Raw genomic sequence first — 43,688 nt, 5'->3', positions numbered from 1 at the left:
TGTGCGTGCCGGTGCTTGAGCGGCATCTTAAATAAACCCCTTTTAGTTTGGGAGCCGACCCAGTCAGGAGCGGAAAACATTCCGATTCTGACTGGCAGTCAGTGAAATCGATTTAGTCGGCGGGATCAATGAAGCTTAGCTCGCTCTATGGGACGAGCGGGGTTCACGAGAAGGCCGGCATCTGCTCGGCCAGACCGCCAAAATGATTGTGAGGGAGGCAATCATCCGGGCATTTGTCGGGATTCTGAAATCACCAGCGGTGACCAAACTGGAGCGGGAGTTTGCATTGTCGAGCTCATCAGCCTGGTCCGCAACGATCTGGGTTCCACGCCCCACGCAGGGAGTGCGGTCGATGGCGTTTTCAGGCAAATCACGGCAACGGCAGCATTGGCAGGCTGAACGAGTAAGCACTGAAATTGCTAGACTATGATCTCGCTGGCGCTTGATCATTGAGTTAACCCCAGCTTGCTCATCTGATCACAGGATGATCTCTTTCTGATACGGATGTGAGGGAATGCAGCGATTGGTGGGGATTGCGCGTGCCGCTCGGTAAAAACTGGATCTCGTACATAGTCGGCGCGTCCGATTTTTTACTCACTCCCAGCAGGATGAGGGCGTTCGTCCGCCGTTACGAGTCGGGATTACTCGTGCTGGGTGCCGTGAGCGGTCTAGCCGCTGGGTTGGTCGTCGTCACAATGGGCGTGGTCGCTCAAGGGTTGCACACGTTAATCTTCGGTGTTCCCCTGGGGGAGAGGCTGAGCGGCTTGACGGCGCTCGATGCCCGCATCGCACTGTCGGCGCCTGTTGCAGGCGGCGTCATTCTTGGGGTTCTGATCTTCATCATCGCCCGGTGGCGTATACGGCCAATTGTCGACCCGATTGAAGCCAATGCTCTGCATGGCGGCCGGATGTCCGGGACCGACAGCGTCATCGTCGTGATTCAGAACCTCATCTCAAACGGCTTCGGCGCCTCTGTTGGGCTTGAGGCGGGCTACACACAGTTATCTTCGGCCCTGGCTTCGAAGCTTGGGATCACCGCGAGACTGCGCAGGGGCGATCTGCGGCTTCTGGTTGGGTGTGGCTCTGCAGGCGCGATTGCAGCGGCGTTCAATGCGCCACTGACCGGTTCATTCTACGCTTTCGAGTTGATCATCGGATCCTACAGCATCTCAAGCTTGGCCCCGGTGGTCATCTCGGCATTGACCGCGACGCTAGTCGCCCGCGCGTTCATTTCCAGCGGCTTTATCATTGATGCGGGATCGTTCACGTCAGTGGTATCGGCTGATTATCTGCCGGCGCTGCTGTTGGGTGTTGTTTGTGCCGCAGGTGGCATCCTTCTGATGCGTGGCGTTTCGTTAGTCGAAGAGGCCGCGCGCCGAAGTGCGGTTCCGCCAGTAATGCGACCGGCGTTAGGTGGACTGATCGTCGGTCTTCTGGCCTTGACCACTCCTCAAGTTTTATCTGGCGGACACGGAGCCTTGCATTTGAATCTCGGTCAAGAGGTCAGTATTTCGATCCTCGTGTCATTGTTTCTGCTGAAATCCATTGCCTCGGCGGTCTCTATCGGGGCCGGGTTCCGCGGCGGTCTTTTCTTTGCGTCGCTTTTCCTCGGAGCCCTTCTCGGAAAGATCTACGCGCTCAGTGCCAATCTGTTAGTCTCAAGCAGCGCACTCTCCGAGACAACATATGCCATTATGGGCATGAGCTGCCTCGCGGTGGCGGTGATTGGTGGGCCATTGACGATGACCTTTCTCGCACTGGAGGTAACAGGCGATTTCTCGCTCACTGCGCTGACGCTCGCAGCCGTCATTACGACCTCGGTCATCGTACGGTCGACTTTTGGCTATTCATTCGCCACCTGGCGGTTCCACTTGAGGGGCGAGAGTATTCGAAGTGCCCATGATGTCGGCTGGATCCGCAATTTGACGGTCGATAAACTGATGCGCGTGGACGTGCGGACGGCCAATGTCAAAACAACCGTCGAGGCGTTCAAAACCACCTTTCCTCTTGGTTCGACACAGCGTGTCATTCTCGAGGGGGATCACGGAAAATACGCTGGGCTCGTTATTGTATCCGAACTCCATACCGACCTGACAATCGATCCACAGTGCAGTATCGGTGATCTCGCGCGCCACAAGAACGCATTTCTTCTGCCAAACATGAATGCCAAACAGGCCTCGGCCGTTTTTGACGATGCCGAAAGTGAAGAATTGGCTGTGGTCAACAACAACATCGAGCGCAAGGTGGTCGGGCTTCTGACGGAAAGTCATACGTTACGCCGCTATAGCGAAGAACTTGAGAAGCGGCGGCGCGAAATTTCCGGAGAAATATGAGATCCATAATCGCCGATCTTAACGGCGATCGCCGGCCGTCCTGTGGTCGCGACCTGTACAGTGCAGATCTGGAAGGACGTGCGTCAGAGGCCGCGAAGGGGACGCCTTTAAGACAAGGAGTCCACCTCTTTCTCGGGCTCAACTCATAATAGTTCCAAGTCTTGCGAAGTTCGCGGGCAAGGGCGCTTTTCGATGAGTAGACAGAGCGGTAAGATGATCTTCTGGAGTTGGCCGAAAGGGCGGGTGGTCACGCGTTACTGCAAGGGGGCGAGGTGATGTTCAAAGTCCTCGTATTTATCCTGGCGTTCAGCATACTCCCAGCGCGTGTCTGGGCTGACGAAGACGTCGATGTGGAACTCGTGCTTGCGGTCGACATCTCGGGGTCGATGGACATCGACGAGGCTCGGGTGCAACGTTCCGGCTATCTCAATTCATTGAGGCACCCGGATTTCCTCAACGCGGTGAAAAGCGGTCGGCTGGGTCGCATAGCCATCACTTATTTTGAATGGGCGGGGCGTATAAGCGAGGGTTCCATCATCCCATGGCAGGTGATCGACGATGCCGGGGACGTCCAAGCTTTTACCACCAAGCTACAAGCGCGCCCGATCGGAACACAACGCGCAACGTCCGTTTCGAATGCGATCCTTTTCGGGACTTCGCTCATTGACACAAATACGTTCTCTGGAGAACGACGCATTATCGATATATCGGGCGATGGGCCAAACAACACGGGGCCTCCGGTCATAACGGCCCGCGCGAGCGCGCTCGCCCGCGGCATCACCATCAACGGACTTGCGATTATGGTACGTCCATCTGTCTCGTTTGGCCCTCTCGACCGGTATTTCGGTGATTGCGTGATCGGAGGCCCTGGCTCCTTCGTCCTGAGCGTGCACGAGGCAGAAGACTTTGCCGTCGCCATCCGTCAGAAGCTTATCTTAGAAGTGAGCGGTCGCTCACCGCCGGCACATCTTCGTCTGGCAAACGAAGTTCGTACAGATTGCTTCATGGGTGAGAAGCTTTACCCCGGTTTCCTGGATCGAACCTATCCCGAATTGGGTCGGTAGGCGCGTTCGTGTACTCCGAACAACTGAGTTGGGCGCTATAAAGGACAGAATTTGTACCCGGAGCTAGCACCTGTTCGCCTGCAATGGCCAGTTGGGCGTTACTTGGCGCTGACTGGCCTGTCATTAAGCAATTGAGCAACCGCTGTCACCAATTGCGCCATCGCGAAAGGCTTCTCGAGCATGATGCTGTTCGGGACACCCCTTGATGCCCAATCGGGGCCGCTGTCGCCGCTCACATAGACGATAGGCATCTCGGGATCCATCTCCCGGGCGACACGGGCAATCTCCCAACCGTCCGGGTAATCCTTCAAACGGATGTCAGTGACGATCGCCTGTATGAATATTTCTGTGTCGGTCAAGATCTCCAAAGCCCTCTTGCCGCTCGTAACAGCCAGAACACTGAAACCAGCGTCATTGAGCGTCTGTTCGAAATCGAGCAGTAGCAACGCTTCATCCTCGGCCAGCAATATTGTGATTGCTTCCACGGCACCCTCGACTGTGGCAGCCACTGGCGTTGTAAACGCGGCCACCGGCAAATAGTTCCCAGCCGTACTTTTGACGCTCGACGCCGAGCCCTGCCACCGGTTGTAAACGTCAAGTGCTGATCCTCATCGAGACGACTTCTCAGAACGGCAAGTGGCTTCGGCTGAGGCGCCATTCTCAAACCTGAGTGCCCATCGAGCAAGAATACCTTGCCTGCGACGGCATAAATACCAGCCTTGCGCGCGTTAAGCGGTTGTTGGTCATCGCGAAACTCGACCTCAATCTATAAGAGACGCGCCACTGCGTGAAGCAGGTCGGCCACGATCTTGGCGGGCGCGATGTCCTCGAATGCAGGGTGCCCGGGCCCGGTAGCAACGTACGCGTGGTAGCGCGCATGGATGGGCTAAGCGCTATGACCGTAGTTCCACGACACTTTCGCGCTTAATATGACGCCTGCTGTCACAGATCTGTCATTTACATCCATTATTCTGGATATATGGATGATCATCAGACGATCGCGGCGCTCGCCGCCCTTGCCCAACCGACGCGCCTACGCACGTTCCGCCTGCTGGTCGAGCGCGAACCCGATGGTGTGCCGGCGGGTGAACTGGCCAGGCTCGTCGATGTGCCGCAGAACACGATGTCGGCGCATCTTTCGACGCTGTCGCAAGCCGGGCTGGTTCTTGGCGAGCGGCAAAGCCGTTCGATCATCTACCATGTCGACCTCGATCGGTTCCGCGCCGTCATTCTCTACCTCCTGCGGGACTGCTGCGGCGGCAACGCCACGCTCTGCGCACCATTGATTTCCGACCTGATCCCCTGCTGCGCTCCCGGGGAGGAGACACAGGCCTGTTGAGCCAAACTGGAGAACGCGCATGAGCGACAAGATTTACAATGTCCTTTTTCTGTGCACGGGCAACTCCGCCCGCTCGATCATTGCCGAAGCCATCCTCAACCGGCTCGGCACGGGCAAGTTCAAGGCCTATTCGGCAGGCTCGCAGCCGAAGGGGGAGGTGCATCCGTTCGCTCTGCAGCTCCTTAAAGGGCTGAACTACGACACGTCCTTTGCCCGCTCGAAGGCCTGGGACGAGTTCGCCGCACCCGGTGCACCGCAAATGGATTTCGTCTTCACGGTCTGTGATAACGCTGCCGCCGAAGCCTGTCCGGTCTGGCCGGGCCAGCCGATGACGGCGCATTGGGGCGTGCCCGATCCGGCGGCCGAAGGCAGCGAGGCTGAACGACATTTCGCTTTCGCCGAGGCCTACCGTATGCTCAACAATCGCATCTCGATCTTCGTCAGCCTGCCGATGCCGAGCCTCGACAAGCTCGCCCTGCAGAAACGGCTCGACGAGATCGGCCGCAACATCCCGAAGGCCGGCTGAAGCAATGACGTTCGATCTCAAACGCCGCCTTGCCGCCGAGGTCCTCGGCACGGCCATCCTGGTCGCCACTGTCGTCGGCTCCGGGATCATGGCCGACCATCTTTCTGACGACGCCGCGGTCTCGCTGCTCGGCAACACCATACCGACGGGCGCAATCCTCGTCGTGCTGATCAGCATCCTCGGCCCAATTTCCGGCGCGCACTTCAATCCTGCTGTCACCATGGTGTTTGCGGCCCGGCGCCAGATCGCGCCATCCGCTGCAGCGTTCTTTGTTGCCGCGCAGGTCGCCGGCGGTGTCGTCGGGACGGTGATCGCCCATGCGATGTTCGACCTACCCCTGTTCCAGGTGTCGGAAACCATCCGCACAGGCACGGGTCAGTGGATCGCCGAGGCGGTCGCCACGTTCGGGCTCGTCCTGACGATCCTGGCGGCACTGCGTTTCCGTAGTGACGCGATACCGTGGCTCGTTGGCCTCTACATCACCGCGGCCTATTGGTTCACGGCCTCGACGTCGTTCGCAAATCCTGCGGTGGCCATTGCCCGCGCCTTCTCCAACACATTTTCGGGCATCCGTCCGACGGATGTGCCGGCCTTTATCGTCGCCGAGGTCCTCGGCGCGCTGGTCGCCATGGTCATCGTTGGCTGGATGCTCACCGACCGAAACATCCTAACGTCGGCAATAGTTGCCGAAGGAGCCGAATGACAATGGACGTCACCATCTACCATAACCCCGCCTGCGGAACGTCGCGCAACACCCTCGCGCTCATCCGCCACGCCGGCATTGAGCCGACCGTCGTCGAATATCTGAAGACACCGCCGAGCCGGAACGAGCTTGCGCAAATGATCCGTGACGCCGGACTTTCCGTTCGCCAGGCGATCCGTGAAAAGGGCACCCCCTATCTGGAGCTCGGTCTCGACGACGCCGCCCTCTCGGACGACCAGCTCCTGACGGCGATGCTTGAGCATCCGATTCTCATCAACCGGCCGTTCGTCGTCACGCCGATGGGCGCGCGGCTGGCCCGGCCATCAGAGGCCGTCCTCGACATCCTGCCGGCCGACATCTTCAAGAGCGCCTTCGTCAAGGAAGACGGCGAGAACGTTTTCGATGAGGAGGGGCGCCGCATTGTCTGATCTTCCCGCCGCCGACCTGCGCCACCTTCGCAAACCCGAGATCGGTGTACTGCGCCCGCCATTCTCGACCCATGCCCCACGCATCCTCATCCTCTACGGGTCGGTGCGCCAAGTGTCCTATTCCCGGCTTTTGGCCGAGGAGGCCGGGTGCCTGCTGGAACACTTCGGCGCCGAGGTGCGCTTCTTCGATCCTTCGGGACTGCCGCTGCCGGACGATGCTCCTATCAGCCACCCGAAGGTCCAGGAGCTCAGGGAACTCTCGACCTGGTCCGAAGGCCAGGTCTGGGTGAGCCCGGAGCACCACGGCGCGATCACCGGGATCATGAAGGCGCAAATCGACTGGATCCCGCTGTCGATCGGGTCGATCCGTCCGACCCAAGGCAAGACCCTCGCCGTCTGCCAAGTGTCGGGTGGCTCGCAGTCGTTCAATGCCGTCAACGCGCTACGTCTGCTCGGACGCTGGATGCGCATGATCACCATCCCCAACCAGTCGTCGGTCGCCAAGGCTTACCAGGAGTTCGACGCCGACGGCCGCATGAAGCCGTCCTCCTACTACGACCGCGTGGTCGACGTCTGCGAGGAACTGGTGAAGTTCACGCTTCTGACGCGCGACGCGTCGACCTATCTCGTCGACCGGTACAGCGAACGCAAGGAAGACGCGGAGAAACTGGAGCAGCGGGTCAGGCTCAAGTCGATCTGACCACATATCTGCCGTAAGCACCGATAATTGCCGATGAGAGCGAGGAAATGCAGAAGCAAAAGATCAACTGGACCAAACCCTGGTGGAAGCCGGTCCTGATCGGCGCTTGTGTCGTGATCGGGCTGGTGCAGGTGATCGGCAGCATTGTTGTGTATTTCGTGTATCGATAAGTTTGACCGACGCGGTCATCCCCACAACTGTAGCCGTGCCACCCGAATTGGTGTGTTCTGCGATCAAGTCGGCCCCGTCAGTCTATTGTCTCCTGAGGGTATACGCCCCAAAGAGAAGACTTTTGGATGTAGCCGGCGACCCCGCCCCTCTGCGTAAAGACGCGACACCATGCGCGTGAACAGGTTAAGACTTGAACCCGTACGCGTGGCTCTAGTTTCGCGGTCACCGACGCACCCTTGCGCGGTCGTCCTCGAAGAGGCTCCATGCTTTGGAGCCATGGTCCGACCATCGCCGTGCGCGTGCTTGAGAGGAGTGATCGATGCATCCAGCCGGTGATGCCATCACAATCCCTAACCTGGCGCCAGTGTCCATATTCTTCGATGATTTCCAGCGGCAAACCCGGTGCCTGGTACAGCCACTCAATTGCATATTCGAAGGCTGGACCTATGCGCATACGTGCGCGATCCGCTTTCAGCGACACAAATCTTGGAACCGGGAGTCCGCTCTCTCGCCCCTTTCTCGTCCAGTTGGAAGCCGCGTCAGAGGGTTTGGCATTGGAGATACTAAGCGTTGGGGCGCTGACAAGCAGGATCAGGAAACTCAGTGACAGCAACTTGCTAACGGCCATTTTCACATATTCTCAAAATACAACCTTACATATATCATGCTGTGATATTTATTGATGATTCGAGATTATGTCCAACGGCAAGCCGCTAAGTGAACGCGCGGCTCGCCCGGTTTGCCAGAATGCACGTCGGCCGCTCTTGCCTGACAGCGAAGCGTTCGGCCATTCGCAGGGGGCTCTAATGTTTCAGCGTATCTTGATAGTAGAGGATGATCCATTGATCGCGATGGAACTCGAATCCATCGCAAATCAGCTTGGCTATTGTGTAGCGGGGATAGCGCGAAGCTTCGAGAGCGCCAGAATTTTCGCACCCCGGGCCGACATCGCATTGGTAGATGTCAATCTTGCCGATGGCGCCACAGGACCCCGAGTAGCGCAATATCTAAGCGAGGAGTTCGCCGTTTCAGTCGTTATGGTCACTGGAAATCCAGAAGCACTAGGCGATGCCTTATCAGGGCCCATTGGGGTGGTCTCAAAACCGGCGAAGCCAGCAACGATAGAAGCCCTGCTCGGCTTCGTAATTGCATTGAGGAACAACACGCCGATCGCCCCTCCCCCTGAATTAAGACTGTTTTCGCGCTCCGCGAGGGACTGTTGAAACCTGAGATGTCGGCCGTTTGACGAGATTTTATTCTTGAAAAACGGCCTCAGGAACTAAAGAGCAGATATCAAGCGGGCACTGCTGCTGCATAGGAAAAGCGGCCCGTCGTCAGAAGCGACGGGCCAGTATCCGGAAATCTCTAAATTTTCATGCGTAAAAATATGATGTTGTCGGAATAATTTTTTGTGCACGGCCATATAATAGCCACAAAATTGCCGCGATGCCCAGCCGAACCCCTATTTTTCACGGGATTGTGAAGGCCAAGGCGCCCACGGTCTGCAAGGCTCCATGAAATCTGCGGGTTCATTTGGTTGGTCTGGCCATCTCCGCGAGCCGACGAGAGACCACTGTAGGTTCAAGGATCAACCAAAATACGATCTGTGACTGTCTCAGGCGGCTGCAGAACGATCATCGCTTCGGTCTTGGTGTTGGCGTTGCGCAGTCCCTTCAACACGCGGTCGGATCTGAACAGCCGGCAAAACCCCGAAAGGACAGGTAAAAACTCGTCCTGTCGATCAAGGGGCCATAGAACTGCAAGCAAAATGTCGACGGGTAGTTCATCCGGCGCATCGAATTCAACACCTTGCCGCAACGTCATCAGCAGCTTTGCAGGATCGCGCAGCTTCGGAATGAGGGCGTGCGGCAAGGCGAAACCTCCGCCAAAACCAGTGGACCCCAGCGCCTCTCGCTCCAGGAGCGGCTCGAATATGGCGCGCATTTCGACGCCGGTTCGTTCCGAAATATTCGACGCGATCGCTTGAAAGACGGAACGCTTGTCGTGACATGGCTCCTTGACGATCAACTCCCGTTCCCAGTGAAACTCATGACTATGCATACTTTCCCCCAATCCGACCACCACGGAGCACTCTCTTTTGCCACTGCTCCTCTGGGCCACGGCCTGAAATTCGGTGCGAACAGCTCCTTTACGCAGGATTGCATCTCGATGAGACCAGTGTTGGCGACAATCGACCGGGAGACAAGGTCGCAGGAGCGAGCACACGATCACTTCCCTTCACGATTGCTGCACACTTGTCGCGCCTTTCAGATCGCGTGTGTTGTCGAATCTGTCGATTTCTCCGTTGCACGCCGGGCTCTGATCGCCGCCGCGATAAACACCCGCGAAAGGCCGTGGTATAGCGGATCGCGCGACAGCAACCGCGAGGTCAGGTAGCCAAGCATCGAAACCGCCATGATCGGAACGACCGCCTGGTGTGCGCCGGTCATCTCGAGAATGATGACGAACGCCGTCATTGGGGCTTGCACCACGCCGGCGAAGTAGCCGGCCATTCCTAGTATTGCCGCAAGCGTAATACTTGAACCCAAAGCGGATCCAATCGTGCTCCCAAGCCCTGCACCAACAGCAAGCGACGGGGCAAATATGCCTCCAGGGATCGCGGACATCATCGACAGAAAACTCGCCGCGAGCTTTTGTGCAAAAAACATCGGTGGAACCGCATTGCCTTCAACCGCGTGCCGTGCTTGCTCGTACCCCGTACCGAAGGTCATCCCGCCTGAGGATATGCCGATCGCCGCAACCGCGAGGCCGCAAATACCGGCCAACAGGACCATGCGCTTTAGCGGCGCCGGGTGGGCCCACCGACGTACGCGTTGGCCAGCGTACAGCGCGCAGCCGCTAAAACCGGCACCTAGTGCCCCTCCGCCAATACCGCACAGAAGAACGAGCCCCCAATCGCGCAATTGCGTGGGGGCAGCAGTCGCGATTCCGAAGTAACTGTAACTGCCGGAAAGGCCCAAGGCTGCAAGGCCCGACAGGATCACGGCTGTTAGCACCACTCCGTTGGCACGAGATTCATAAGTCCGGCTCATCTCTTCGATAGCGAACACAATACCCGCAAGAGGCGTGTTAAAGGCGGCCGCGATACCCGCTGCGGAGCCGGCCAGGATAAGACCGCGTGCTTGCTGCATATCGCCAAGACGCGCAACGGTAAGCATGATGGACGCCCCGACCTGCACTGTCGGTCCCTCGCGCCCGATGGACGCCCCTGAAAAGAGCCCAAGCACTGTCAGGGCGATTTTGCCAAAGGCGATTTTCAGGGAAAGAAGGCGCGGGCGGTCCCCTTCTGGCAGGTGCCGCGCGGCAATAGCCTGGGGGATCCCGCTGCCTTGTGAGTTGGGAAAGAGCTTGATCGCCAGGTAGGCCGACAGCATGAAGCCGGCTGGCGTTAACGCGATTGGTAAAAGAAACCCCCACCGCCCAGTTGATGACAAGCTCACGAATGCGCCTTGGGCGAGATCAGCGAGTTCGGCAAATCCGACGCTGACCACGCCGATTGCCAAGGCACCCAGCCAAAAAACCAACCTGGTTCGCCAAAGACGCCTGGATCCAAGAAGGACACGGGAACGACGCATGATCTTCGATTTTCGGCCGGAGACGGGCATGTCGTTCCTTTCTGCGCATCAGGCGGATGCAGGACATCGCGAACGCCCAGCCCTCCGCATGAGGTCATCTCGTCCCAGCATTTTCGCAACCCAATCGTGCCGCCAACCATTGGCGGATCGCTGCGACTAAAGCGACAACCTTCCCAAGCCTTGTGCCAATGAAGGCACGCCAATGCAAGGAAGAAGTCTGTTTCTCCGTGGAACGGTTGTGCGGACGCATCCGCATGATCGCTCGGGCAACTAATCGGCGATCAAATACGATCCTGAGCTCACGCTTCGGTGCCACCGGTCGTGTGCGCCAGATCGCGCAACCGTGCGAGCGATTCGACCAGCAAAGGTTCGTTTTCCAACATGGCGCCCAAGTGCTTCCTGGCGAGTCCTTCCAGCACCTGCTCGCCTCTGGGCGTCAGGCAAACGAGAACACTGCGCCTGTCGTCGACCGAGGGGGTTCGAACAGCAAGCCCCGCAATTTCAAGACGATCAACAAGTTGTACAGCGCCGTTGTGCTGTATCAGCAACTCGTCAGCGATTTCGCGAACCCGGATCCCGCGCTGCCTTGAGACCTTGATAACCAGCAGAGCTTGATACTGTTGCGTTGTTACCCCGACGGCCGCGAGCGCCGTCTCGCTGAAGGAGAGAAAGCGGCGCATCGCCAATCTGATGCCGGCAAGTCCTTCGAATACGCCCGGGTCGAGCGTTTCATCATCGCTGTTGCCGGTTTTCACAGCTGATCGGACACGAGTAGCGGAAGGCATCCAATAGATCCTTTATTTATATCATACTATGATATATAGATTGTAGAACTCCAGGGAGGAGGAGATTCGCGATGCGAGGGCATCGGTCAATAAGCTGCCCCGCTCGCGAATCGTATTGCTTAATCATGTCACGGCGAGGGCGTACAATTGGACGACCTGGACACGTTCATCGAAGGCTCCATTGAACTTCCACGAGACGTCAGATTCTATGGCGCGATTACAGGAAATTGGATAGTGCCGTCGGGCCATAGGCTCGAGCTTTTCGGCACGGTCGGCCGCAATCTGGTCGTCGAGGAAGGCGCAACTGCAATTGTCTATGGCATCGTACACGGCACCCTGGTCAACAACGGTGGCACGGTACTCGTTGAGGGCGGCTCGGTGCCGCGAGTTGAGAACCGGCATAATGTGGAGGCACCGGGTAGTGACGTCTCGCGGACGAGTTGGAAGGTCAGGTCGTGACAGGCAAAAAAGGCCGTCGGCTCTGCACACCTTCCCCCGATAATCTCGTCGTAAAGATAGAGTATATCGCAGACCAGTTCGGTCTCACGGTCGACGAATTCGATCGCTATCGTCATCTCGGCCTGATTTCCACATGCGTCGAACTCGGGCTGAACGAGGAGGCCGGTTTGAACCACGTCAAATGCCACCTGGGAAACCGCGTCTGGGAAGCCGTCGTCGATCATGAAGGGACAATCGTCTATGAGGCCACCCGATATCTGCGCGGAAAGCTTGCCAGTCGCGACAAAATCACCTGAACCCGCATAGACAGCCTTCCACCCTCTTGGCAGACGCGCAAAAGAAAGCGACGCCGCCAAATCACTCCCGGGTCTCGCGCCGTCGCTACAGTCAACTGCTGGTCCGCACCTCACCTTTCAGGGGCAATTCCTTCAGATCCATCAGCGCATCGGCGCATGCATCCACGGCCTTTGGAACCGGTTCTGACAAACCGGCCACTGTCGCCCATCCTCCGTTCGCAATAAAATCGTCTTGCTCCCAGACGGACTTAGACTTGAGTTCCTTCAAATTCTCGTCAGCATTGGCCGCTGAAACGAATTTGTGAACACAGATTTCGGATATGAGTTCTGCGCGGGCCTTTCTGACAGCCTGCTCCGCCAACACCTCTGACCCTCCCGGGGTGGTCCACCCTCCCACTGTGAAGCCAACGACCATGGTAAGTAACGAGGAACTTACGGTCGACCAGATCCACAGCTTTTTCGAAGGGTGATAGGTAGACCAGCCACCATCTTTCGCTTCGGGCATCACATTCTCCTCCATCACTATTTACATCATACCATGATATAAATATCGGGCAAAGAATGGGTCGCGTTGGCGGCGCCGGTGAAGTTCTATCGGCCTTGCGCTTCTGCGAACTTTGCGCTTCAACTCTTCCAGAAGAACGGGGACATGACGACCAGCACTGTCATCACTTCGAGCCGTCCCATGATCATCAAAACGGACAAAACGGCCAACGCCGGGTCCGACAGCGTCGAAAAATTCCCCGCCGGTCCGATCACGGGGCCAACCCCTGGGCCTACATTGGACAGCGCAGTGATGACTGCTGAGGCCGAAGTCATCAAATCGTAGCCGAGCGCTGCGATCGCCAGAGAGCCCGCGGCCCAAAGGGCCAGGAAAACCGCAAAAAACAGAAAAACCGCGCGTTGCAGCTCGGCATCAACTGCCGCGCCTCCATAGCGGACGGTCGTGACACTGTTTGGATAAAGGATCTGCGTGATCAAAGGCCTGACTGCACCGGCAATGATCACAAAGCGGTACGCCTTAATGCCGCCGGCGGTGGAACCGGAGCATCCACCAACGAAGGTCGCAAAGAACGCCAACACCACAGCGAAACTCCCCCACGTCGTATAGTCCTGGCTGGCGTACCCCGACGTCGAAAGGATGGAAGCAAGATTGAAGAAGGAATGGGACAGTGCAGTTCCGAAGGCCACTCCGTTCGCAACGCGATGGTAAGCCGCAAGCGCAACGGCTGTGACCACAAGATAAGCGATGAAGACAAATATCTGCGGGTCTTTCAACGCAGACGTGCTGCGCTTCACGGCAAAAAGGATGAGCACCGAGAACGGCAGGCTGCACAGGGTCATGAAGAAGGTGGAGGCCCACAGCAATCCAAGGCTATCGTAATAACCAAACGAGGCATCGTGTGTCGAAAACCCGCCGGTGGCGACCGTCGTCATGGCATGGTTAAGCGCATCGAACTGCGTCATGCCGAAGAGATGATAGGCAACAGCGCACGTCAACGTGATCACAACGTAGATGACGACAAACGCCCTCATGAAAGTGGCAATCCGAGCGAACACCTTTTCGCTGGTGTCAGAAGATTCCATGCGAAGGAACGATATTCCGCCAACGCGCAGAAACGGCATGACGAACAGGCCGAGCGCGACTATGCCGATGCCGCCGAACCACTGGAGCATGGAGCGCCAAAGAAGGAGACCTGGCGCCTTATGGTCCAAACCGACGATGACCGTCGAGCCGGTCGTCGTGACAGCTGACACAGATTCGAAAATGGCTTGCGTGATGTTCAAGTCGCTCGATGCGAGCCAGATCGGCACGGCCCCGACTATCGAAAACACCAGCCAGAGCAGGTTTACGAGAAGAAAGCCCATCTTCCGGCTGAGCTGAGGCGGCGCATCCCGGGTGGCGAAGGCGGCTGCGGCAAAGAAGCCGCCGCAGAAAAAACTGGAGCGCGCAAAGAGAACCCAATCATCGTCGCCACTATAGAAGTCCGCAAAAGCCGGCACCAACATTGCGCAGGATAAATAAAACCCGAATATGGAAGCAATATGGATCGCTGATCTATAGTTTTGCGGCGACATGGCTACCCTTCGACATACGGCAATGCATCTCAATTCCATTCGGAACGCTTTTTGCGCGGCCGCGTCTTCGTTGTCAGGTTAAGGAGCCCAACCCAGCCGGTCAACGATATGCGCAGCACAATCGACCCCGTTCTCATCGCGTATTTGCGAACCCAATTGCCTGGCCCTTGCTCGAACAGCCGGGTCATCCATTGCGCGTAGCGCGGCTGCGATGCTGTCGACAGAAAGGCGTGCAAGCTTCAGTGGGGGCGGACCGACGCCCAGTGATTGAATGCGGTTCGCCCAAAAGGGTTGATCCCCAAAAAACGGGCAGATCAAGGTGGGTTTGCCCGCCCGCAGGGCCGCCGCCGTTGTACCTGCGCCGCCGTGATGGAAGGTCGCATCAACCCGTTCGAATAAATGATGATGCGGCGCGTCCGAAAGTGTGAACACGCGAGATGACGACGGACCTGGAGCAAGCGCACCTCCGGCTGTGGAAAGCAGCACACGCTTGTCCAGGCGCGCGACAGCTTTGACAACCATGCCTGTAAGCCTGGCCGGGTCAACGCCGGGCATGCTTCCAAACCCGACATAAACAGGAGGTGCGCCGCCGGCAAGAAACGCCTCGAGTTCAGTCGGAGCTTTCCAGCCGGGCTCTTCCAGCCACCAAGGCCCGGTCACGTGTACGTTGCGGCCCCAGTCTCTTGGAATTGGCACCAGATGGCGACTGTAGGCATAAAGAACGGACGCGGGCTTATGCGAGCGAAGCGGTTTTTCGCGCAGACCCAAGGTCTTTCTGCGCCATCTTGCGATCGACTTGGGGAACAAGTGCGTGGACAGCCATCTCGTGATTTCATGGCTCAGCCGGTTGAATGGCCCAAGCGATCGAACCGGAAACATCGGAGATGGAAACTCCGAGGTGGGGGTGAGGATCGGAAGAGGCGACGCCAATATCGATCGGCATCCGATACGCTCTGCCATGTGAGGCGAAGCAATCGACTTCGGATGAAAAATGATCAAATCGGGCCAGAAGTCATGAGCGGCTTGCCATTCGTCCTTCAGAAGATCGTCGACGAAGCCGCGCACGTGTTTCAGCAACATGAAACTCGCCATTATACCGCCACCGACGGCTCGACGGCCCGCCGTGGTATCGAGAAGATCGAGCATGTCGTTGGGAAGCGGCTGATATTTCACCCGATGCCGGAAGGCCAAGTAAGCGTAGCGCCTTGGACCGACAAGTTGGACTTCATGCCCTCCCGACAACAGCCGCTTTGCCAGGGCCAGATAGGGTTGGACGTCGCCGCGCGTTCCATAGACGTGAATGCTGATGCGCACGTTCCCCCCTAGTCCGCTGGCAGGTCTACTTTAGGATGCAGACTTGCGTTCTCTCTCCTGGTGTCGGGCCGGATCTCAATCTTTCTGTCTACGACGGCAAGAACTTTTTCGTAGAACTCCTCGCCGGTTGCGGCTTTCGGAGGAACCGGGTCATGCATGACGCTGACGACCGTCACGCCAGCGCAGTTGTCCCTGATCGCCTGGTGGAACACGATTTTCCCGGCAGCATCGAGGGCACTTGTCGCCTCGTCGAGAAAGATCAGCCCTGGACGCTGAAGGAGAATTCGTGCCAGCACCAGCTTTTGCTTTTCTCCACCGGAAAGCAGGCGGTTCCAGGGGCGGTTATCTCTTCCATGCCCCGCTAAGTCGTCAACAAGGACGGACAGGCCCGCTTTGACAAGTGCCATGGCGGCTTCGCGATCCGAAAAGGAGTCCACATCGTCCGGGAGTGCGACAAGTGCCTTCAAGGAGACCGGGGGCAGATGCACCTCCTGTGACGCGTAGAATGTGCGAACGTTTCGAGGCAGCATGATCGTCCCAGAACCATACGGCCAGAGCCGGTTCAAAGCTTTGAGCAGCGACGACTTTCCGCTCCCTGGCTCTCCAACAAGGAGGCTCCATTCGCCGAACCTGAAATGGAGGTCTCGCGTTTTCAGGAAGGGGCGGTCTTCTCCCGCGTGCGTGAGCATCAGGTTCTCAACGGTCAAGCCCAAGCGCGCGTCCTGCACCCCATAGTGCAGGTCGGACCGTCCAGAGCGGGCGTGGAAATTTCCTGGTTCCCGTGCATCCTCAATCGCGCAAGCCAGGTCGGTTATGCGACGCGCATTGGCGCGAAGCCTCGATATATCCGGCATGACGTGGATAAACCAGGAGCAATCATTGATGATCGCGTTGGCAAGCTCAGCTCCCGTCACATACGCGCGAAGGCCGATCTTGCTTTCCGCGTAGGGAAGCAGCCCGGGGGCATAAGCGACGATGCGCGAGCCGAAAAAATTGTAAACGAGTTCGAACCCCATATAGACCGTTGTCAGTATGTTCAGGCTGGCCCAGGTGCGGTCGACGTCTCGATAGCGTTCGCGATGGAGGCTACGCTGCGTCCGTTCACCGTTAGCAGCGGCAACGTCGAAACTGTGATGAAGCAGTGTCGTCAGTTCGCGCCTGTAGCTCCCTTCCGCCCATTGCATCATGACGTCCAATTTTTGCTGTATCGCTCCCAGTTTTGTTGCCGCCCAGGTGCTGATTGGGACGTAGACGATAACTGCCGCCACTGTCAGGCACCCGCTTGCGTAGCTGCCGAGAAACTCCAGCCCGCTCACTTCGGTTGACGTCTCGATGATCTTGCCGCCGACAAAGACAACCGAAAGGATGACGCTCGCAATGCCCATCGCGAGACCGATGGCGCCGCCAGTCATACCCTTGATCGATTCCTGGACGCGCTGATCAATGTTGTCTGGAACCGCTCCTTGCGTCGGAACGGCCTCAGGGGCGCCATGCTGGATGTGGAAGTGTGTGTGGTTGCTGTCCAGCAGAGCGTCATTGAAGCGTTGGTCGAGCCAGGCGCGCCACTTTCTGTGAAGACTGGTTGAGAAAAAATGCCTGACTGCGGTAAAGCCGACTTCCTTGACCGTAGCGATCATGGCCAGAGTGGCGGCACTTTCGAGCAGAGATTGAAGCGTTGTCGGGTTTTGCGGGTGATGCAGAAAAGCAATTGCACCGACAAGTTCACCTGAGGCCGTGGCGAACCAGACGCTTGCCTTGGCCGACAACGCCGTCAGCACAAAGATAACTGCCGCCAACGCCCAAGCTTCTCGCCATCGATCGGAAAGCCAATAGGCAAGCATGAGACCCCAGAAGCTGCGCATCCTTGAAACGGACGTGGGTTGCGATTGCTTCTTCGAACGCGGCTTTGCCAACAATAGGCTTCTCCTCCCGAGCTTACGCTCCTTCAGACTATCGAGGCGTTTTAGTCTAATTCGCTTGGAGCCGCGAAGACAACGTCTTTCCGGTCAATCCTGCACACGAAATGCTCATAAATGCTGACAGATTCCGATAACCGGCTTGGCGCGTCACGTGAAGGCATCCGCTTCCCCAGGCGCGCTGGTCGACTCAGCCCGCCCCAGCAGCGAACGCGACACTGTCTCGGCAATGCGTCTCATTGCCTTCCCTCACCGGGTCTACGCCCCCGTGGATCGCGGACTGTCACCAACGCCAATCGTTACCGCAAATCTCCAGTCGTCTTCGACCATGACCTTCGGAGGTAGCGTGGGACGGGCCCAAGGTGGGACGTTATTCCCGCCGAAAGATGAGCAAGGCGTTCATAAGCATCGACAGCAAGCTCGGGCTCGGCTCGGCAACGGCACGAACACATTCGGCAACGGTTCCCGAGCGCACGGTTTCTCCGGAATGGCAGCTACAGACAAGCTGGTGCATTTCAAGATCGCTCAAGCCGAAGAACCGCTTCGCCTCCCCGTAGCTGTCGCCCCGCAGGCCGGCATCCCGCAGTACGCAATCGTCAAAAGCGACGGAGATTGGCGAGCCCTCCCTCCTCAAGGCTTCCCGGAGCGAACTCGGTTGGAACTCGGTCTCAAAAAGTGTGTTGAGGCGCCGTTCGGGCATTTGATCGAGTAGTTGTGCCCACCGGATCAACCGCTGTTCCCTCGAAAGTTCAGGATGCTGAAGGTCTATGTGGAGGGCACTAATTCTGCGAAGTTGGTCTCGATGTTGGTGATCCATAGTCGCCTCCCTGTTGTGCGGGATGATCTGCAGTGCGTCAGAAACCGGCGCAAACCCTTCGCCGTCTATCCCGACAGCGTCACCTCCAAAACTATATCATAGAGTGATGCTTTCCACCAATCGAACGGAAGCAACCGCCCCCGCGTCTTCGAAGAGACGGATTGTCTGAAACCCTGCGCTCGGCAGGCTTGCAACCGCGACAAATGACGGAGGAACATTGTCCGAGGACCCGAGTGCCTACACGCGAGTCGAAGTCCTGACAACATTCCTGCTCGCTGCCATCGCGCCAATGCCCATTGATTGACGGCGGCTCGACACACCCTCGCCGTCTCGCGCCGCTACGGCGGATCGCGACAGGAAGGAGCCAGTCTTAAAGGTGGTGATAGACGAGCGGTCCGATCGCCAGGGCAAATATGAGAACCGTCAAGCCAATGCCGATGACGGTTCCAACGCGCCTGGCAACGGGAAACTCTTCATGCTTTTCCATCGGCTTTCCCTTTTTGAAGGTGTCATCAAGAGCGTACGCTAAATCAAGCGGGCTGGCTAAATGTTATCGTTCCTTCTCGTCCGGCAGAATGTATCCGGATTGTCGTTGATCAAGCGGAGCGCAATCTCATCGTGTTGGGGTGAAAGCGCTTGGATCTCCCAGCCGCCGGAACCCGTTTTTGCCTCGTCCGGCGATAAATCGAAGTATGCTCTCTCGGAGCTTGCATGGCCTGGCCACCCTTAAAAATCGAGCCGACGATCACCGAACCGCAGCCCCGCGGGTATCCGGAGGCTGCGGTTGGAGCCGCAACGTTCGTTGCAGGGACAGGAGCGGCTATCGCGAGTAAGCCCTTCGTAGATTAAAATTTCGTTCTCCTAATGTAGCGGAAGCAACGATGTCGGCGGGCCGCTATAGCCGGCCGCCGCCCACTCTTATGTCGAGCCTGCCGGCATTGGACCCAACGAGCACTGAGCGTCGAGCGTGGCCACCATCGGCGAGCCACCGAACCTTTGATACCCGCGTCGCGGTCGGGCCAAGGGCCGCTCAGAATCCAGTCGGCGACCGCGCCATCGACGAGATCCAAACGAACTGGGATGAGGCCGGATGAGGTTACTGAAATGTCTACCGGGCATCCTCAGCATCGTCTTGAGTGGCGCGATGGCGATGACAGCGTTCGGCCACGGCAAATGATCCGGACCCCTTCTTTTAAAGGCGGTGCCAGCCGACCTCATGCACCGCCCACCGGCACGCAACGAGGTCATTGTTGGGGTATCGCTTGTTGACTCGCACCGCCTCGGATTGCGACAAGAGGCTATGCAGCCACAAATCACCATCGATCCGGAATACCTCACGAGCAAGCTGAAAGCGCTGCTCCACATTGCGAGCCCGACCGGATTTACTGACGAGGCGGTGCGCTATGCCGCGCGTGAACTCGAAGGGCTCGGCCTGGAAGTCAAGCTTACTCGCCGCGGTGCGATCTGCGCCCGGCGCCCAGGTACCACCGAGCGGCCGGCTCGCGGAATAGTTTCCCATCTCGACACGCTCGGGGCGCAGGTAAAGGCCCTTAAGGATAACGGACGGCTCGAACTCGTCCCGATCGGTCACTGGTCTGCGCGGTTCGCCGAAGGAGCACGGGTCTCCATCTTTTCCGGAAAAGGGACGTATCGCGGCACGATCCTTCCTTTGAAGGCGTCGGGCCATACGTTCAACGAGGAGGTTGATACCCAGCCAACGGGTTGGCGGCATGTCGAGCTGCGCATTGATGCGCTGGCGCGCGACCGAAAGGATATCCTGCAGCTCGGCATCGATGTTGGCGATATCGTCGCCATCCATCCACAGCCCGAGTTCCTCGAAAACGGGTTTATCGTCTCCCGCCACCTTGATGACAAGGCCGGCGTCGCCGTTATGCTTTCCGCACTTGAAACAATGCAGCGTGAAAACATCGAAACGCCCGTCGATACCTATTGGCTCTTCACCATCGGTGAGGAAGTCGGCGTTGGGGCGTCGGCGGCCCTAGTGCCGGATATTGCCTCGCTGGTTGCAATTGACAATGGCACGACGGCTGCGGGACAGAATTCCGACGAGTTTGGCGTGACGCTTGCCATGGCGGATCAAACCGGTCCCTTCGACTATCACCTGTCGAAGAAGCTTTTCGAACTTTGCGGCCAGCACGGTATCCGCGTCCAGAAGGACGTCTTCCGCTACTACCGGTCGGATGCAGCCTCGGCCGTCGAGGCCGGGCACGACGTTCGCACGGCTCTTCTTGCCTTCGGCGTCGATGCCTCGCACGGCTATGAGCGCATCCATCTTCACGCCCTGATTTCGCTGGCGCGTCTGACGGTGCACTATGCGGCAAGCGAAGTTCAGATCGGGCGCGACGCGCAGGAGATCTCCAGCCTTCGTGGCTTCACGCGCCAGAAGGTGAAGCAGGCGGATCAGGATTTGAGTGCGGACGAGCCGGACGCGAACTGAGAGCCGTGCAAAACGACAGGTTCGACAAGGGGTTGATTGAAGCGTGTAGCGCGCAAAACGATTCAGTGTCTGCAGGCACGTCTCGGCAGAACTTGAAATAAATCACTATAAATCATTGCGCATGGCCAATCTATCATTATAAATAGATGCGAACGAGCCAAATCGAAAGGATCTTCCCCCATGAAGAGGCTGTTTCAGAGCGCGCTTGCGGCAGCGGTCCTTACCTTTGCTGCTGGGCAAACCGTAGCGCAGACCCCTCCCAATGTTCTCATCGTCGGCCAGATCGCCGAACCTCAATCTCTAGATCCTCATGCGGTTACGGCGACCAACGACTTTCGCATCCTCGTCAACCTTTATGACGGTCTGGTGCGCTTCAAGGACGGCACGCTGGAGGTTGAGCCGGCACTCGCTGAAAGCTGGGACGTCTCTGAAGACGGCAAGACTTACCAGTTCAAACTGCGCGAAGACGTGAAGTTTCACGACGGTTCGGATTTCAGCGCCGAGGCGGTGAAGTTCAACTTCGATCGCATGCTCGACAAGGATCATCCGTTCTACAATACCGGCCCCTTCCCGCTTTCCTTCAATTTCGCATCTATTTCGTCAGTAGACGTCATCGACGCCCACACGGTCGAGTTCAAGCTGAAGGAGGCGTTTGCGCCGTTCCTTTCCAACCTTGCCTATCCAACCGGGCTGATCGTTTCGCCCGACGCGGTGAAAAAGTTTGGCAAGGATTATGGTCGCCACCCCTCGGGCACCGGGGCTTTCAAGTTTGGCGAATGGCTATCGAACCAGCGGGTCGTAATCGAGCGCAACGCTGACCACTGGAACGGCACTGCCAAGCTTGACGCCGTGGTGTTTCGGCCAATTACCGACGCCAATACACGGGTGGCGGAAATGATGGCCGGTGGCCTCGACGTGATGGTGGAAGTGCCGCCGGACAATCTGGCAAGTTTCAAGCAGGACGCCAATTTCAACGTCACTGAGCAGGCGGGCCCGCATGTCTGGTTCGCGATCCTCAACACCAAGGAAGGCCCCTTCGCCGACAAGCGCGTGCGCCAGGCGGCGAACTATGCGGTCAACAAGGAGACGCTCGTCACCGACGTTCTGCAGGACACCGCCACGGTTGCGGCCGGCCCCATCCCGGCTGCCTTCAACTGGGTAGAGAGCGCCGTCGAACCCTATGCCTACGATCCCGAAAAGGCCAAGGCTCTCTTGGCACAGGCAGGGGTCGAGAACACGGAGCTGACCTTCTACGTCACGGAGGGCGGGTCCGGCATGCTAGATCCGATCACCATGGGCGCGGCCATCCAGGCGGATCTGCAAGCGGTGGGCTTTAAGGTGAAGATCGAGACCTACGAATGGAATACGTTTCTCGGCCGCGTCAATCCGGGTCTAAAAGGCAAGGCCGACATGGCCGAAATGGCCTGGATGACCAATGACCCTGACACCGTGCCCTACCTGACGCTGCGAACGGACGCCATGCCCGATAAGGGCGGCTTCAACTCCGGCTACTATTCCAACCCGGAGGTCGACAAGCTGCTGGAACAGGCACGCGCGTCGAGCGACCAGGCCGAGCGCGGCAAGCTCTACGGGCAAGTGCAGGCGATCGTGCATGAGGACGCGCCGTGGCTGTTCGTCGCCAACTGGAAACAGAACGCGGTGACGACCGCCGCTGTTCAGGGCTTCGAGCTGCAACCATCCTTCCTTCTCGACCTCCGCGGCGTCGCAAAGCCATAGCCGCGACTGGTCACAGATACGGGAGGCTTCATGCTGGCCTATATCGTGAAACGGCTGCTCGCCGTCGTACCCGTGCTTTTCGGTCTCTCCGTCATCGTGTTCCTCGTGATGGCCTTGATCCCGGGCGACGCGGCAACGGCCATTCTCGGCGCCTATGCCACGCCGGAAAACGTCGAACGCATCAACCGGGACCTCGGCCTCGACAAGCCGCTGGTGCAACAGTACCTGATCTGGATCGGCAACCTACTGCAAGGTGATTTTGGCCGGTCTTTCACGCTCAATCGACCGGTGCTCGACGAGGTGCTGGAGCGCTTCCAGGCGACACTTGTTCTGGCTGGCATATCGCTCGTCCTCTGCTCGGTGATCGGTCTTCTCGCGGGTACCGTTTCGGCGGTACGCCAGTTTGGGTGGGCGGACAAGGCGATCACCTTCGTCGTGCTTGCCGGCATCTCCATGCCCTCCTTCTGGCTCGGCCTTCTTGCTATTTATCTCTTCGCCGTGCACTGGCGCATCCTGCCGGCGTCCGGCATGTACGCCGCTTATGGCGGCGGGGATTTCAAGGATCTTGTTCTTCACCTCATCCTGCCGGCGGCGACACTTGCGGTGGTGGCTGCAGGTGTGATCGCCCGGCTGACGCGGGGCGCCATGCTGGAGGTGCTCAGACAGGACTATGTGCGCACGGCCCGCGCCAAGGGCTTGCCGGAGCGGCAGGTGATTTACCGCCACGCCTTCCGGGCAGCCCTGGTCGGTATCATTCCCGTGATCGGGATACAGGCCGGTTTCGTGCTCGGCGGCGCGGTCTATATCGAGACCGTTTTCCAATGGCCCGGCGTCGGCGCGATGCTGGTCAAGGCGATTTCGACGCGCGATATCCTTCTGGTTCAAGGAGGGGTTCTCGTGGTCGCGGCGAGCTATGTGCTCTTCAACCTCGTGGCAGACGTGCTGCAGTCCCTTCTTGATCCGAGGATCCGCACATGAGCGCGCTCGCTGGAACGCCGGCGCGTCAGGCAGGATCCCCGCGGCCAACCGCCTGGCACCTGCTGGTCAACAACCGTCTGGCGACAGTGGGCCTGTGCCTCATCGTCGCAATCGCGCTTGTTGTCGTGCTCGCTCCGATCCTGCCGCTTGCTGATCCGAATGCCACTGCGCCCGCCAACCGCCTGAAACCGATCTTGACGAGCGGTCACCTGCTCGGCACCGATCAACTGGGCCGCGATATCCTCAGCCGGCTTGTGTGGGGGGCCCGCATATCGCTGACGGTCGGTTTTGCAGCCACGATCGTCTCCGCGATCCTTGGGTCGGCGATCGGTATTGTGGCGGGCTATGCCGGGGGCAAGACCGATAACCTGATGATGCGCGGCATCGACATGCTGATGGCGTTCCCCTACATACTCCTAGCGCTCGCCATCGTCGCAACGCTCGGCCCTGGCCTGATGAACGCGCTTTATGCCATCGCTATCGTCAACATCCCCTTTTTCGCGCGCAATGTGCGTGGAGTGACGCTCGGCTTCGCGCAGCGCGAATTCGTCGACGCGGCAAGGCTTTCCGGCAAGGGGCCATTCGCCATCGTTGTCACGGAAATCCTTCCCAATGTCATGCCCATCATCGTCATCACCATGTCGACGACGGCCGGTTGGATGATCCTCGAAACGGCGGGGCTCAGTTTTCTGGGACTTGGCGCGCAGCCGCCACAGGCCGATCTCGGGTCGATGCTGGGGGAAGGGCGTGCCCAGCTTTTCACCGCGCCGCACGTCGCAATCGTACCCGGCATGATGATTTTCCTGATCGTCATCAGTCTAAACCTCTTGGGGGACGGGATCCGTGATGTGCTCGATCCACGCTTGCGCTCAGGCGCGCTCGCAAGCTCCGGTCCGGTCACCGAAATCGCTAGCGGCCGTGTCGCCCTGCCGAACACCCACCGCGATGCGGCGCTTTCGACCGAAGGGCTTGAAACCGGCTTTAGAAACGGTCTCGATATCGTGCCGGCGGTACGCGGCGTTTCGCTCCATGTCAAACCCGGTGAATGCCTCGGCCTCATCGGTGAAAGCGGTTCGGGCAAAAGCGTCACGGCCCTGTCCATCATGGGCCTCGTCGCTTCTCCACCCGGCCTTGTGGTAAACGGCGCCGTTTATCTGAATGACGAGGACGTGCTTGCCATGCCGAAGAGCCGCCTTATCGCCAGTCGGGGACGCCGCGTCGCCTATGTCTTCCAGGATCCGCTCACAACACTGCACCCGATGTACCCGGTAGGGCGCCAAGTGGAGGAGGCGATCGCAGCCCATCAGCCGATCGGCGCCGCTCAACGGCACGAAAAAGCAATCGCGCTCCTCGACAAGGTGGGCATTCGGGACGCTGAAGCGCGAGCGAAGCATTATCCACACCAGCTTTCGGGAGGGCAGCGCCAGCGGGTTGGCATTGCCATGGCGATTGCAAACGACCCCGACCTCATCATCGCGGACGAGCCGACGACAGCCCTCGACGTGACCGTGCAGGCGCGCATTCTCGACCTCTTGCGCAACCTGCAGCGGGATCGTGGAATGGCACTCCTGTTCATCACCCACGACTTCGGCGTCATTTCGGAAATGTGCGACCGCGTGGCGGTTATGAAGGATGGCGAGATCGTTGAGACGGGTGACACGCGCACGGTGCTGGCCAATCCCCGTCATCCCTATACGAAGCGGCTGATCGCCTGCGTGCCGGAACTGGGAACAGGGCCCCTGTATCTAGATCGGGTGGCCGGTCTTCTCCACAGTCGCGAAGGGAGGTCACCATGTTGACGCCTGCGATCGAGGCCCGCGATCTCTCCAAGACGTTCGGCGGCGGCAGAGCCCTTTTCGGCACGCCGCATCAGGTCGTCGACGCTGTGAGGTCCGTCTCTTTCGATCTTGCGGCCGGCGAAACGCTCGCCCTGGTCGGAGAAAGCGGCTCGGGCAAGAGCACGCTTGCCCGCATGCTCGTGGGACTCGAAGCGCCAAGTTCAGGGAACATCAAGATCAGAGGCAAAGATACCGCCGGATTGCGGCGTAGCGGACCCAAAGCCTTCGGTAAGATGATCCAATATGTTTTCCAGGACCCTGTCGCCTCGCTCAATCCGCGCAAGACCATCCAGGAGATTCTCGACGCCCCCCTCGCCCTGCTCAACGGCTACGCCCCGTCCCGGCGGCGCAAGCACATGGCGGACTTGCTCGACGCCGTACGGATGCCGCAGGATGCACTTCAGCGTTATCCCCATGAATTCTCCGGTGGCCAGGCGCAACGCATTGCCATTGCAAGGGCGCTTGCGGCAGAAGCGCAAATCCTCGTTCTCGACGAACCGGTAAGCGCGCTCGACGTATCGGTGCAGGCGCAGGTGCTTCTCCTGCTGCGCGACCTGAAATCCCGCTTCGGTCTTTCTTACCTCTTCATCAGCCACGACCTTGCGGTGGTCGAGGCGATCGCCGACCGCGTCGCGGTGATGTATCGGGGTGAGATCGTCGAAATCGCGCCATCGGCGCGCCTTTTTGCCAATCCTGAACACGCCTATACACAAAGGCTTATCGCGAGCGCGCCTCGCATCGGGAGACAGTAACGGTATGTCGGGTATCGACGACAAGCAGGATCCACAGGGCGGCCAGATCAGGCGCCTCTTCACGCCCTCAGGCAAGCCAAAGCGTCGGCCTGACGCGATTGCCGATCTGATGAAGGACTATATTCGCACACAAGGCCTTGGGCCCGGTGCGCGCCTGCCCCAGGAACGCGAACTCATCGACCGGTTCAAGGCGGCGAAGGGCACGGTGCGCGAAGCGATGAAGGCGCTGGAAACCCAGGGCCTCGTCTTTACCCGCAGTGGACCCGGCGGCGGCGCTTTCGTTGCACAACCCTCCGCCCAGCGCGCCATGGAATTGATGTCGACCCATTTCTTTTTCGACCAGCCGAGCCTTTCGGACATCTACGCGATCCGCAAGGCGCTGGAGCCCGAAGTGGCCGCACAGCTCGCTGGACACATCACCGAGGCGGAGCTTGCCCTGCTAGAAAGTACGATCCGGATTTATGACCGTCCGCCGGCCGATGCTGATGAACAATATCGCCAGCGTGTGGCGGAACTCGATTTCCACTCGCAGCTCGCGCAACTTTGCCCCAATCCTCTTCTCGGGTTCCTTTGCAGCCTGATGCACAATCTGCTGCGCGACCTTCCGCTGGCGCGACGGATATATGCCGATCCCGCACCGAGTTCGCGCGAGGAAGGCGTTTCGTTCCAATATCGTCTGATGGCTGCCCTGAAGGACGGAAGGGCCGAGGATGCGCGCAGCATCGCCGCTGAACACATGGCATTTGCCGAGGCCTACATGATTGCCCGCGCCGATGAGCACGAAGGATCGGCGACGGACGACTGACGACGACAACGGAACATCGGGCCACGTCGTGCATTGTTTCCATACGACGTCAGGGCCGCGAATATTTTCACGGCCCTGACGTCGCGTTTTGTACCTACAAAGGAGTTCTGGCCAAGTTTATGTGTGGAATTTGCGGAGAAGTCAGGTTCGACGGCGGGTCCCCGTCAGTTTCGGCAATCTCGATCATGACAGACGTTCTCGCGCCCCGCGGGCCTGATGCGTCGGGCGTCGTGGTCAGGGGAAATGTCGGGCTCGGGCACCGAAGATTACGGATACTCGATCTCTCCGACAAGTCGCAGCAACCGATGGTCGATCCCGATCTTGGTCTGTCACTCGTCTTCAACGGCTGCATTTACAACTTCCGTGAGTTGCGAACCGAGCTCGAAGGGGAAGGATACACGTTCTTTTCTGAAGGTGACACCGAAGTCATTCTGAAGGCGTGGCATGCCTGGGGCGAGAATTGCGTGTCCCGTTTTTCCGGCATGTTCGCCTTCGTCCTTCATGAACGCGACAGCGGCCGCGTCATCCTGGCGCGCGACCGTTTCGGCATCAAGCCGCTCTACCTGTCAATGGTGGAGAAAACGATGCGGTTTGCCTCCAGCCTGCCGGCAATCGTCAAGGCTGGTGGCATCGACACGTCGATCGACGCCCAGGCGCTGCACAATTACATGACGTTCCACGCCGTCGTGCCGCCGCCGCGCACTATTCTGAAAGGTGTGCGCAAGCTACCGCAGGCGACGATCCGCATTTACGAGCGGGACGGACGCTTCAAGGATCGCCGTTACTGGGACCCGCCCTATTGCCGCCAGGCGGGCGATAGGCAAAGGGTGCGGGAGGACTGGCAGGAGCTGCTTCTCGATGCGCTGCGGACCGCCGTCAAACGCCGCATGATCGCGGACGTGCCCGTCGGCGTCTTGCTGTCCGGCGGCGTCGATTCCAGCCTGATCGTCGGCTTGCTCGCCGAAGCTGGCCAACGTGACCTCATGAGCTTTTCTGTTGGGTTTGAGGAAGCCAACGGCGAGAAGGGTGACGAATTCGTCTACTCCGATCTCATCGCCCGACAGTTCGGCACGGATCATCATAAGATCTTCGTCCCTTCCGAAGCCCTGATGGAAGCGCTTCCTGGCACGATCGCGGCGATGTCAGAGCCGATGGTCTCCTATGACAATGTCGGATTCTACCTGCTCTCCAAGGAGGTTTCCAGGCACATCAAGGTCGTGCAGTCCGGCCAGGGGGCCGACGAGATTTTCGGCGGCTACCACTGGTATCCGCCGCTCGTCAATTCCAATGACGTTGTCTCGGACTATGGCAAGGTGTTTCGCGACCGCTCGCATGCGGTGCTTCGAACGCAGCTTGCCGACAGCTGGATTGCCGACGAGGACGCAAGCGGCGCATTGCTGACCGAACATCTTTCGCGCCGAGGCGCCGACACGCCCGTCGACCAGGCACTGCGGCTCGACAGCAACGTCATGCTCGTTGACGATCCGGTCAAACGTGTCGACAACATGACCATGGCGTGGGGCCTGGAGGCCCGGGTTCCATTCCTCGACCACGAGCTGGTGGAACTTGCCGCGCGTATCCCGCCGGAGGAAAAGCTCCGCGACGGCGGCAAGGGCATCCTGAAGGATGTCGCCCGCAAGCTGGTGCCGAGCGAGGTTATTGATCGCAAAAAAGGGTACTTCCCGGTTCCTCAGCTCAAATATATTGCCGGTCCCTACCTCGAGATGATCCGCGACACGCTCGCTTCGCAGGTGGCCCGTGAGCGCGGTCTTTTCCGCGATGACTATCTCGAACGCCTTTTCGACCAACCGTCGCAGCACATCACGCCTTTGCGCGGTTCGGAACTCTGGCAGGTCGGGCTTCTGGAAATGTGGCTTCAGGCCCAGGGGGTGTAGCATGAAGAAAGCAGGGGGAAAATCCACGCCGCATCAACATAGAAAAGGAACGCGCGCCGTGAGCCATCGCCTGGCACAGCTGAGGATCCGTGCGCAGCCCGGGCGGCAAGTCGGCCGGCCGGTCGCATCGGAAGAGCAGACAACGGACGTGGTGCTGGATTGCGGTTGGGGCCGGCTGCTTTTTGCCCAGACGTTTTCGGACGACGAAACGCTGCTGTCGAAACTGCGCGAAGAAGCGCCATCGAGCCGGGACATCGCGTTTTATGTGCGCGATCCGCATGTGCTGCTGTCGCTTGCGCCGCAGGAGGTTTTCCTCGATCCGTCGCACACGTTCCGGCTTACCCTCTCGACGTACCGGTCAAGGACACGCCGCATGCGCGGCGTCACGATCCGTCGGCTCGCCACCGAGGCCGACGCCGACGGCATCAATCGGGTCTATGCCGCCTGCGGCATGGTCCCGATCCGCAAGGACTTCTTTTCCTCCGACAGGGACGACCGCTCGGTAACCTACTTCGTCGCGCAGGACGAGACCACCGGCGAGATCGTGGGTACCGTAACAGGCATCGACCACCAGCGCCTGTTTAACGATCCAGACCGGGGCGCGTCGCTATGGTGTCTGGCCGTCCACCCACATGCCCGCCAGCCGGGCATCGGCGAGCGGCTCGTCGCCAAGCTCGCCGAACACTTTCAAGTACGTGGCCTTTCTTATCTCGATCTATCGGTGATGCACGACAACGAGCTTGCGATAAAGCTGTACGAGAAGCTGAACTTCCGGCGCATGCCGCTTTTTGCCGTCAAGCGAAAGAACGCGATCAATGAAAAGTTCTTCGCGATGCCGCACCAATCCTACGAAACCCTTAATCCTTATGCGCGGCTGATCGTCGACGAGGCGACGCGGCGCGGGGTGCATGTGGAAATTACAGACGCCGAAGGCGGCTTTTTCAGGCTCTCACATGGGGGCCGCTCAATCCACTGCCGCGAGAGCCTTTGCGAGCTGACCTCCGGCGTCGCTGTGGCGATCGCTGACGACAAAGCGATCGCTCGCCGGACCGTCGCCTCAGCCGGCCTTGCCGTCCCCGACCAGATCGAAGCAGGTGATGATAGGATGCTGCTCAAAGCCTTTCTCGGAAAGCATGGCAAGTTGGTGGTCAAGCCCGCGCGTGGCGAGCAGGGCCGAGGCGTTTCGGTCGGGATTACCACATTGAAGGCGCTCGACGAAGCGATCGCGCAAGCGCGCGGAGTTTGCGAGCGGGTCCTTTTGGAAGCGTGCTTTGATGGACAGGACCTCCGTCTCGTAATCATCGACTTCAAGCTGGTTGCCGCGGCCGTGCGCTGCCCGCCGCGCGTCATCGGCGATGGCCGCAGCACAATCGCCAGGCTCATTGAGATGCAATCGCGACGGCGCCAGGCCGCAACGGGCGGCGAGAGCCGAATTCCGCTCGATCGAGAAACGGATCGTTGCCTCGCCGAACAGGAGCTCGATCTTGGAACAGTTCTTGAGGAAGGACGTGAAGTTACCGTGCGCGGGGCGGCCAATCTCCATACGGGCGGGTCGATCCGCGACGTTACCGACACCGTCCATCCCGAGCTCGTCTCTGCTGCGTGCCGCGCGGCGCGAGCGATCGACATACCCGTCGTCGGTATCGACTTTATGGTCAAAGACCCCGGCGAACCGGAATACGTATTCATCGAGGCCAACGAGCGGCCTGGCCTTGCCAATCACGAACCCCAACCCACAGCGGCGCGTTTCGTCGATCTGTTGTTTCCCGGCACGCGCGCGACGGTGTAGACCATGATTTTGTCCTTGCTACGCACGACCTTCCTTCTCGCCGTCCTCGTCTGGGCGGGCGTCATGCCGGCCTCCGCGCAACAGCCGGCATCCCCCGGCACCACACAGGAGCAGCCGGTTGATGCCGCCAAGCTGCAGGAGCTCATCGATATACTGCGCGACGACAACACGCGTCAGACCCTCCTCAATGAGCTGCAGAAGATTGCCAACGCCAAGGTCGGCAACAAAGAAGCGCCCGTTGCCGCGCCGGATGACTCGCTCGGCAAGCAGATCGCCGACGTGACGCGCCAATTCGCCGAAAGGGCAATCTCCTCAGTGATCGTGTTCTCCGGCCAACTGGCGGCAGCGCCAGCGACGTTTTCGAGCCTCAACGGCGCCGAAGGCGAGGTGCTGTTGCGTGCAATACGTGACCTTGCGCTCGTGATCGCCGTCACCTACGGCGTCTTCGCAACCCTGAGATTGATCACCCGTCGGATCGACCGGTCCTTCGGGGTGCGTGCCCTGACCGCCGGGCTCCTCGAAAAAATCTTCCTGGTCACGGCGTCGGCGGTCCTTGACGTCGGCATCGTCATCCTTGCCTGGGGCGCGGGATATCTGGCGGCGCTAACGGTCTTTGGCGAGCTGGGGCGCATGGATATACAACAGACACTCTACCTCAACGCATTCACCGTGGTGCAACTGGCGAAGGTTGTCGTTAGAACCGTACTGTCTCCCTTCGTCCGCGAGCTTCGCCTTATCCGGATTTCCGATGAGGCCGCCCGGCGGACAAGCCGGGTCCTTGCCTGGATTATCAGTATACTCGGATATGGCCAGTTGCTTCTCCAGCCCATTCTCTCGCAGGCCGTATCTGCCGCCTCCGGGCAAGCCGTGTCCGCGCTCGTTGCCCTCGTCGCTCTCATCAGCGCGATTTCTGCGACACTCATGAACCGGCGCGCCGTTACGGAGTGGCTTTTGGCTACCCCGGGCGGCAGTCCCCGCCACCGCGGGCTCGGCTTCATCGCGGCGCGTTGGCATTGGCCCGTGCTCGTCTACTTCGCCTTCCTGTTTTTTGTGGTGTTGGTCGGACCGACGGAGCGGCTTTTTTCGGTGCTGGGAGCAAGTGCCCAGGCATTCGCCGCCATCATCATCGGTTTCGTCCTTGCGGATTGGTTGGGTCGCTCCGTGAGGAAGGGCGTAAGTCTGCCAGAAAACGTAAATCAAAGGCTTCCGCTTCTCGAGCGGCGCGTCAACGGTCTCGTGCCCCGCTTCTTGACACTGCTGCGGACGGTCATTCTGGCAACGGTGCTCGGCTTCGTCCTGACAGCAATTGGCATTTTCGATATGGCCGCCCTCGTCCAATCGCGCCTGGGCCTCGCGTTCACCGGTGCGCTCGCGTCAGTCTTGGTTATCGTGCTCGTCGCATATCTTTGCTGGTTGGCGCTGACCTCCTGGGTGGACTATCGGCTTAATCCCGCCTTTGGCACCGTCGCGACGTCGCGCGAGACGACGCTCCTGACGCTCCTGCGAAACGCCGCCACGATCGCCATCGTCGTGATCGCCCTGATGTTCTCGTTGTCTCAGATGGGGCTCGACATCGCACCGCTGCTTGCCTCTGCCGGCGTGCTCGGTCTTGCCATCGGCTTCGGGGCGCAAAAACTCGTGCAAGACGTCATCAATGGCGTATTCATACAGTTGGAAAACGCGATCAATGTCGGCGATGTCATCACCGTGGGTGGCACGACTGGAACTGTCGAGCGGCTTACCATTCGGTCCGTCAGCCTTCGCGACGTTCAAGGAGCCTATCACATCATCTCCTTTTCGTCCGTTGACATGGTGACGAACCTGATGCGTGACTTTGCCTATCACGTCGGGGATGTCGGCATCGCATATCGAGAGGATGTCGAAGACGCGAGGGAGGCGATGTTCGTAGCGTTCGAGGAACTGCGCGCGGATCCTGAGCTGAAAGGCGCCATTATCGGCGATATGGAGTGGTTCGGTGTCCAGGAGCTCGCCGACAGCGCCGTGATCATCCGCGTGCGGATCAAGACGCTGGCGGGTAAGCAATGGAGCGTCGGTCGCGCACTTAATGGCGCGGTCAAGCGCGTCTTCGACGCCAGGGGGATTGAGCTTCCCTTCCCACACCAGACGATCTACTTCGGCGCCGACAAGAACGGAGACGCGCCGGCCGCAATCGTTTCGATGCGAGGACGGGTACCCGCTGGCGCGCGCACCAAACACGGCGAAAAATTGGCCACATCTCAGCACGAAGCATTGTCCTACGACCGGTCCGAGGAGGAGACCGTGACGTAGCCGCAGCGCAAGACGAACTTCCACCCCACGCTATTGGGTGCTATCGCTCCGAATTGTCAGGCCGGTGGATGCCCGCCGGCCCGACACGCATGCAGACTTGTGTGTGCGCAGGGCGGTCAATAAACCCCGACGGGTTTAGCGTGTTCATCGATCGAGCGGCGGAGAGAATCAAATAGGCATGGAACTAGTTTCAGTGCCAGCCGTTCCTGAGGAGGGCCTAGCCTGTTGAAGGCTTAGGCTCGACACGCGCACGTTCTTTCATGGCCCTTGGTCGCACCCGGGGCCATATTTTTTTGCCGGAGCCCGGAACCCCTCTTGGGCAACGACGTTCTAGCGTTTGTGAAACCCTGAGCCCCCCGATCAGGGCGACACCTTCATTGTCCCTCAAGGGAATGAAGCTCGATAAGTGCCCATGGCCTCGTCATCCCCGGACGAGGCCATTCCTTTTATGTGATCTCTGTCCCCCTGCAAAAATAGGCGCTCCGAAAAGATGAGAACGGCATGAGAAGGGTTCGGCTACGCCGAGTTCGCATGCCTATCGCGCTATCGCGTCACCAGTCCCGACTTCGAAAAGCCGGAAGGCTTGTCTTCTTCGCCGTCATGATCCGGATGGGGCCCTTCGCTCGGGGACCAGATCCCTGCGGCGCGATCCAACCAGATCGTCACGACACGATAACTAAACGGTGCAGGTGAAGAGCCGTCGTTGCAGTCGAGATCAAAGATCGCAACTTGCCGCGAAACCGGGCAGCAGAATTTCAGCGATTGCGTTTTTTCCATTCCCGGTATGGCGCAAGCAACTGACCCGGAAAGCGCTTTTGTATCTCTTCTTCAGTCAATGCAATCCGCGACAGCACCTCATTGCGCTCCGGGCCATCACCGCATTCGCTAGCGGCCTCGAGATCGGACATGAGGGAAAACACCTCGTCCCCAGTCATCGCCTCGAGTTGGCCGGCAAAATCTACGATTGGGATGCCCTTATAGTCCGTCATGGAGAACCTCCAGCCCTTCCGAGGCATAAATGGTCACATCGACTTGAAGTTCCGCCCGACTCATGAGGGCCAAGACGGGACATTTGAATGCGGCGTCTGCCTTTGCGATATGCTTTTCGCTCGAGGCGACCTGCCACGTATATGTGTCCGAAGTCAGGGGCCCTCTCCGTCCCTCGGCACACCTCTTATCCCTTGTGGTCTGGACGGAACAGGGTTTCAATGCCTAACTCGTCGCCCCACCCCGCTCGTTCGCAGAACATCAATCCGGATCGCCAAAGAGCAGGACTGACAAGCCCTCATTTCCTATCTCAAAGCAAAATGAACCGACCCAGCTATATAGACCATTAGCAGCAGATCGGCGCGCCCGGAGACCACTGCGCGCCCCGCTTCGGATGCAGGCGCCTAAGTGCCGCACCGGCGCGGGGATCTTGGTAGGCTGACGTTGCTAGCGTCCGGTGATTCCGGGGAAAGCGATCAGCATGGCGACTCCAAGGATCTGCAACATGATGAACGGCACCAGAGACCGGAAAATGATGCCCAGCGTAATCCCTGGAGGTGCGACTGACTTTAGATAGAATGCGGCCGGTCCAAAAGGTGGCGACAGGAACGATACCTGCATGTTCATACAAAAGAGGACACCGAACCAGACTGGATCCATGCCAAGGGATTTGATGATTGGCACAAAGATCGGCATCGTCAGAAGCGCGATACCCACCCAATCGAGAAAGGCGCCGAGTACGAACAGGATCAGCATCATCACGAGCACGATCACCGTCGGATTGTCGGAAATGCCTGTAATCATGCCCGAGACGAAATTCACGCCACCCATCAGGTTGTAGACGCCAACAATGGCGGTTGCGCCGATACCGATCCAGACGATCATGCCAACGGTTGAAAGCGTCTGCATCGCCGCATCGCGCAGCAATTTGTAAGAGAACTCGCCACGCAGAATGGTCGAAAGGATGACGCCACCGACGCCGATGGCGGAGGCTTCCGTGACGGACGCAATGCCCCCGTAGATCGATCCAAGAACGACGAACACGACCAGCACAGGAAGCGCAAGGCCTTTCAAAAGACGAAGCTTCTCTTCGTTCGGGATCGGCGTTGTATCGACGGGCGGAACGATGCCCGGCGTAAAGTAGGCGCGCACGAGGATATAGGCGACATAGAACATCGCCAGCATGAAGCCGGGCAAGAAGGCGGCGGTGAACAGCTCGCCGATGGACACGTTCGCGGTTAGTCCATAGATGATCAGGACGATTGAGGGCGGTATCATCGTCCCGAGCGACCCGCCTGCGCAAACGACGCCGATCGCCAGGTTGCGATCATAGCCGAGACGCAGCATTTGCGGCAACGCGATAAGGCCGAGCAGCACGATTTCGCCACCGATGATGCCGCTCATGGCGGCGAGGATCACCGAGACGAAGACGGTTTGCACCGCAACGCCGCCGCGTATGCGGCCGGCAAAAAGCTTCATGGCGTCGAAGAGGTCACGCGCGATGCCCGAGCGGTCGAGGATTGCCGCCATCAGCACAAACATCGGCACTGAAACGAACACGAAGTTCATCACGAAGGAATAAACGCGGCTTGTGATGAGCGGGATCGACATAGGGCCGAACCAACCGAGCGCGAAGATAAGCGCCACGAGCAGGGTGACGAAGGCGAGCGGCATGCCGGAGAGCAGCAGCCCAACCATCATCACGAACATGAGCAGAGTGCCCCAGCCGATGCCGAGTGCCTGCAGATTGATGCTGAAATCAAGGAAATCGGCCATCGCTCAGTCCTTTGAGGCTCGCTTGGCGTAGTTGACGGCAAGAATGAGGAACTGGACGACGAGCAGGATCATCACCACGAGGATGAAGATCTTGATCAGGGCCGGTGTCGGTGGGCTCCAGGCACTGCCGGTGGTCTCCAGGCGGATCTCACCGGAAGGAGTGACCACAGCCCGTTCGACCATGTGGTAGGCGGCAAAGGCAAAGAAGCCGCTAGCAAGGGCGCTGACGAGGGAAATAGCGATATCGGCAAACCGGCGCGCGCGTGGCGAGAAGTGATCATAGAGCAGGACGACACGGATATGGCTGTTGCGGGCGGTGCAATAGAGACCGCCGAAGACAAAAGCCACACCGCAAAGGAAGACGGTCGTCTCGTGTGCCCAAATCGTTGGACTGTTCAACACGTACCGCAGAAACACTTCCAAGAGCAGGATGAGTGCTGCGAGCACGATGCCGATGGCGAAAACATAGCCGATCCTGTCGATGAAGCGGCCGAGCACGCCGGCTTCGCGAACAGCCCCGACGACCTCGTCGCCCCTGGCGGCATCGGCGTCCTCTGAAAACGTGTCTCTTGTCATGCCTCTCTCCCTCGGCACGAGAAAGCGACGGCCCGGACGGACCGCCGCATGGAATCGGTCAGAGGAGACCCTTTTCCTTGAGGTAGGCCGTCAGGGTGTCGAACACCTTCTGGGCCATCGGCGAGCGCTTCGCAATGTTCTCCCATTCGGCGACCCCAAGCTTGCGGAACTTGGCGCGCTCCTCGGCAGACCAGTCATGGATCGTGATCGTGCCTTCGGCCTTGGCGGCCTCCACGGCCTTCTGGTCGGCGGCCTTCAAGCCGTTGATCTGGGTCTGCTGGAACTCCTTGACGGTTTCCTCAAGCATCTTCTTCAGGTCATCCGGCAGCGCGTCCCACTTCGCCTTGTTCATCGAGACCTCGACAAGCGGCAGCGAATGGAAGCCGGGATACACCGGATGTTTCGCGACGCCATTGAGGCCCTGCGCCTGATTGACGGAAAACACGGAATAGTCCGCCGCATCCACAACGCCCTTGTCGATCGAGGTGTAAACTTCGGAGGACGGCAGGTTGACCGGGGCAGCGCCTGCGGCTGCAAAGACGTTGGCTATCGGACCTTCCGGGGCGCGCATCTTGAGGCCCTTCAGATCATCGACGCCATCGAGAGGCACGCGCGACACGAAGGCTTCCAGGCCCGGCGTCGAAACGCCGATGAAATGCAGGCCGTAGGAGCCGAGCAATTCCTGCATGATCTCCTTGCCGCCGCCGTTCTCGACGAAGTCGATCATCTGCGCCGGATCGGACCAGGCGCCGACCGGGTTGGAGATCAGTCCGAAAGCCGGATCCTTGCCAGCCCAGTAGGACGAATCGCAGATCTGACCATCGAGAATGCCGCCGGCGACGGCATCAAGCGTTTCGTTGTATTCCACGACGGAGCCGACCGGCAAAAGCTCGATCTTCACCTTGCCGCCGGAGCGTTCGGCAACGAGGTCGGTCCAACCCTTCTGGTATTCGAAATTCGGATTGCCCGCGGGGTCCGAGGACTGAAAGCGGAACGAGAACTCCTGCGCAAGCGCCGTGCCAGCAAGGCCGATGGCCGATATGACGGCAAATGTGGTGCCAATAAGAAAACGCTTCATACTAAACTCCTCCCATGAGTCTTTAAGTTTGCCTTTCAGATGAACTAACCCGTCGACGGCTTCGGTTTGCGCACGGCCCAGGCAGCCTTGCCGGCACGAGCGGAAAACCGCACGTCAAGCAGCGCCGGATCGATCTCTTTCTCGAGCTGCTGCAGCATCGCTATCCCGTATGCCACCAGTTCGTCGGATGCCGCACAAGCCTTCTCCTCCGAGCCGGCAAGCATGAAATCCATGATCGCAAGATGCCGTTCGGCGCTGCCGAGAATGCCCTCGCGACCACTGATCTGGTTGATATGCAGGAAGCCTATGCGCCGGGCGATTGCGTGCAAGGGGCTCAGCACCCGGTCAAGGAAGCGCTCGCCGGAGGCGCGGATGACCAGCCGGTCAAAGGATTTATCGATGGCATTGAAGGCGTCCAGTGACAGCGCGTCCAGTTCTGCTGCGAGCTTGCGGCGCAGGTAGTGCAAGGCCGCACGGTCATTGGCGGTTATGTTTCGGATGGCTGTCGATGTAACGAAACGGTTGAGGTCGCGGCGCAATTCGGCCAGACGCTTTTCACGCGATAGATCAATCGGCGCGACACGCAGTCCATTGCGCGGGCGGATCTCCAGAAGTGTTTCGGCCGCGAGGCGACGCACAGCCTGATGTACCGGCGTGCGGCCGAGATCAACCATGACCTGAAGGTCCTGCGTGCGAATCTCCTCACCCGGCGCAATCCGCATCGCGACGAAGAGCTCCTCGATGCGTTCATAGGCGACCGTCGTCAGGTCGCGGTTCTGTTCCAGTGACCACACCCCCTCTATTCCGGCGACGGGCGTGATGTCTCGCTTTGTATCTTCTTTTTCCACCCGCATGGTCTCTTGCAAAAAACATTCCCAGTGGCTATTGCGATCGTTACGTGATATTTCACAGAATATCATAGAATGTCAATTGCAGCACACGGGTTTCCTGAACTCACAGGCGACGAGCCGCCGCGTCAGCGCATTGCGAGTGGCATGGAGGAGGTAAAGGTGAAGATCACAGCATTGGAAACGTTGCGAACGGAGGAGTTCGCGAACGTTCTTTGGGTTCGCGTCCATACAGACGCCGGCGCCATCGGCCTTGGTGAAACCTTTTACGGCGCTGGCGCGGTCGAAGCGCATATCCACGATACGCTTGCCGCGCGTCTTCTGGGGCAGGACCCGCTGCGCATCGAAGCGCTGAACCGGATCATGACCGACTTGCCGATGGCTCAGTCCTCAACGGGTGCGGAATACCGCGCCGCATCGGCCATCGACATTGCGCTTTGGGACCTGTTTGGCAAGGTCTGCGATCAGCCGGTTCACCAAATGCTCGGCGGCCTTTGCACCGACAAGCTGCGTGTCTACAACACCTGTGCCGGGTATGGCTATGTCCGCAGCAACAACATCCGCCCGGTCGACACTTGGAACCTCGGCGCTGCCGAGGGGCCCTATGAGGATCTTGCCGGCTTCATGACCGATGCCGGGGCGCTGGCGGAGAACCTGCTCGAAAACGGCATTTCCGCCATGAAAATCTGGCCCTTCGACCCGGCCGCCCAGGAGAACCGCGGTCTCTTCATCTCCGCCGAGCAGATGAAGAGGGCCATCGATCCCTTTGAAAAGATCCGCAGGCGCGTGGGCGACCGCATGGAGATCATGGTGGAGTTCCATTCACTCTGGAACCTCCCGACCGCCAAAAAGATCGCCCGTGCCCTCGAACCCTACGCGCCGACGTGGTACGAAGACCCGATCCGCATGAACTCGCCGCAGGCGCTCGCCGAATACGCCGCGTTCACGGATGTGTGGGTCTGCGCCAGCGAAACGCTCGGCTCACGTTTCCCCTACAAGGACATGTTAGAGCGTGACGCCATGCACATCGCCATGGTAGATCTGTGCTGGACTGGCGGCCTCACGGAAGGCCGCAAGATAGCGGCACTGGCAGACACCTATCACCGCCCCTTCGCTCCACATGACTGCACCGGCCCGATCGGTTTCGCCGCGGCGATCCACGCCTCTTTCAGCCAGCCGAACACATTGATCCAGGAATCCGTGCGCGCCTTTTATACCGGTTGGTACAAGGAACTGGTGACGGTCCTCCCCACCATCAAGGACGGATACGTCCTGCCGATGGATGGCCCCGGCCTCGGTGTCGATCTTCTACCGGCAGTTTTCGAGCGTTCCGACCTCATCTGTCGCAAGTCCGAACTCTAAGGAGCCCGCCATGACGAACAGGCTTTTCGACCTTTCCGGCCGCACGGCGCTCGTTACGGGTTCGACACGCGGTCTCGGCAATGCCATCGCGCGGGGGCTGGGCGACGCCGGTGCCCATCTCGTACTGAATGGCCGTTCGGTGGACGCGGTCGCAGAGGCGTCGAAAGCCATGCGCGCCGACGGCTATACCGTCTACGAGGCCGCATTCGACGTGACCAGCGAGCCTGATGTCGTCAAGACATTCGAGCGCTTCGATACCGAAGGGCTGGAGATCGACATACTCATCAATAATGCCGGCATCCAACATCGCCAACCGATGGTCGAACTTGCGCTTGCCGACTGGCAGCGTGTCATCGATACCAACCTCACCAGCGCTTTCCTTATCGGCCGCGAAGCTGCTCGCCGTATGATTGCGCGCGGTCACGGCAAGATCGTCAATATCGGCTCCCTGACCAGCGAACTCGCGCGCGCCACCGTCATCCCCTATACGGTCGCCAAGGGCGGCGTGAAGATGCTGACGAAGGGCATGGCAGCAGAATGGGCCAAGGACGGCATTCAGGCCAACGCCATCGGCCCGGGTTACATGCTCACCGACATGAACGAGGCACTGATCAAAAACCCGCAATTCGACGCCTGGGTGAAGGGGCGCACCCCTGCCGCGCGTTGGGGCAAGCCGGAGGAACTGGTGGGCGCCGCCGTGTTCCTTTCCGCGCCGGCCTCCGATTACGTCAACGGCCAGATGATTTTCGTCGACGGCGGCATGCTGTCGGTACTTTAAGGAGGTAGACATGCGCGCTGTTGTTGCCCATGCAGCACACGATCTTCGCCTGGAGGAGTGGCCTGAGGAGGCAGATCCCAGCGAAGGCGAAGTCCTCATCCACGTAGCCGCCGGCGGCATCTGCGGCTCCGACCTCCATTACTACCACAACGGCGGCTTCGGGACCGTGCGTCTGCGCGAACCGATGATTCTCGGCCATGAGGCATCCGGCACCGTCGCCGCGCTCGGCAGGGGCGTGACTGGCCTTGCACCCGGCGACCTCGTCGCCATCAACCCGTCGCTGCCCTGTGGCCACTGTGAGGAGTGCCAGCGCGGCTTGCGCAACCATTGCAACAACATGCTTTTCCGCGGAAGCGCAATGCGCTTTCCCCATGCGCAGGGGCTCTTTCGCGGGGCGCTGATCGTTCCGGCTCACCTCCTCTACCCGGTCGGCTCCGGCGTCGATGCCGGCCTTGCCGCGTTGGCCGAACCCTTTGCGGTGTGCCTGCATGCAGTCAAGCAGGCGGGTTCGCTGCTTGGCAGGACGGTCCTCGTCTTCGGTTGCGGTCCGATCGGATGTCTGACCATCGCGGCCGCCCGTTTTGCCGGCGCGCAGCGCGTCATCGCCTGCGATGTCGTTCCCGAACCATTGAAGATCGCCGAACGCCTCGGCGCCGATGAAATCGTCATCAACGGCGCGGACGCGACGGGCCTCGACCGCTACAAAGCCGGCAAGGGCCGGATAGACGTCGCGTTCGATTGCTCAGGGCATCCGGCGGCAGTCGCCACCGCGATAGAATGCCTTCGACCGCGCGGCACGCTCGTTGCCGTCGGCCTCGGCGGCGCGATGCCGTTCCCGCTTCCTTCCATCGTAACCAAAGAACTCAAGATCGCAGGCAGTTTCCGCTTCGATGCCGAATTCGGCGAGGCCGTCGACCTCATCTCGAACCGGCGTATCGATCTCTCCCCGACCATCAGCCATACGTTCGAAGTGGCGCGTGCCGTGGAGGCGTTCGAGCTGGCTGGCGACCGCAGTCATTCCATGAAGGTTCAGTTGACGTTCACCTGATATCGGATGGTGGTGACGCAGAACTGCTTCCAACGCTTGAGAGGAACCGGGCCGATAGCGGCACGTGTCCGTTCACCGGATCCGTCAGGCTGACCCTGACCTGGCGCCACTCGGCTAGACGCACGCAGCGGATGGCATTGCGCCAATAAAACTAGCAACAGTTGTGGAGTTGCGTAACACAAATTGATTAGGCGACTAATTCTCCTGTATGATTGTGATCGAGCCGCATATTTGCGACGATGCAACCGTGGTTGCACAACAGAACTAATCCATGGTTGTGTATTCATTGCCGTGCGGCCACTGAATTAATGTACGTATTGCGTTTTGTATGGTTTGACGACCTTCACGAATGAGGCCCCGCCTGTTCCTGCGGGGCCTCATTTTTATGCCCAGAGCGAACAGGTCGCCACTCCCTCTCCGATCAAGGCGATGTGGAGGCGATGGCATTGCCGAAAACGGTTTCAAAAATTCTCCGTCACATTCTGCCCACCTCATTAATTCGCGTCTGCATGAGATGACCGGCGAAGACGGCAATAAGGTTGGTCGTGGAACGGCCGCAGCTGCATGCGGCGTGCCTTCGTCGAGGGTCACCTGGCTCGAGCGCAGCTTCAGCGTCGGTTCGCGACAGTCAAACGAGCATTGACAAATTAGGTCGTCCGTCCTAACAACGAGAATTAGGACAGTTGCCCTAGTTTGATTTGGGGGAAGATTCATGGCCGCGGCCCTGGCGAGTGACTTTCAGCCAACAAAAACGGCCACGACCTTGACCTTGCAAAACAGGCAATCGCGAACGGTGATATCGATCTCGTGGAATTCGGCCTGCCCTTCTTCGCCAACCCTGATCTCGCGTGGATGATTGCGGATATGCCGAACATCCATTCTTAAAGGGCGAAGAGACGTCCGCTGACCAAGGTGTCCAACAGGGAGGCAATACGATGGCAAGTCGGGCGACGCGCGAGAAGATTGTTGGCGTGGCGGACGACTTGTTCTACCGCCAGGGATTTGAGCACACATCTTTTGCCGACATCGCCGAGCGCGTGAAGATATCTCGCGGCAACTTCTATCACCATTTCAAGACGAAGGACGACATCCTCGACGCGGTAATCCAGAAACGCCTGGCGGATCGCAATGGAATGCTGGAGCGATGGGAGGTGGAGGGCACGTCGCCAGTCGAGCGGATCTCCGGCTTCATCGATATCCTGATCGTCAATGGGGAGAAGATCAAACTTTATGGTTGCCCGATCGGAACGTTAACAAGCGAATTGGCAAAGCTGAACCACGCGGCGCAGCCAGAAGCCAGCAGATTGTTCATGCTGTTCCGGACGTGGCTCCGCCGTCAGTTTGTCGCGCTTGGCCGAGAAACGGATTCGGATGTGCTTGCCATGCATCTTCTTGCCCGAAGCCAGGGCGCCGCGATCCTTTTCAATGCCTTCAAGGATCAAGACTTCGTTCAGCGCGAGGTTGATCAGATGAAAGACTGGTTGAAGGAAACCGCTGCAAAGGCTTCACGAACAAAACCACTCGAGGGGGGATAGCGCGAGAGCGCCTCTTTCATTCCATCACAGTTCAATAAACGGGACGGATCATGTTTATCGTATTTCTCAGGTTTTCCGACAACAGGACGCAGGCTGCCCAATTCCTTGAGGGTCACAATGCCTGGATCAAAAGAGGCTTCGACAGCGGGACTTTTCTTCTTGCAGGCAGCCTCCAGCCGAACGCGGGCGGGACACTTCTCGCCCATAATATAGATCGGAAAAGCCTTGAGGCCTTAATTCAAGAAGGTCCTTTCGTGTCAGAGCGTGTGGTGAGCGCCGAGATCCACGAAGTCACGCCAGGCCGCGTCGATGAACGGTTGATTTTCCTAAAAGCTTAATCGCCGAGCGGAACGGTCCTTGGTGATGACGGACGGATGCGCGACCGCTCCGCAGTTCATCAACCAAGTCCAATGCCCTTTCGATCTCCAACATTTTTCGACTTCTCGAAAATCTGCCTCGAAGGCTTTCTGCCCCGCCTGAATTGGCGAAGGATCTCCGCCAGACGGGAGAAGTTCTGAACGAACTTTCTGGCGTCCAATTTCCGCTGCATCGCACAATTCGACCACGCCCCACATCGGCCGGGCGTTGAAGGACGAAAATGAATTGCACGCCGGACACGACAGATTAACTATG

41 protein-coding genes (1 of these 41 only partly in view) are annotated in these 43,688 nt (G+C 59.1%); 25 read left to right on the top strand and 16 right to left on the bottom strand.

All coding sequences use genetic code 11. The features are described 5' to 3' along the window. The first annotated feature begins 608 nt into the window (after window positions 1-608). Window positions 609-2,333 (top strand): chloride channel protein, encoded by a 1,725-nt coding sequence (locus ACIQUG_RS33945; protein ID WP_402326790.1) that lies wholly within the window; start codon window positions 609-611, stop codon window positions 2,331-2,333. A gap of 275 nt (window positions 2,334-2,608) precedes the next feature. Beyond that, window positions 2,609-3,397 carry a DUF1194 domain-containing protein gene (locus tag ACIQUG_RS33940; protein ID WP_402326787.1) on the top strand — a complete coding sequence of 263 codons (789 nt, stop codon included), beginning with the start codon at window positions 2,609-2,611 and terminating at the stop codon, window positions 3,395-3,397. A 98-nt stretch (window positions 3,398-3,495) separates the two neighbouring features. On the opposite strand, the gene ACIQUG_RS33935 is transcribed toward ACIQUG_RS33940, so the two are convergent. Continuing rightward, a complete protein-coding gene (locus ACIQUG_RS33935) occupies window positions 3,496-3,882 on the bottom strand; it encodes a response regulator (protein ID WP_402326786.1) in 387 nt (128 codons plus the stop codon). Between the two features lie 494 nt (window positions 3,883-4,376). On the opposite strand from ACIQUG_RS33935, the gene ACIQUG_RS33930 reads away from it, so the two are divergent. The 6 genes from ACIQUG_RS33930 to ACIQUG_RS33905 are packed head-to-tail and all read left to right on the top strand — an operon-like array spanning window position 4,377 to window position 7,263. Continuing rightward, on the top strand, window positions 4,377-4,736 hold the full coding sequence (locus ACIQUG_RS33930) for an ArsR/SmtB family transcription factor (protein WP_402326785.1): 360 nt from the start codon (window positions 4,377-4,379) through the stop codon (window positions 4,734-4,736). A 19-nt stretch (window positions 4,737-4,755) separates the two neighbouring features. Further along, window positions 4,756-5,262: an arsenate reductase ArsC gene (locus tag ACIQUG_RS33925; RefSeq protein ID WP_402326784.1), complete on the top strand. Its 507-nt coding sequence runs from the start codon at window positions 4,756-4,758 to the stop codon at window positions 5,260-5,262. Between the two features lie 4 nt (window positions 5,263-5,266). Further along, window positions 5,267-5,965: an aquaporin gene (locus ACIQUG_RS33920; RefSeq protein ID WP_402326783.1), complete on the top strand. Its 699-nt coding sequence runs from the start codon at window positions 5,267-5,269 to the stop codon at window positions 5,963-5,965. Between the two features lie 2 nt (window positions 5,966-5,967). Then, entirely contained in the window at window positions 5,968-6,393 is a 426-nt protein-coding gene (arsC, locus tag ACIQUG_RS33915) for an arsenate reductase (glutaredoxin) (RefSeq protein WP_402326782.1), read from the top strand. After that, window positions 6,368-7,093, top strand: a complete 726-nt coding sequence (arsH, locus tag ACIQUG_RS33910; protein ID WP_402326781.1) for an arsenical resistance protein ArsH — start codon at window positions 6,368-6,370, stop codon at window positions 7,091-7,093. Before arsC ends, arsH begins: the two co-directional genes overlap by 26 nt. Before the next feature lie 47 nt (window positions 7,094-7,140). Continuing rightward, on the top strand, window positions 7,141-7,263 hold the full coding sequence (locus tag ACIQUG_RS33905; RefSeq protein ID WP_402326780.1) for a hypothetical protein: 123 nt from the start codon (window positions 7,141-7,143) through the stop codon (window positions 7,261-7,263). A 77-nt stretch (window positions 7,264-7,340) separates the two neighbouring features. On the opposite strand, the gene ACIQUG_RS33900 is transcribed toward ACIQUG_RS33905, so the two are convergent. Beyond that, a complete protein-coding gene (locus ACIQUG_RS33900) occupies window positions 7,341-7,892 on the bottom strand; it encodes an SH3 domain-containing protein (RefSeq protein ID WP_402326778.1) in 552 nt (183 codons plus the stop codon). A gap of 178 nt (window positions 7,893-8,070) precedes the next feature. Here ACIQUG_RS33900 and ACIQUG_RS33895 point away from each other — a divergent pair, with 178 nt between their 5' ends. Further along, a complete protein-coding gene (locus ACIQUG_RS33895) occupies window positions 8,071-8,487 on the top strand; it encodes a response regulator (protein WP_402326777.1) in 417 nt (138 codons plus the stop codon). A gap of 358 nt (window positions 8,488-8,845) precedes the next feature. Here ACIQUG_RS33895 and ACIQUG_RS33890 read toward each other — a convergent pair whose 3' ends face one another. The 3 genes from ACIQUG_RS33890 to ACIQUG_RS33880 all read right to left on the bottom strand — a co-directional run bounded on the left by ACIQUG_RS33890 (window position 8,846) and on the right by ACIQUG_RS33880 (window position 11,645). Beyond that, entirely contained in the window at window positions 8,846-9,292 is a 447-nt protein-coding gene (locus tag ACIQUG_RS33890; RefSeq protein ID WP_402326774.1) for a PTS sugar transporter subunit IIA, read from the bottom strand. A 239-nt stretch (window positions 9,293-9,531) separates the two neighbouring features. Then, window positions 9,532-10,890: a chloride channel protein gene (locus ACIQUG_RS33885; RefSeq protein ID WP_402326772.1), complete on the bottom strand. Its 1,359-nt coding sequence runs from the start codon at window positions 10,888-10,890 to the stop codon at window positions 9,532-9,534. Between the two features lie 269 nt (window positions 10,891-11,159). Next, window positions 11,160-11,645 (bottom strand): MarR family winged helix-turn-helix transcriptional regulator, encoded by a 486-nt coding sequence (locus tag ACIQUG_RS33880; RefSeq protein ID WP_402326770.1) that lies wholly within the window; start codon window positions 11,643-11,645, stop codon window positions 11,160-11,162. 147 nt (window positions 11,646-11,792) lie between these two features. Here ACIQUG_RS33880 and ACIQUG_RS33875 point away from each other — a divergent pair, with 147 nt between their 5' ends. Further along, the gene (locus ACIQUG_RS33875) at window positions 11,793-12,104 is read left to right on the top strand and encodes a hypothetical protein (RefSeq protein ID WP_402326769.1); all 312 of its coding nucleotides are present in this window, start codon (window positions 11,793-11,795) and stop codon (window positions 12,102-12,104) included. After that, the gene (locus ACIQUG_RS33870) at window positions 12,101-12,400 is read left to right on the top strand and encodes a DUF6522 family protein (RefSeq protein ID WP_402326768.1); all 300 of its coding nucleotides are present in this window, start codon (window positions 12,101-12,103) and stop codon (window positions 12,398-12,400) included. Before ACIQUG_RS33875 ends, ACIQUG_RS33870 begins: the two co-directional genes overlap by 4 nt. 91 nt (window positions 12,401-12,491) lie before the next feature. Here ACIQUG_RS33870 and ACIQUG_RS33865 read toward each other — a convergent pair whose 3' ends face one another. From ACIQUG_RS33865 to ACIQUG_RS33845, 5 genes are all read right to left on the bottom strand, one after another. Beyond that, window positions 12,492-12,905 carry a hypothetical protein gene (locus tag ACIQUG_RS33865; protein ID WP_402326766.1) on the bottom strand — a complete coding sequence of 138 codons (414 nt, stop codon included), beginning with the start codon at window positions 12,903-12,905 and terminating at the stop codon, window positions 12,492-12,494. A 119-nt stretch (window positions 12,906-13,024) separates the two neighbouring features. Continuing rightward, window positions 13,025-14,479, bottom strand: coding sequence for a TrkH family potassium uptake protein (locus ACIQUG_RS33860; protein WP_402326764.1), 1,455 nt, complete (start codon window positions 14,477-14,479; stop codon window positions 13,025-13,027). Between the two features lie 78 nt (window positions 14,480-14,557). Further along, window positions 14,558-15,793 (bottom strand): glycosyltransferase, encoded by a 1,236-nt coding sequence (locus ACIQUG_RS33855; protein WP_402326763.1) that lies wholly within the window; start codon window positions 15,791-15,793, stop codon window positions 14,558-14,560. A gap of 8 nt (window positions 15,794-15,801) precedes the next feature. Further along, entirely contained in the window at window positions 15,802-17,706 is a 1,905-nt protein-coding gene (locus ACIQUG_RS33850) for an ABC transporter ATP-binding protein/permease (protein WP_402326761.1), read from the bottom strand. Window positions 17,707-18,079: 373 nt separating this feature from the next. Continuing rightward, window positions 18,080-18,526, bottom strand: coding sequence for a hypothetical protein (locus tag ACIQUG_RS33845; RefSeq protein WP_318267933.1), 447 nt, complete (start codon window positions 18,524-18,526; stop codon window positions 18,080-18,082). 1,300 nt (window positions 18,527-19,826) lie between these two features. Between ACIQUG_RS33845 and ACIQUG_RS33840 the strand changes: the two genes are divergently transcribed. The 9 genes from ACIQUG_RS33840 (at window position 19,827) to ACIQUG_RS33800 (ending at window position 33,067) form a co-directional block, all read left to right on the top strand. Next, window positions 19,827-20,984 (top strand): osmoprotectant NAGGN system M42 family peptidase, encoded by a 1,158-nt coding sequence (locus ACIQUG_RS33840; RefSeq protein ID WP_402326759.1) that lies wholly within the window; start codon window positions 19,827-19,829, stop codon window positions 20,982-20,984. A 180-nt stretch (window positions 20,985-21,164) separates the two neighbouring features. Next, on the top strand, window positions 21,165-22,721 hold the full coding sequence (locus ACIQUG_RS33835) for an ABC transporter substrate-binding protein (RefSeq protein WP_402326757.1): 1,557 nt from the start codon (window positions 21,165-21,167) through the stop codon (window positions 22,719-22,721). A 30-nt stretch (window positions 22,722-22,751) separates the two neighbouring features. Further along, complete coding sequence (locus ACIQUG_RS33830) at window positions 22,752-23,699, top strand: ABC transporter permease (RefSeq protein WP_402326756.1); 948 nt, start codon at window positions 22,752-22,754, stop codon at window positions 23,697-23,699. Next, on the top strand, window positions 23,696-25,498 hold the full coding sequence (locus tag ACIQUG_RS33825) for a dipeptide/oligopeptide/nickel ABC transporter permease/ATP-binding protein (protein WP_402326754.1): 1,803 nt from the start codon (window positions 23,696-23,698) through the stop codon (window positions 25,496-25,498). The genes ACIQUG_RS33830 and ACIQUG_RS33825 overlap by 4 nt, the downstream gene beginning before the upstream one ends. Continuing rightward, window positions 25,492-26,289, top strand: a complete 798-nt coding sequence (locus ACIQUG_RS33820; RefSeq protein ID WP_402326753.1) for an ATP-binding cassette domain-containing protein — start codon at window positions 25,492-25,494, stop codon at window positions 26,287-26,289. Before ACIQUG_RS33825 ends, ACIQUG_RS33820 begins: the two co-directional genes overlap by 7 nt. Window positions 26,290-26,293: 4 nt before the next feature. Beyond that, window positions 26,294-27,094, top strand: a complete 801-nt coding sequence (locus ACIQUG_RS33815; RefSeq protein ID WP_402326752.1) for a FadR/GntR family transcriptional regulator — start codon at window positions 26,294-26,296, stop codon at window positions 27,092-27,094. Between the two features lie 119 nt (window positions 27,095-27,213). Continuing rightward, entirely contained in the window at window positions 27,214-28,989 is a 1,776-nt protein-coding gene (locus ACIQUG_RS33810; protein WP_402326750.1) for an N-acetylglutaminylglutamine amidotransferase, read from the top strand. A 1-nt stretch (window position 28,990) separates the two neighbouring features. After that, window positions 28,991-30,778, top strand: a complete 1,788-nt coding sequence (gene ngg, locus ACIQUG_RS33805; protein WP_043617840.1) for an N-acetylglutaminylglutamine synthetase — start codon at window positions 28,991-28,993, stop codon at window positions 30,776-30,778. 3 nt (window positions 30,779-30,781) lie between these two features. Continuing rightward, window positions 30,782-33,067, top strand: coding sequence for a mechanosensitive ion channel domain-containing protein (locus ACIQUG_RS33800; protein ID WP_402326748.1), 2,286 nt, complete (start codon window positions 30,782-30,784; stop codon window positions 33,065-33,067). Window positions 33,068-33,822: 755 nt separating this feature from the next. Here the strand turns inward: ACIQUG_RS33800 and ACIQUG_RS33795 are convergent. From ACIQUG_RS33795 to ACIQUG_RS33775, 5 genes are all read right to left on the bottom strand, one after another. Then, entirely contained in the window at window positions 33,823-34,056 is a 234-nt protein-coding gene (locus ACIQUG_RS33795) for a hypothetical protein (protein ID WP_043625512.1), read from the bottom strand. 445 nt (window positions 34,057-34,501) lie between these two features. Continuing rightward, window positions 34,502-35,830: a TRAP transporter large permease subunit gene (locus ACIQUG_RS33790; RefSeq protein WP_043625509.1), complete on the bottom strand. Its 1,329-nt coding sequence runs from the start codon at window positions 35,828-35,830 to the stop codon at window positions 34,502-34,504. Window positions 35,831-35,833: 3 nt separating this feature from the next. Further along, window positions 35,834-36,406, bottom strand: a complete 573-nt coding sequence (locus ACIQUG_RS33785; protein ID WP_402326747.1) for a TRAP transporter small permease subunit — start codon at window positions 36,404-36,406, stop codon at window positions 35,834-35,836. Between the two features lie 58 nt (window positions 36,407-36,464). Then, window positions 36,465-37,484, bottom strand: coding sequence for a TRAP transporter substrate-binding protein (locus tag ACIQUG_RS33780; protein ID WP_043625502.1), 1,020 nt, complete (start codon window positions 37,482-37,484; stop codon window positions 36,465-36,467). A 44-nt stretch (window positions 37,485-37,528) separates the two neighbouring features. Beyond that, complete coding sequence (locus tag ACIQUG_RS33775) at window positions 37,529-38,350, bottom strand: GntR family transcriptional regulator (RefSeq protein ID WP_197067212.1); 822 nt, start codon at window positions 38,348-38,350, stop codon at window positions 37,529-37,531. 144 nt (window positions 38,351-38,494) lie between these two features. Here ACIQUG_RS33775 and ACIQUG_RS33770 point away from each other — a divergent pair, with 144 nt between their 5' ends. From ACIQUG_RS33770 to ACIQUG_RS33750, 5 genes are all read left to right on the top strand, one after another. After that, entirely contained in the window at window positions 38,495-39,694 is a 1,200-nt protein-coding gene (locus ACIQUG_RS33770) for a mandelate racemase/muconate lactonizing enzyme family protein (protein ID WP_043625520.1), read from the top strand. Window positions 39,695-39,704: 10 nt separating this feature from the next. After that, window positions 39,705-40,472, top strand: a complete 768-nt coding sequence (locus tag ACIQUG_RS33765) for an SDR family oxidoreductase (protein ID WP_043625499.1) — start codon at window positions 39,705-39,707, stop codon at window positions 40,470-40,472. A 10-nt stretch (window positions 40,473-40,482) separates the two neighbouring features. Next, window positions 40,483-41,520, top strand: a complete 1,038-nt coding sequence (locus ACIQUG_RS33760) for an L-idonate 5-dehydrogenase (protein ID WP_402326746.1) — start codon at window positions 40,483-40,485, stop codon at window positions 41,518-41,520. A gap of 935 nt (window positions 41,521-42,455) precedes the next feature. Continuing rightward, entirely contained in the window at window positions 42,456-43,055 is a 600-nt protein-coding gene (locus tag ACIQUG_RS33755; RefSeq protein ID WP_043625493.1) for a TetR/AcrR family transcriptional regulator, read from the top strand. A 50-nt stretch (window positions 43,056-43,105) separates the two neighbouring features. Continuing rightward, a complete protein-coding gene (locus tag ACIQUG_RS33750; protein WP_402326744.1) occupies window positions 43,106-43,393 on the top strand; it encodes a YciI family protein in 288 nt (95 codons plus the stop codon). Between the two features lie 290 nt (window positions 43,394-43,683). On the opposite strand, the gene ACIQUG_RS33745 is transcribed toward ACIQUG_RS33750, so the two are convergent. Continuing rightward, on the bottom strand, window positions 43,684-43,688 hold the 3' end of the coding sequence (locus ACIQUG_RS33745) for a hypothetical protein (RefSeq protein WP_052202106.1). Its footprint extends 496 nt past the window's final position; 5 of the gene's 501 nt are visible here — the last part of the coding sequence; its start codon lies beyond the right edge, outside the window; the stop codon is at window positions 43,684-43,686.

It is taken from the genome of Ensifer sp. NPDC090286 (assembly GCF_044769565.1).
Taxonomy (GTDB): Bacteria; Pseudomonadota; Alphaproteobacteria; order Rhizobiales; family Rhizobiaceae; genus Ensifer.
This window is presented reverse-complemented; position numbering and strand designations above follow the sequence as displayed.

Excerpts from the sequence above, each read along its gene's own strand:
- ACIQUG_RS33945 (WP_402326790.1), top strand. The coding sequence starts at position 609 with ATGAGGGCGTTCGTCCGCCGTTACGAGTCGGGATTACTCGTGCTGGGT.
- ACIQUG_RS33940 (WP_402326787.1), top strand. The coding sequence starts at position 2,609 with ATGTTCAAAGTCCTCGTATTTATCCTGGCGTTCAGCATACTCCCAGCG.
- ACIQUG_RS33930 (WP_402326785.1), top strand. The coding sequence starts at position 4,377 with ATGGATGATCATCAGACGATCGCGGCGCTCGCCGCCCTTGCCCAACCG.
- ACIQUG_RS33925 (WP_402326784.1), top strand. The coding sequence starts at position 4,756 with ATGAGCGACAAGATTTACAATGTCCTTTTTCTGTGCACGGGCAACTCC.
- ACIQUG_RS33920 (WP_402326783.1), top strand. The coding sequence starts at position 5,267 with ATGACGTTCGATCTCAAACGCCGCCTTGCCGCCGAGGTCCTCGGCACG.
- arsC (WP_402326782.1), top strand. The coding sequence starts at position 5,968 with ATGGACGTCACCATCTACCATAACCCCGCCTGCGGAACGTCGCGCAAC.
- arsH (WP_402326781.1), top strand. The coding sequence starts at position 6,368 with ATGAGGAGGGGCGCCGCATTGTCTGATCTTCCCGCCGCCGACCTGCGC.
- ACIQUG_RS33905 (WP_402326780.1), top strand. The coding sequence starts at position 7,141 with ATGCAGAAGCAAAAGATCAACTGGACCAAACCCTGGTGGAAGCCGGTC.
- ACIQUG_RS33900 (WP_402326778.1), bottom strand. The coding sequence starts at position 7,892 with ATGGCCGTTAGCAAGTTGCTGTCACTGAGTTTCCTGATCCTGCTTGTC.
- ACIQUG_RS33895 (WP_402326777.1), top strand. The coding sequence starts at position 8,071 with ATGTTTCAGCGTATCTTGATAGTAGAGGATGATCCATTGATCGCGATG.
- ACIQUG_RS33885 (WP_402326772.1), bottom strand. The coding sequence starts at position 10,890 with ATGCCCGTCTCCGGCCGAAAATCGAAGATCATGCGTCGTTCCCGTGTC.
- ACIQUG_RS33880 (WP_402326770.1), bottom strand. The coding sequence starts at position 11,645 with ATGCCTTCCGCTACTCGTGTCCGATCAGCTGTGAAAACCGGCAACAGC.
- ACIQUG_RS33865 (WP_402326766.1), bottom strand. The coding sequence starts at position 12,905 with ATGCCCGAAGCGAAAGATGGTGGCTGGTCTACCTATCACCCTTCGAAA.
- ACIQUG_RS33860 (WP_402326764.1), bottom strand. The coding sequence starts at position 14,479 with ATGTCGCCGCAAAACTATAGATCAGCGATCCATATTGCTTCCATATTC.
- ACIQUG_RS33845 (WP_318267933.1), bottom strand. The coding sequence starts at position 18,526 with ATGGATCACCAACATCGAGACCAACTTCGCAGAATTAGTGCCCTCCAC.
- ACIQUG_RS33840 (WP_402326759.1), top strand. The coding sequence starts at position 19,827 with ATGCAGCCACAAATCACCATCGATCCGGAATACCTCACGAGCAAGCTG.
- ACIQUG_RS33835 (WP_402326757.1), top strand. The coding sequence starts at position 21,165 with ATGAAGAGGCTGTTTCAGAGCGCGCTTGCGGCAGCGGTCCTTACCTTT.
- ACIQUG_RS33830 (WP_402326756.1), top strand. The coding sequence starts at position 22,752 with ATGCTGGCCTATATCGTGAAACGGCTGCTCGCCGTCGTACCCGTGCTT.
- ACIQUG_RS33825 (WP_402326754.1), top strand. The coding sequence starts at position 23,696 with ATGAGCGCGCTCGCTGGAACGCCGGCGCGTCAGGCAGGATCCCCGCGG.
- ACIQUG_RS33820 (WP_402326753.1), top strand. The coding sequence starts at position 25,492 with ATGTTGACGCCTGCGATCGAGGCCCGCGATCTCTCCAAGACGTTCGGC.
- ACIQUG_RS33815 (WP_402326752.1), top strand. The coding sequence starts at position 26,294 with ATGTCGGGTATCGACGACAAGCAGGATCCACAGGGCGGCCAGATCAGG.
- ACIQUG_RS33810 (WP_402326750.1), top strand. The coding sequence starts at position 27,214 with ATGTGTGGAATTTGCGGAGAAGTCAGGTTCGACGGCGGGTCCCCGTCA.
- ngg (WP_043617840.1), top strand. The coding sequence starts at position 28,991 with ATGAAGAAAGCAGGGGGAAAATCCACGCCGCATCAACATAGAAAAGGA.
- ACIQUG_RS33800 (WP_402326748.1), top strand. The coding sequence starts at position 30,782 with ATGATTTTGTCCTTGCTACGCACGACCTTCCTTCTCGCCGTCCTCGTC.
- ACIQUG_RS33795 (WP_043625512.1), bottom strand. The coding sequence starts at position 34,056 with ATGACGGACTATAAGGGCATCCCAATCGTAGATTTTGCCGGCCAACTC.
- ACIQUG_RS33790 (WP_043625509.1), bottom strand. The coding sequence starts at position 35,830 with ATGGCCGATTTCCTTGATTTCAGCATCAATCTGCAGGCACTCGGCATC.
- ACIQUG_RS33785 (WP_402326747.1), bottom strand. The coding sequence starts at position 36,406 with ATGACAAGAGACACGTTTTCAGAGGACGCCGATGCCGCCAGGGGCGAC.
- ACIQUG_RS33780 (WP_043625502.1), bottom strand. The coding sequence starts at position 37,484 with ATGAAGCGTTTTCTTATTGGCACCACATTTGCCGTCATATCGGCCATC.
- ACIQUG_RS33765 (WP_043625499.1), top strand. The coding sequence starts at position 39,705 with ATGACGAACAGGCTTTTCGACCTTTCCGGCCGCACGGCGCTCGTTACG.
- ACIQUG_RS33760 (WP_402326746.1), top strand. The coding sequence starts at position 40,483 with ATGCGCGCTGTTGTTGCCCATGCAGCACACGATCTTCGCCTGGAGGAG.
- ACIQUG_RS33755 (WP_043625493.1), top strand. The coding sequence starts at position 42,456 with ATGGCAAGTCGGGCGACGCGCGAGAAGATTGTTGGCGTGGCGGACGAC.
- ACIQUG_RS33750 (WP_402326744.1), top strand. The coding sequence starts at position 43,106 with ATGTTTATCGTATTTCTCAGGTTTTCCGACAACAGGACGCAGGCTGCC.